The following is a 41,261-nucleotide window of genomic DNA, read 5'->3' on the forward strand; positions in this document are numbered from 1 at the left end:
CGCATACAGGTACTGACCTGACAGGGGTGCCAGAGCAAGACTATCTCTATAAGGCATCTCCCCTGGCAAGCCCGTAACCGGGTCCTGATAACGATCTACCCAATCGAGAATACTCCGTACACCGGGAAACAATTGTTTTGCCAGTGCTTTATCTCCTTTATACAACAGGTAATCCTGTAAGGTACCGATCCAGGTCAGGGCATCTGTAATATTTAAGAGGCGGTCGTCTGACGGGTAGCGGGAACGGATCAGACCTTCCGGAATGCGTGACTGGTCAGCCTGTATCAGTGCATTTCTCAACAGTCGGTCATCTCCCGAAAAAAATGAAATGGCCAGTCCCTGTATATGGGCATCCTGTATATATTGTAACTGCTCTTTACAGGGATCGTTGTACAAATTATCCTGGGCGCCCACTAGTGCAGCGCGTTTTCCATTATCCCACAACGAATCGGCTTCGGCATTTGCCGTGAATGCAGCTTTGTCAGCCAGCAACGACTGCGTATATACGTTATAGTAATCCAGCAGGGTAAGTGGTGCTTTATCTGTTTCGATATCCATCTGTGCATAACGGAAGGTACGATAACCCGTGGTGGTGAATTTCCGGCGGGCACCACCATCCGGACAGATAACATCCTGCAAAGCGTTTTTTGTGTCGTACCCCGCCAGGTAAGTAATTTTTATGTTGGCTCCCAGTCCGCCGCTGATCAGCATTTCCGGGAAGCCAGTTGTTTGCAGTCCGCAGTCGAGTAGTAACCTTACTTTTCGTTTAGCCGATATCGTTATAGCCTCCGTTCCTTTCAAAAATGCGGCATCTACAGTAATGCCCTGCGATAAAATAACGGTCTTGAAATTCTGTCGTTCCTGGCTAAGCTGGCTGATGGGTCTTGGCGACAGTAAGCGCCACTCGTTGGCACTACTGCCCCGTAGGGCCACGCCAGCAGTAGCTACCGCTGTTTCCCAGCAGGTGTCTTTAAATGTAGTTTGTTCCCAGCCCCAGGGATGGTATTGTGCGGTGATGCTATCGCCGGCATAAGCGCCATAGAAAGTGTCATCGTTCGTTTTTACGGGTAGCACCTGGAAAGCCTCATCTTCCATAACCTGCCAGGGGGTAGTTCCAGTATTGATAATAGCGGCTTCGCGGGGGGTATGTCCTTGTATGAGCAATCCCGTAGCAACAGTCAGTTGTCCGCGGGGTTTGCTGCTTCCGTAATTCACCACTTCAGCAGCGAGTACGTTTTTGCCATATTTCAGATAGGGACTGATATCTATTGTTTCGTAGTACCAGTTGGAGAGGTCGCCACGGGCGGGTCCTATCCCCACCTGGTGACCATTCACATACAAACGGTAACGGTTATCCGCAGAAATGTGAATAATAAACGAACCTGAATAATTCAGCAGCTCAAATTGTTTGCGGAAAAGGTAAACGCCAAATGCTGCCGGTGCGGCTGTCCCATCGCTGATCCACCGTGCATCCCATTGCTGTGGTGCTGTGTAGACTCTTTTCGGCGGCTGTGCTTTCCCGGCCATGCTCAATCCTATGAGTGCCGGCAGTAGTACACATCGTTGCAGATATTTCATAGAAGGGTGGTTGTAGATAAAACTGGTCGTCAGGATATGTTATTTACAAATATATTAAATATTATAATAAGATCGCATAACGGTCTTTAGTGGCCGGATTGYGGAAAGAAAATGTTCGTATATTCATCTCCCTTAAACTCACCACATGAAAAAAAGTGATATCCAAATTGACCCGGGATATTATACCCGTTACATTAGTCTTGTACCGGATACAGACCTGAACACTGCGCTGGCAGCGTCCTTACAGACCCTGAAGTCGTTAGATATTGTACAACTGGAACCTTTGGCGGACTATGCATATGCACCCGGCAAATGGACCTTGAAAAATGTACTGCAACATATTACAGACACAGAACGGGTTTTCACCTATCGCGCCATGATGTTTGCCCGTAAGGATTCGCAAATGGCCCCCAGCATGGACCAGGACGTTTATGCCGACAATGCGGAAGTAGATGACCGCAGCCTGGCGGATGTACTGGCGGAGCTAATCGCCCTGCGTACAGCCACCATTGCACAATTCAGTGGGTATTCCAATACCACCTTGTCCAGAACGGGTATGAGCTGGAAAACCGAGATGTCGGTATTAGCCCTGGGATTTACCACCGTTGGACACCAGCTGCATCATCTGGATATTATCCACAAGCGATACCTGCAGGATCCTCCGGAGTACTCCCCGGCGCATAACTAACATAGAGGTTAGTAGTTAACAATTAGTACACCTCTTCTTTAAGCCAGTAGCCCGGTCTAGCTTTGCAGACATAAAATCATTACACATGAAACGTCTGGAAAATAAGATAGCCCTGGTTACAGGAGGAAGTCGCGGTATGGGTGCTGCTATTGTGAAACGTTTAGCAGAAGAAGGTGCTACGGTAGTATTTACCTATGTAAAAGGCGCCGCCCAGGCTACTGCCCTGGTGGAAGAATTAACAGCAAAAGGACAACGGGCATCTGCTGTAGCAGCAGACAGTGCAGACCCGAAAGCGGTCATCGCAGCAGTAGATCATACCGTTAATGCACATGGTCGCGTAGATATACTGGTTAATAATGCAGGTACAGCCGTGATGAAACCATTTTCAGAATATACCCTGGAAGATTATGAACACACCATGGCCGTAAATACCCGGGCGGTATTTGTGGGCACACAGGCAGCCCTCAACCATATGAGCAGTGGCGGCCGGGTGATTACTATTGGCAGCTGCATGGCCGACCGCGTAGTAGGTCCTCATGGTACACTGTACAGCATGAGTAAATCAGCCCTCACCGCTTTTAACAAGGGGCTGGCACGTGACCTTGGCAATCGTGGCATCACCACCAACCTGGTACAACCTGGTCCGGTAGATACCGACATGAATCCGGCGGATGGTCCGCATGCTGATTTTCAACGGCAGCACATTGCCCTGGGCCATTATGGTCAGGCTACCGATGTAGCCGACCTGGTGAGCTTCCTGGCAGGACCGGAAAGCGGTTATATCAACGGTTCAGCACTGACCATTGATGGTGGGTTGAACAGTTAAATCAATAAGCCATACAGCAGAAGGGGGTATCGTTCACACGATACCCCCTTTTTTATTTTACCTGGCCATCAGGTTCCAATACATATAGTCTGTCATAGGTGCGTCTGTGATTCCAAGATGGCGGCCAATGGTAACCACCTGCCCGCGATGATAGCCGCTGTGACTGGCCACCTGTTGCAGCATCTCAAAACGGGGAATATCGAAATCGCCGGTAAAAGGAATGGCTACTTTGCAGGTAGCTACCATTTCCTCTTCAGACAGGGACTCAAAATAATCCACCAGACGTGCGGAGGATGCCATTAAACCCTCCATGGCCTCTTGTACGGAACCGGTATACACTTCACCATAGGTAAAGGGCGGCGTTTCGCCCAGCAGGTTTGCCATCCACCAGTCCTGTACATTCCAGATATGACGGAGCGTTTTGCGGATAGAAGAAAAACTGGAGGCAACTTCCACGTCCATCAATTCCGGCTCCTTGCTTTCCAACCAGTTGATCATAGTGTTGTTGCCCCAAAGATTCCAGGAAGCATTGGCATTTGTCATACCTGACAGAGAAGAACGGGAAGTACTGGTAGCAGTATGTATCATAGTTGTTGTTGTTTTTATAATACAAAGAAACAACACCTATGTGACAGCCCTATGTCAACAGGGTTTCGATATATTTTTCTCCTCCCTAAAAAGAAAATTATTTCACTTTGGGCAAATCCAGTTCATGATTAGTTTAACTAATGGTTTTTTAGTGTAAACTTGCGGTGCAATCAACTTTAGAGCAACATGAGCCGGAAATTCTACTACCTGAGCATCACCTACATCTTCCAAATCCTGTTAAGCATCACAAACGCCTTTGCCTTCGAGGCTGACAAAGGCCATATAAAAGGCCTGGTGACTACCACAGATGGCAAACCAGCCGCCCATGTATCGGTGGATTTAGTGGGTACTTCAAAGAAAACAGTCACCTCCGCAGATGGCGCCTTTACGCTGCGGGATATTGCCGCCGGCAATTATGAAATACGTATATCGCTGGTGGGCTATCAGCGTCAAACGCAGCAGGTGACCGTAGTGGCTGGTAAAACCAGTAATATTGATATCCACCTGAATATATCTGACCAGCAGCTACAGGAAGTGATTGTATCATCTACCCGCAACAAGTTTAAAACCAGCAACAGCAAGGATGTAGCCAAATTACCTTTGGCTAACCTCGAAAATCCGCAGGTATATACCACCATTAACAAAGAGCTGCTACAGGAACAAGGCGTATTTACCGCAGATGATGCGATCCGCAATGCGCCAGGTATCACCAAGCTATGGGCTGCTAACGGACGCGCCGGCGATGGTGGTGCTACCTACACCATGAGAGGGTTTACCACCGCTGCCAGACTCAGGAATGGCATGGCGGGCCAGGTAACTAGCACGGTAGATGCTATTAACCTGGAAAAAATGGAAGTGATCAAAGGACCTTCCGGCACCTTATACGGCAGCACGCTGGTATCTTATGGCGGATTGATTAACCGTGTTACCAAGCAGCCATATGACCACTTTGGTGGTGAAATAAGCTATAGCGCGGGCAGCTATGGTTTAAGCCGGGTAACCGCAGATATCAATACACCCCTCGATAAAGATCATAAAGCTTTATTGCGCATTAATACTGCTTATAACAGCATGGGATCTTTCCAGGACAATGGGTTCAGCAAAAACTTTGCATTTGATCCTTCGTTCTCCTATAAAGTAAACGACCGGTTAACGCTCTCTTTTGAAGCAGAAACTAATTACCGCAAGGCTACGATGCCTGCACAATACTTTTTTTATACTACCTATGCGCAACTGGGCGTGGACAGAGCTGATCAACTGAATGTGGATTATAAAAAATCTTACCAGGCCGGCGACCTTGTTCAAACCAGCAACAATACCAACTTCTATGGTACGGCTATTTATAAGATGTCTGACCAATGGAAATCACAAACAACTTTCAGTACCACACAAGGCAGTTCTGACGGCGCCAGTCCTTACTTTTTCCTGATGCCGGGTGATACCACCATCAAACGGATGATATGGACACTGGATGGTAATACCAGCAATATACAGTTACAACAGAATTTCACCGGTGACTTCCATATAGGTAGTTTGCGTAACCGGATGGTCGTAGGGCTGGATTACCTGAATCAGATTTCCAATATCCGGTATATTAATCCCATGCCCGCAGGCGGTCCGGCTTTATTTGATACCATTCCAACCAGGGGCAAAAATCCTGCTTACTATAATTTTAATAAAGACAATGTAAATAACCTGTATCAAACGCAGCCAAAGGCTTACACCTACAACTACACCCGCTATAATATCTATAGCGTGTATGTATCCGATGTGCTGAACCTCAGGCCCAACCTGATGGTAATGGCGAGTATCAGAATGGATCATTTCAACAGCCAGCCGGTAAATAATCCTGTGGACGACAAATCCACTCAAGGCTTTGATCAAACTACCTTTTCACCCAAACTGGGTATCGTATACCAGGTAGTAAAAGATAAAGTGTCTTTCTTTGGTAACTACATGAATGGATTTACGAATCCGGGTTATAAGGCCGTTGCTAACGAAACAGGGGGGCTTACGAATAAACTGTTCAAATCGGAGCAGGCCAATCAGTGGGAAGCCGGCGTAAAACTGGACGTATGGGACGGTAGGTTAAGCAGTACGCTCAGCTATTACGATATAGAGGTGAAGAACAAAGCCATCCAGGGCAACATTCCAGGTTCGTCTATTCAGGCTGGTACGCAGTGCAGCAAAGGGTTTGAGGCGGAAGTAAACGCCAATCCTTTTACCGGATTCAATATAGTGGCAGGTTATGCTTATAATGACAGCAAATGGAAGAATGCCGCTGCCCTCTACGCAGGCAGAAGACCAACAAGTACAGGTCCGTTGAACGCTGCTAACCTGTGGCTCAGCTATGCACTCACCACGACTGCTGCAAAAGGGCTGGGTATTGGTTTTGGTGGCAACTACGCAGGTGATAATATGGTCATAAACAACACAATTAACGGTGTATTTACCTTACCTGCCTATACCGTGCTGAATGCAGCGGTTTATTACAATCAGCCGAAGTACCGTATAGCCATCAACGTTAATAATCTGGCCAACCAGATGTACTGGACTGGCTTCACCACTGCGGATCCGCAGATGTTAAGACAGGTAACCGGCACGTTGGCTTACAAGTTTTAATCCTGCTCAGGCGGTTATAAACAACGGGGGCGGGGACGGAAGTTCCCGCACCCGTTGTTTATAACCGCCTGTCATTCAATGGAGCTGGGCCAGGTTCGCACTTTTACAGACCAGATCCCGGTTAATTTTCTCTCAAAAATTTGGTAAAATGAAAAATACATCTACCTTTGTTGTATAAACAACAGTTGTAACTGTAATTATGAAACTGGAAGAAGAACTGAAGCAGACCAGGTTTAAGGACGAATACCAACGTGCCATGCTAAATATAATATTTACCGGTGGTTGGCTGGAAGTAGGCGCTTCTCATGTGCTGAAGCAATACGACTTATCGAGCCAGCAATTCAATGTATTACGGATACTTCGCGGAAGTGCGCCTAAACCATTAAACCTGCTGGACATACAGGAGCGGATGATGGATAGAATGAGTAATGCGACCAGGTTGGTGGAGAAGCTTCGTCAGAAAGGACTGCTCACCCGCAAACAATGCGATTCCAACCGCCGTAAAGTAGAGATTGAGATTACAGAAAAAGGTCTGACTTTATTAAAAGAACTGGATCCGATCATGGAAAAGAATCACAAGGAACTTACAAAGAAACTTACAAAAGAAGAAGTTGTTATTTTAAATGAATTGCTGGATAAACTCCGGGATTGATTTTTTTTGTCCAAACAGTTGTATATACAATAAAAGTATAAACACTAACAAACCTACATTATCATGTTTAAGAGATTACTTCAAACAGACGACAGCCTTACCGCCTTTATAGTGCGTATCACCTTAGCATTGGTGATGTTACCACATGGTGCACAAAAATTACTGGGCCTGTTTGGTGGCTACGGATTCAAAGCCACCATCAACTACTTCACTTCCCAGGGTACCCCGGCTATCCTGGCTTTCCTGGTGATACTCACAGAAAGCATTGGTGCGCTGCTGATTCTTTTCGGATTTACCACCAGGCTGTGGGCAGCCATGCTGACCGTTATTATGCTGGTAGCGATTTCCATACATCAGGCAAACGGATTTTTCATGAACTGGAGCGGAACGCAGACTGGTGAAGGATTTGAATACCATTTACTGGTTATCGGTATCAACCTTGCACTGATCATTAAAGGCGCCGGACGCTGGTCCGTTGACCGTCAACTTTCTAAATAAATAATACTTAAATTCAATAAAAAACAGTCATGAAAAAAGGTTTCTTTTTCACCACCCTCCTGGTATTAGCCAGCATCGTTAGTTTTGCACAGGTAAAATGGAATGCTGATCCTGCACACACCAGCATCATCTTCGGTGTAAAACACTTAGGTCTGAGCTATGTGCAAGGCCATTTCACCAAATTCAATGGTACCATTGAAACTGCCGACAGCACTAACTTCCAGAATGCTAAAATTGATTTCACGGTAGATGCTTCCAGCATTTCCACCGGGGTTGATCAGCGTGATGGTCACCTGAAAACGGACGACTTTTTCAATGTAGCAGAATATCCTTCTATCACCCTGAAAAGTGTTTCCCTGAAGAAACTAGCAGGTGACAAATATGTATTGCTGGCAGATCTTACCATCCGCAACACTACAAAACGTGTAACCTTTGACGTTACCTACAATGGTGTCATCAAAGATCCATGGGGTTTAAGAAGAGCTGGATTTATTGCCAAAGCCACTATCAACCGTCTTGATTTTGGTGTAAAATATGCAGACAAATTACCTTCCGGTGTATATGCAGTAGCACCTACTGTTGATATCACCGTGAATCTGGAAGCAGTTAAGCAATAGTTTACAGATTATAATTAGTGTTTGAGTACGGTCCCGCGGTGTAAGCCGGGACCGTTTTTTGCTTACGAAATACCTCATAAAAAAATGGCCGTTCCATCCGGAACAGCCACGCTATAATTTTCGATACTTTTTATTTCTTCTTCGCTTTCTTTTTCACATTAGCCGCGGCTCTCTTCTTCACTTTTTTCTCTACTTCCGCCATTTCTTTGTTGTGCTCATCCAACAGCAGTTGCCAGTTATCATTAGGGATATCTTCGGAAAAGCTGATGGTTTCGCGGTAATCATCTTTGTTGATCTTCATTTCCGTGATAGGCTTACCGAGGAATTTCTGAATTTCATCCAGGATAGGTTTTTCTTCTGTGGCGCAGAAGGAAACTGCCTGCCCTTTCTGTACACCACGCCCAGTACGACCTACACGGTGTACGTAATTTTCCGGCACGTCTGGTAAATCGTAGTTTACCACGTAATCTACGTTTGGAATATCAATACCACGTGCGTTCACATCGGTGGTTACCAGTACTTTGACATCTCCTTTTTTGAATATATCCATCACTCCGAGGCGATCATCCTGTTCTTTACCTCCGTGCATGGTAAGCGATTTGATGCCAATACGTGCCATGGCCGCCATTACACGCTCTGCGCGTACTTTGGTACGTACAAATACCAGGATTTTGCTTTCCGGAAACTCCTTGATCAGTCTTTCCAGGAAAAAGCGTTTATCATCCATCTCCACATATGCTACGGCGTGGCTAACGTTCTTAGCGACCGGATCTTTGGGAGATATTTGTATGCGGATAGGATTATTTACGACGGAATACGCCAGGTCTTTAATGTCCTTGTTCAGGGTCGCTGAAAAGAACAGGGTCTGGTGTTCGCGGGGAATATGCTTGATAACATCGCGGATGTCGCGGATAAAGCCCAGGTCCAGCATGTGATCGGCCTCATCGAGTACGAGGGTTTTCACCTGGCTCAGGTCTATATGTCCCTGATTGATCTGGTCAAACATACGGCCGGGGGTGGCAATGAGCACATCCACGCCTTTTTCCAGCACTTTGATCTGGGGGCCCTGCTCTACGCCGCCTACCAGGGCGAGTATTGTCAATTCGGTGTATTGTGCAATTGCCTGAAATACTTCTGCTATCTGGATGGCCAGTTCACGGGTAGGCACCATTACCAGACATTTTACCTCGTATTTGGCCTTCCGGTATTTACGGTCCTGTTGTTGGAGACGGTGCAGGATAGGTATAGCAAAAGCAGCTGTTTTGCCGGTTCCTGTCTGTGCGATAGCCATTACATCATCTCCGTTCAGGATAGATGGTATTGCCTTAAATTGTATATCTGTAGGCTTTTTAAAGCCCATTTCTTCTAAACTGTCCTTTATTTCAGCCGAGATATTGTATTGTTCAAATTTCATGTGATGCCGTTAGAAGGCACAAAGATAGCATAAAGCGGAAAGCATAAAGCATAAAGCACCTGACATGGAGATAAAAGCGGATATATCATATCACATAATATCCGCTTTTATCTCCATGTCAGGTGCTTTATGCTTTATGCCTTTACCCTTCAGCTATTGTTTAATCAGTTGTATTTCCATATTCAACTTCACCTCATCGCTGAGTACAATACCACCGGCTTCAGTGGTGGCATTCCAGCGCAGGCCATAGTCTGCGCGATGAAGACGCCCTTTGAGGGCAAAACCTGCCTTGGTTTGTCCATAAGGGTCTACCGTTACACCAGCATGCACTACATCCAGTTCGATAGGATGCGTTTCGCCCTTAATGGTAAGCTCTCCGAGTAATTTGTACTGCTCGTCATCAATCTTTTTTACTTTTTTGGAGACGAAGCTGATTTTAGGATGATTGGAGGAATCGAAAAAGTCGCCATTCTTCAGATGCTCGTCTCTCTGCCTGTTCTGCGTATCAATACTATCCGCCGCCGCTTCGAAGGTGATAGTTGCGTCATGAAAATCCTCGCTGTTCGTTTGAATACTTCCGGTAAAACGCGTAAAATATCCACTCACATTCGTAATCATGAGATGTTTAACTTTGAATCCGATTTCGCTGTGTGATTCATCAATTTTCCAATTTGTCATAGCACATTGTTTTTTATGTCTTCAAAGACCCAATAAAAATACGTGTTATCACATCATAAAACTTGGACATTTTGCTGGAAATGATGGACGATTCTAACATTAACATTTCTTTATAATAACCATATTATTTATTATAATTAAATTAAATTTATACCCAATTACCATTAGAAGATGCCATTTACGATATCACACGCAGCTATAGTTGTTCCCTTTTCCGACACTTCCCGCAAATACCTTTCTGCCACCGGCTTAATCATTGGCAGCATGGTACCGGATTTTTTATACTTTATTTTTCTTAATCCTTATTTCAACCTGGGGCACCTGTGGTGGGGCATTTTCGTATATGACATCCCGTTAGCACTACTACTGGCATACCTTTATCATGGCGTCGTAAAACCAGTACTGTTACCCTATCTTCCGGAATGGATGCGTGGCAGGCTACAACTCTTCCGGCCTTTCAACTGGAACAGCTATTTCAGGCAACATTACCTGGTGGTCCTTTCTTCCATCGTCATTGGAATATTGACCCATTTTTTCCTGGACGCATTTACACATGAAGATGGCTTTTTTGTTGCCTGCTCGTCCTTTCTGCAAAGGGATATCCAGGTAGGGAATCATTCTATGAAAATGTGGTACCTGATGCAATACCTCAGCTCCTTAGCAGGGCTGTTGCTCCTGTTTTATTTCTTTCTGAAAATACCCTTTGTAAAAAACAGCCCAACGRTGAGCACCCCACGAAAAATGGGTTTCTGGATCACAACAGCACTGCTGAGCGGCGGGGTACTCCTGGTAAATGAATACTTCCATCATATCGACTGTAAAGGCATGGACTACCTGGCCACCGCCCTGGGTGCAGTTTTCTACGGGTTAATTGTCACGGTGCTGATATTCAGAAGCAATGCTTATTCATCACGGTCCGACCGATAACACCATTCCATATTAAGGGTGTGAATTATTTCATTATAGCGTGCTTCGTTATTACTACCTATGTAAACACCATTTACAGCGCCGTCCTGCTCCGTAGTGAGTACAAGAATGTCTTCGTAATCATTGGTAAAGAAACGCAGCAACTGGTTGGAAATACCTTTCCGTTCTTCCCATTTGCTCATAATCGCAGTGATATGTTCCGGCGTCAGGTCTTCTTCCTGATCCGTGAAAGCGGTGTGGATAAGTCCGCCCAGCGCACCATTCCACCATGCCATTGATAGCAGGAAATGTTCTGTGGTATCGGAGTCGGTAAACCATTCTTCCCGGCGCTGTCATATGTACCATATACGGCAGGGTTATCCTGTTGTAATTCGGTCTTTGCGATTCCCCATAATACTACAGCCTGGTTTTCTTCATAAAAAATCAGGTGTTCATCTTCCGAAAATCCTATTTCACCTAATGAGGTTAAGCGATTAAAACTATCGTTCACCGCTTTATTATTACCCAATGAAATATAATACTGCCGCAGGGATGCCGGGAGTTGAATCTGTAACCTGGCTTCCAGCGCAGCGATGACCGCCTCCGGATAACCATGATTGGCGTCTTCGGCTAAGTTGTATAATTTGTGTATGATTGCTAAGTAATGCATGATAAAACAAACTTACAAAGTAAACCTGAAAACCTTATGACCAAATACGTAGCTTTTCTCAGGGCAGTGAATGTGGGTAAGCGAACCATTAAAATGGAAGACCTACGGCAGCAGCTGGATGCTGCCGGCTTTAAAAATGTAAAGACGTACATCCAGAGTGGCAATGTGATGTTTGAATCAGGGAGTGCTAATGCCGCCGCATTATCTGACAAAATAGAAAAGCTGTTATTGAAAACCTATGGTTTTGAAGTACCAACCATTATCAGATCCGTTGCACAGCTGGAAGCAGTGGTTAAACATACTCCCTTCCCAGGTATTGTTCCGGATAAATCACGGCAGATATATGTATCCTTTCTTTCCGGCCCTGTTGGTCCACATGCAGCCCAGGTGATTGCCTCACTGCAGTCGGCCGCAGAAACACTGCATATGACGGCGGGCGAAGTATACACCATGGTAAAAAAAGACCTGGAAATCAAGCCGCTGGATGTGGTGGCCCAACTGGAAAAGAAGCTGGGTATCGCCTGTACCACCCGCAACTGGGCCACTGTAAATAAAGTAATCTGGTAAATATTTTTGTGCCCTGTAAGTTTTTAGTCCTTTGATGCAACTAATCTCTTAAAGCAATATTCATGGATCAACCGGCATTTCTCGTTACCATACAGCAGCACCAGGGCATCTTACATAAGCTTTGCCGGCTGTACCGGGATAGCCCGGAAGATCGGGAAGACTTATTCCAGGAAATGATCTACCAGCTATGGAAATCGTTTCCTTCCTTTGAAGGGAACGCCAAAATCAGCACCTGGATATACCGGATTGCCCTGAACACGGCGCTGGCAGGCTTCCGCAAACGAAGTATTCCGGTTACTTATACGGATACGCTACCAGATGTACCCATGGTGGCGGAAAGCAATACCACCCTGCAACAGGATCAGCTTTTTGCTGCACTTAAACAGCTCTCTGATGCAGAGAAGGCTATTATCGCATTGTATCTCGAAGATATGAGTTACCAGGAAATTGCGGGTATCATTGGCATAGAAGAGAATTATGTAGGTGTAAAACTTAACAGGATTAAAACCAAGCTCAAAAATATTTTAAACTTATAAACATGGATCCTTTAAAAGCAGCCTGGGACAATACGCCCACGCCATCCAGAAATACCGAAGATATAGCCGCTATTATTGGCAAACAGGCATCTCCCGTGATGCGGAAAATCAGGAAGCAACTGATCATAGAACTGCTGGGCTATACCGCTTTTCTGATCTGCTACTATAATTTTTTTGATGGAGATAAAAAGTCGTTTTATCTCAATGCCTTACTGGTTGTTTCCGTGCTGTTTTTGCTGGCATATAACGTATTCGGCTACACGCTGGCAAAAAACCCGGTGATAGGCAATAGTTTGCTGGAGAATATGCAGCAGCAGCTACAACAACTGAAACGATATGCCCTTGTTTCCGTTTCCTGCAGAGTACTTGCTATGGCGGGCGTCTTCACTTTCTTTCTGGCCAATATCCGCTGGGACAACAGCAAATATGCAGCAGTAGGCGTGATCGTTATCATGACCCTGCTGGCACTCTTTGTCCACCGGAGCATATGGGCGGGAAGAATTAAACGACTCCGCAATACTATTGCTGCATTAAAGGGCTAAATATTCGTCCGCTGATTTTCCTTGTCTGTCATCTTTTATGGCTGGTTGAACCTAATGATTTATCTTGTTCAGGACACTTGCAGAGATTTGATGTATGAAAACAAAAGCTACCACTTTAACAACACCATTAGACGCACCTGCAGGCAGGTGGCTACTCACCGCCTTTACCACGGAGAAAAGATGGCCGCATATTCTTTTTCACCTGGCGGTGATGACAAGCGGCTTGCTGGCCATTTTTTTCTATACCGGCCACCTCAATGGGAAAAATACCACGTTCTGGATTTTGGTCCTGTATCAGTTCATCATCTGCGTGTATGCCGGCGGACGAATGTGTACCAAACACCTGCTTCGTGGACAACCACTCCTTTTCAGTATGTCCTTTCTGCTCACCGTGATGATATTAGCGGCGACTTATGGTCTCACCCTTCATTATGCTTATGATATCACGTTTCATGAGTCCATCCTGTTAACGATCCTGGCGGTAACGCCCTTTCCAGTCATCGGCATGGGCCTGGGTATTAGCCTGAAGTTATTGCGCCATACCATCCGGCTGCAATTTACGCAGGCCGCGCAGCGCAAGAGTGAATTAGATTTGTTGTTATCGCAACTCAGTCCGCATTTTTTATTTAACACCCTCAATAATCTCTATGGGCTTTCGCTTACACGGAGCCAGCGCATGCCGGAGCTGATCCTTAAATTATCGGACCTGTTGCGTTATTCAGTGTATGATGCCAAACAAACTTTTGTACCATTAAAATCTGAACTGGCTTATATCAACAACTACATAGAACTGGCGACCACCAGTATTGGCGACCGGCTGGTATTAACTACAGACATAGCAACGGTGAATGATCCCGCTATCCGGATAGCCCCTATGTTGCTGATTGTATTTATTGAAAATGCCTTTAAACATTCGCAGAACTCTGCTGCAGCAAATATTTATATTGATATCCGTTTATCAATTTCCGAAGAACGTATACACTTTACCGTTAGCAACTCCTACGATGAAAAGGAATCAGACACCATCCGGGAAGAAGGCGGCGTAGGTATTGCCAACAGTATTAAACGCCTGGGGCTATTGTATGATAATACCTATGAATATAGGCACGAAAAAATGAACGGCTTGTATACCGCTTCATTAACGCTTCAACTGAAATAGTGATCATGATTAATTGTCTTATTATTGACGATGCGCCAATTGCCCGGGAAATAGTGGTTGCCTATTGCAGCCACTTACCCTTTCTGCATATTGCAGGCTCCTGCGGCAATGCGCTGGAAGCTAAAACAATATTAGAAAACACCGCGATAGACTTGCTCTTCCTGGACATTAATATGCCCGTACTAAATGGTATCAGTTTTCTAAAAACATTAAAACAAATACCTGCTGTTATTTTCACTACCGCTTATAGAGACTATGCTGCGGATGCCTTTGACCTGGCTGCCTGCGATTACCTGGTAAAACCATTTTCACTGGAACGCTTCATCGTTGCGGTAGATAAGGCGAAAGAAAAAATTCAGCCGGCCACAGGCAGCGATCCTTATTTTTTTCTGAAAGCAGATGGTAAAATTTATAAGCTCCCGCATGAGGATATTTTGTTTGCAGAAGCGAAAGGCAATTATACTAAAGTGGTATGCAGTCAACAGGTAATTATCCCTAATCTCTCTTTTTCCGCACTGGAGGCGTTATTGCCGGCTACTACCTTCCTCAGAACGCATCGTTCGTTTCTTATCAACAAAACGAATATTACGCATATACAAGGCAATTGCATTTACATACAAAAGCACGAAATCCCGATCGGCAACAACTATAAAGAAGCACTGTTCAGACAACTGGGGTTGTAATTAATACGCTCCCAGTATTTGTTTGAGGTGATGTTCCATGTGATGCAGATAATCTTCAATTAAAAACTGCAACGGTAATACAGTACCATCTCCGTACTTGCAGCATCTGAGCAGGTCGTCTTCCGGGATKACGGTGATGATAGCCGCGAGATGACGGTTATATGTTTCCCACAACTGCAACATGAGTTGACGGTCCTGCTGCTGGTATTGCTGGGCGCTGACCCAGGCATCCCCATCGTATGCAATCGTTGGCACATTTTCTACCAGTCCCCTTACAAACCGTTGATGATTGTTGGAAGCTGAATCTACCAGGTGACCCAGGATCTCTTTCTTAGACCATTTACCCGGCGCCGGTTTATTAATAAAATTGRTATCCGCTATCTGCCGGATGCGATCAGGAATAATATCACATAGATTCGTTAATTGTTGCGCTACGTGCTGCACTGCCATGGAAATCTCTTTTCATCAAAATTAGATTTTTATAATCAAAAAATATCTCCCTTTTCAATAGCTTTATGAACAGTTAAAACAAGCCTATGCACCACGTGAGGAAAATTTGCTTTGCTATACTGGGGATGGTGATCTTCACAAAAAATATATTTGCTATCGGCTATCCGATCAAATACCTGGGTATAGAAGACGGTTTATCGAATAACGCAGTCACCAACGTATATCAGGACCACAAAGGCTTTATGTGGTTTGGTACCTATGATGGATTGAACCGGTATGATGGTTATAAATTTAAGATTTACCGGAATAAAATAGGAGACAGCACCTCTTTRCTGGACAATGTTGTTTACACCCTCGCAGATGACAGCCACCACCAGCTTTGGGTGGGCGGCCGCAGAGGGGTATGTGTTTTTAATCCTGTGAATGAACAATTCAGCCTGCCACGCTATCTGCCGGTCAATAGTAAAATAGCCCGGAAAGTGAATGGCAATACCCATATTATCAAATCTGATGATACCGGCATTTTATTAATAGGCACTGAAAAAGATGGGCTACTTTTATTCAACAACAGCACTGCCACCGGACGGCAGATTCCGTTAAACAACCACCACACCAACATTACAGACTATGAAGTAACCGCTATTGAATTTGCTGGAAAATCAGCCTGGGTATTTGTGCAGAGTATTGGCTTGTGTAAATATGATATAGCACGACAGCAGTTAGATATTGTTTGTAGAGATATCACCCGCGGCAATTGCTTAACGGTGGATAAATCCGGTAACATATGCCTTGGTACTGACACAGGTGTTTTTCGTTATAATTCCGCGACTGGCAAATACGCMGGCAATGCACTCCCGGAAAACAGCAAAATAGTAAACCTGTATACCGACCGGGAAGGAACCATCTGGTGCGCCTCCGATGGTAACGGCATTTACCTGATGGCCATTACCGATTCCGTAGCCACCCCATTTACCACCGCCGGCAGCAAGCAACAACTCAACAGCAATGCGGTATATTCTATTTACGAAGACCGGGAAGGCCGGAAATGGATCGGCACCTTGCGTGGAGGAATCAACATCGTAGCGCCTAAGCGCAATCCGTTTGAATTAAATGTGCTGAACAAAAACCCGGATGCCCGGGCTATCGATAATTTTATTTTTTCCTTTTGTGAAGATGTGCATCATAATATCTGGATAGGTACTGATGGCGGCGGCCTGAAATACTGGAACCGGGAAAACAATACCTGGACATCTTATCAACATGACCTCTCCGGCAAATCCGGTATCAGCAGTAATTTTATTACGGCTATCATCGCCGACAGCCAGCATGACCTGTGGATGTCGACCTGGTTTGGGGGCATTAACCGATATTCCGCCGGCAGCGGTACTTTTCAACAATATGTTTGCTTTAATCCCTATACCCGTACAGCAGAAAACAATGTATGGATGGTGTACGAAGACCGGCAACAGGATATATGGGCCAGCACCACCAACAATGGCACCCTGTATCGCCTGAACCGGCAACAGAACAGATTTGATCTTTTTGACAGCAGCCTGGTCAACATGCAATGCCTGGCAGAAGATAAAGACGGCAATTTCTGGGGTGGTAATTACTCCTCGCTCATCAAAATAGACAAAGCCCGCAAACAACATCAACGATTTGATATAGGCTATACCGTAAGATCTATTTACCAGGATCAGCAGGGCGCCTTCTGGGTAGGTACAGATGGGGGCGGTTTGTTACGCTTTGACCGTAAAACCGGTCAGTATAAGCGTTTCACCACTTCCGAAGGGTTACCCAGCAATTCTATCCTGCGTATTTTAGAAGATAAAACCGGCAATCTCTGGCTCAGCACCTTCAACGGATTATCGCGGTTCGATCCTGCCAAAAACAGCTTCCGTAATTTCTCGGCCTCCGATGGCCTGCAAAGCAACCAGTTCAGCTTTAATGCAGCACTGAAATTAAGTTCAGGAGAACTCCTGTTTGGTGGCATCAAAGGGTTCAATATTTTTTACCCGGACAGCGTATACTCTCAAACTAGCATTCCCCCGGTATTGCTAACGGCTATCAGAATCAATAATACCTCCATTACACAACAGGAAAAATATGTAACGGGAAGAAGTAAAGAAGAAGTACAGGAAATTACTGTTCCTTACGACAAAGCCACTATTGCCTTTGATTTTGTAGCACTGGAGTATACCTTACCAGATAAGATCAGTTATGCTTATCGCCTCCGGGGATGGGATAATAGCTGGAACTATGTAGGACAGACGAGGACCGCCAACTATACCCACCTGCAGGAAGGCAGCTACGTGTTTGAAATAAAAGCCAGCAATGCAGACGGGCTATGGAGCAACGACATACATACTGTTACCCTCATTGTGCTGCCTCCCTGGTACAGAACCTGGTGGGCTTACCTGATCTATATCAGCAGCACCATTGCGGCCATTTACCTGTATACCCGATACAAGGCCAGGGAAGAGCGATTGAAATATGAAATCAAACTGGCGCACCTGGAAAATGAAAAAGAGAAAGAGCTGAATGAAAAGAAACTGTCTTTCTTCACCAATATATCCCACGAATTCAGGACACCACTTACCCTGATCATCAATCCGCTGAAGGAACTGGTGCAAAATAAAGATAACCGGGACCTGAGCATCGTTTACCGCAATGCCAGGCGCCTCCTTAGCCTGGTAGATCAGCTCCTGCTATTCCGCAAAGCGGACCGGGATGGTGATCAGCTGAAAATTTCAAAGCTGGACATCGTCAACCTCTGTCAGGAAGTATATCTCTGTTTTTCCCAGCAGGCTAAAATTAAAAACATTGACTACCAGTTTCTAAGTCCGCAACCTGCCATTGAAATATATGGTGATAACGAGAAACTGGAGATTGCCATATTTAACCTGCTCTCCAATGCCTTTAAATTCACACCGGATAACGGCAGTATTATTTTTGAAATAGGCAGCACGGCCAATACCGTCACCATTACGATAAAAGATAGTGGCTGTGGTATTGAAGGCAGCGTGGGCAACCGGATATTTGAGAAATTCCAGCGGGCGCAGGATCACAAAGAGTCCTTACAAACCGGTTTTGGCATTGGGTTATACCTCGTAAAACATTTCATTGAAGGGCATCATGGCACCATCAGCTACCAGAGCAAAATAAACGAAGGCTCCGCTTTTCTCATTTCCCTGAAAAAGGGAAGCGACCATTTTGCCGGCACTCCCTTACAGGAAAACGCCAGTTATAAATCGGCATTCCTGGAGGAGCTGACCGCAGCAAACACCCTTCCCGCACCAGAAATCCCGGTAGATACCAAAGAAATAGAAGGAAGCAGCACTACTATCACGGAGAAAAAATCTATCCTCCTGATCGATGATCATGATGAGATCCGGCAATACCTGCAGCAACTGTTCAAGGACCAGTTCATTGTATATGAAGCGGATAACGGTACCAGTGGCTTTGCTGCCGTGCAGCAATATATGCCCGATCTGGTCATCAGCGACATACAGATGCAGGGGATGGACGGCGTGGAGCTATGCGCCAAAATCAAACAAACGGCCACCCTAAGTCATATACCCGTGATTTTACTTACCGGCTCCTCCGCCTCCGATACCCGGATCAAAGGACTGGAAGGTGGGGCAGATGATTATATCACCAAACCATTTGAAAAAGACTTTCTCATGGCCAAAGTGCATAACATCATTAAAAACAGGAACCTGCTGCAACAGTACTTTTTTGACCGCATCACGCTCAAAAACAGTAATATCAAGGTACCAGCCGAATACCAGGACTTCCTGAAAAGATGTATTGAAATTATTGAAGACAACCTGGAAAATGAAGAGTTTTCTATTAAGAAGTTCACACTCGAAATAGGCATGAGCCATTCCAGTCTTTATAAAAAAGTAAAATCTATTTCCGGCCAAACGATCAATTCCTTTATCCGTTCCATCCGTCTCCGCAAAGCGGCCGTTTTACTACTCAAGGAAAACTATACCATTACCCAGGCAGCCATGCAGGTGGGGATCGGAGATGTTAAATATTTCCGGGAACAGTTTGTGAAACTGTTTGGAATGAACCCTTCTGACTACGTAAAAAAGTATAAGCATTCGTTCAACCGGGACTTTAATGTCACGGAAAGCTGAGGGGTGAGATAAGTACTGCCGACTGCAGGCATTTCCAGCATCTCCGCCATGGTAGTCACTCCAGCTATACATGGCTGCCAAATTACCCCCTGGTATAATTTACGATTTTACCCCCCTTTTTAAATGATTTACCCCCTCTATGATTGTGGAGGGGGGTAGTACATTGCGGATATCATAAGGCTGGGTATTAACCCTCCTTGCAACCAAAAGAATATTCCACCTTCCAATTCATTTAAATTAATGCGTTATGAAAAGACTTCTATCCGGAACGGACTTCTCTTTATTTGTCCTATTACGGAGCCAACCTGTTTTGGGCCGTTTGTGTTTTCTTTTACTGTTGTTTTTCGCGATTGATGTGCAGGCACAGCAACCCCTGATTACAGGCAAAGTAACTGCCGATGGGGAGGCAATTCCCGGTGTGACTGTCCGGGTGAAGCACAAAACAGCTGGCACATCTACAGATGGCGACGGTAAATTTTCCATCGCGGCCGCTATCGGCGACACGCTCCTGTTTAATCATATTGCTTATAACGACCTGAGTATCCCGGTAAAAAGCGGGACGCCATTAAAAATAGTCCTTGAGGCACTCAGTAAAACTGTGAACGAGGTAGTGGTAGTAGGTTATGGCACACAGAAGAAAGCCACCCTCACCGGATCTATCTCAGTGATAAAGGGAGCCGATATGGTACAAAGCCCACAGCCCAATATATCCAACTCGCTGACGGGCCGCTTTTCAGGGGTGATTGCCAATAACCGCTCCGGCGAACCCGGATATGATGGTTCCAACATCACCATCCGTGGACTGGCTACCACCGGTAACAATGATGTGCTGGTAGTAGTAGACGGCGTACCCGGTCAAATAGGTGGACTCGAACGACTGGATCCCAATGATATAGAAAGCGTGTCTATCCTGAAAGATGCCTCGGCAGCCGTATATGGCAGCAGAGCTGCCAATGGTGTTATGCTGGTAACAACTAAAAGAGGGAAAACCGGTAAACCGGTGATCAACTATAGCTTTAACCAGGGATTTTCTTCCCCTACCCGCCTGCCCAAAATGGCAGACGCATACACCTATGCACAAATCAGGAATGAAATACAATATTATGTTAGTCCTACCGGCGGCATGAACCAGGTTTATACCGATGCACAGTTGCAGAAATTCAAAGATGGATCTGATCCGGTTAATTTCCCCAACACCAACTGGCAGGAGGCTACACTGAAGAAAATGGCCACACAGAACCAACATAGCCTGTCTGTGAATGGTGGCGGAGAAAACGTACGCTACTTCGTTTCCCTTGGTATGCTGGGACAGAATGGACTGTATAAAAACGGCGTTACCAAATACGACCAGTATAATTTCCGGTCTAATATAGATGCAGATGTGACGAAAAGATTGAAGGTGAGTCTCTATTTGTCCGGACGCCAGGAAGACCGGCTATTTCCAACCACCGGTGCCGGCGACATTTTCCGCAGCATTTACAGGGCCTACCCCACTGTGCTGGACAGGTATCCAAATGGGTTGCCTACTACTGGTATAGAAAACAATAACCCGGTGATGCAGGCCACTGACGCCGGTGGTATCAACCGGAATCCCTCCCAGGTATTTAATGGTATTCTGAAAGGCTCCTATGCTATTCCTGGTGTGGAAGGATTATCGTTGGATGGCTATTTATCAGCTGATAAATCCTGGAACTTCGGCAAATCATTCAGCACGCCTTATAAGGAATATACGTTTGACAAAACCAGTCAAACCTATGTGCAAACAGTAGTAGGTGGTTCCGCCGGCAAAGCCTCGCTGACGGAATCACAACGGAACGTGTCTTTGCTGACCACCAACATCAAGTTGAATTATGCCCGCCGTTTTGGCCAGCATAATGTAAGTGCCTTTGTGGGATATGAGCAAAGCAAAAACACGCTGGATACCCTCAATGCTTCCCGTTTGAATTTCCCGACCCCTCAAACACCAGAGCTGTCGCAGGGAGGATCTACTGCTACAGATAAAAACAACTCTGGCAGCAGCTACAATTTTACCCGTAAAAGTTATTTCGGGCGTATTGCCTACGACTACCGGGAAAAATACCTCTTGGAAGTACAGGCACGTGTGGATGGATCTTCTACTTTTCCTCCCGGCAACCAGTATGGATTTTTCCCTTCCATGTCTGCTGGCTGGCGCATCTCAAAAGAAGAGTTTTTCAAACCGGTTACTTTTATCAATGACCTGAAATTACGGGGCTCCTACGGCTCGCTGGGCAATGATAATGTAGGCTTATTCCAGTATTTCGATAACTACTCGCTGATAAATCAGTACGTACTCAACGGACAAATTCATTCAGGTATCGATTTGACCAAACTGGCCAATCCATATATTACATGGGAGATTGCTAAAAAAATGGACCTTGGGTTGAATGCCATTTTCCTGGATCATTTCAACCTGGAATTTATTTACTTCCAACAGAAGCGCTCTAAAATATTGACCCAGCGGAATGCGTCCCTGCCACAAACATCTGGTATCGTAAATCCGTATGATAAGAACAAGCCATTGGTACCTGCAGAAAATATCGGTAAAGTCAACAGCAATGGTATTGAAGCCACGCTTGGCTATGATAATACAACCAGCGGCAGTTTCCACTACAATATTTCCGGTAACATAACCTATGCTAAAAACAAAATCATGTTCATTGATGAAGCTGCCGGACTGCCATCCTATCAGCGTCAAACCGGCGGACCAATGAACACTTACCTATTGTATAATACCATCGGCATTTTCAGAACAGCAGAAGATCTGAATAAATACAAACACCTGCCAGGTGCACAACTGGGTGACCTGATTTATGAAGATCACAATGGTGACGGTGTTATCAACGCAGACGACGCGGTGAGAACCAAATACGGCAACATTCCCGAGATCACCTATGGCTTAATATTGAATGCAGACTACAAAGGTTTCGATTTGTCTATTCTGTTTGCCGGTCAAAGTCATGTAAGTCAGTATGTATTAGCTGAATCCGGCACTATCGGCAATTTTTACAGCAGTTGGGCAGATAACCGCTGGAGCCCAACCAATATTAATGGCAGCTATCCAAGGGTAGACGAACGGGCGTCTGCTTCTGTTAATGGTGGCCGTTACAATAATTCCTTCTGGTTGAACGATGCTTCTTTCCTGAGATTAAAGAATATTTCACTGGGTTATACCATTCATGCGGCGCTGCTATCACGTGCCAAGATTGGCGCGCTTCGGGTATATGCCAATGCATTTAACCTTTTCACCATTACTAAAGTAAAAGACTATGATCCTGAGGGTAACAGTGCCAGCGGGCAGTTTTATCCGCAGCAAAGGATCATCAATCTTGGTGTAAATGTTAAGTTCTAAACCGTAAAAAATCAAGCAATGAAAACGTCTCATATAATATGCAATCTGGCTTTAGTTGCCGCTGGACTATTCACTTCCTGCAAAAAGGATTACCTGAACATCACACCAACAGATCGTGTACTGAGTAGCGCTGTGCTGTCTGATTCTTCCTTATTTGAAAATTATATTCTTAACCGGTACCTGAGTATCACCATGCAGGAAAAAGAGGGAGAAGGAACTAATCCGGGATTTGGCAGAGGATTTGAATATGCACTATGGAGCTCTATTACAGACGAATCCATGTATAACAATGATGACAATACCTGGGTGATTCAACAGGGGCAACTTGCGCCGGAAAATACGGGTATCGCGGGTACCATCTGGGGCAGAAGCTATCGCAGTATCCGGGAATGCAACTATGCCATCAATAACATTGACAGCGTGGTGATGAGTGCTCCCTTACGTAAAAGGCTGTTGGCAGAATTACGTTTTATCCGTGCATACCGTTACCATGACCTGATCCGCAACTATGGTGGCGTGGTGCTGATGGGTAATAAAGAGTACAATCTGACCAGTGATCTCACCGATCCGGCTTTATTTAAACGGGCTACACTGCAGGAGTCTATGGATTACGCAGTTGCTGAACTAACGGCAGCCGCGGCAGATTTACCGGTAAACAATGACGGTACCTGGCAGTCCGGCCGCGCTACCCAGGGTGCAGCGCTGGCATTGAAAGCACGCCTGTTGTTATATGCGGCGAGTCCTCTGTATAAAGTAGGTAGCTGGCAGGCAGCCGCTGCTGCTGCCAAAGTAGTGATGGACATGTCCAAATACTCTCTGACAGATGATTACAGCCAGTTGTTCCTGAAATCGGATAACAATGAAGTTATTTTTGCGCGTCAGTATGCCGTAGGCGCACGTCACGTATGCCTGGAAATATCCAATGGCGCCAATGGTTACGGCGGATGGGCAGGTAATACACCGTTGCAGAATATGGTAGATGCCTATGAAATGAAAAATGGTAAACCGATTACAGATGCTACCTCTGGTTACGATCCGCAAAAGCCATATGATAACCGCGATGCCCGCTTCTATGCGACTATCCTTTATAATGGCGCGCCTTACAGAGGTTCTAATGTGCAAACATTCTCCCCTGGTGGCAAGGACGGCAAAGATGGTCCGTCTAACTGGAATGCGACCAAAACAGGTTACTATCTCCGTAAATTTATGGATGATAAAAATCCTATTGATAATCCCTGGGATATAGCCGGATTACAGCCCTGGATATATTTACGTTATGCAGAAGTATTACTGAACTATGCAGAAGCACAAAATGAAGCAGTAGGGCCGGATGCTTCCGTGTACGATGCCGTCAATAAGATCAGACGACGCGCCAGTGTAATGCAACCGGTACTGACACCAGGACTGTCTCAGGCGGACATGCGGACAGCTATACAACGGGAAAGACAAGTAGAGCTGGCATATGAAGAGCACCGCTTTTATGATGTGCGCAGATGGAAGATTGCCAATACCACAGAAAATGTACCCGCTTATGGTATAGACGTCAGCGTTACTGCACCTGGTGTATATAAGTACACCAGGAAAGTAGCTTTGGGAGGCAGGTTGTTTAGTGATAAAAATTACTGGCTGCCAATTCCAAGAGCAGAGATACTGGCATCCAACAAAAAGCTGGAGCAAAATCCTGGCTATTAATTTATCCATAGTATCATTTAATTAAAGCTGCAAAGGAATAAACAGCAGGCTATGGAGATAAAATACCGGTCAACAAGTTTCGAAAAAAAACCACCCGTATTTTATTATTTTACGGCCTTGCGTCATTTGATGTTATATTCCTTTGCGGCTTTGCGTGAACCAAACCGCTTTATTAATGAACATGAAAAAAGTAATTTGCTCACTGCTCCTGTGCGGTGTGGTACAGGCAGCAGCATCACAAAGCAGTACACCCATACAGATACATATAGACCTACAACATACAGCGCAAACCATTCACAACTTTGCCGCTTCGGATGCCTGGGCATGTCAGTTTACTGGTAACTGGCCAGACAGTAAAAGAATGCAGATAGCTGATTGGCTGTTTAGCACAGACACCAGCAACAGCGGACAACCCCGCGGAATAGGCCTATCCATGTGGCGGTTTAATATTGGCGCAGGTAGTGCCGAGCAAGGCGAAAGCAGTGGTATCAAAGATGAATGGCGCAGGGCAGAATGTTTTCTGGGAGAGGATCATAGCTACAACTGGCAAAAACAGGCGGGGCAATTATGGTTTTTACAGGCAGCTAAAGCAAGAGGTGTTACCCGGTTCTTAGGATTCCTGAACAGTCCGCCGATAGCATTTACCATCAATGGTAAAGCGTTTGCAGACCATGGCCAATGTAATCTTGCCCCTGATAAATATGAAGCAGTTAGTAATTTTTTGAAAGATGTGATACGCGGTGTACAAAAAAATACCGGGGTAACGCTCGGCTATATCAGCCCGGTGAATGAGCCGCAATGGGACTGGAGCGATGGCGGACAGGAAGGTTGTCCGTACAACAATGAGCAGATATATGGACTTGCAAAAGCGATTGATAAAAAATTCACTGCAGATCAGCTTTCCAGCAGCATACTGCTTACAGAAGCGGGGCAGCTCAATTATTTATATTCCAGCGAAAACAAACCAGATAAAGGCATGCAGATAAAAGCATTTTTTGATCCGCATAGCGCTACATATCTGGGGAATCATAAAAATATTTACCAGGGGATAGCAGCACATAGCTACTTCACTACTTCGCCGGCAGATACAGCTACCGCTATACGAAAAAAAGTGCTGGCGGCACTTAATGGGATAGCATTCTGGCAATCAGAATATTGTATACTGGGTAATAATGCCGGGGAAATGGACGGCAATAAAGCAGACGTGGGTATGGATGCCGCTTTATATATGGCGCGGGTCATCCACACAGATCTCACCGTAGCAAATGCCTCCGCATGGCAATGGTGGCTGGCGGTATCCCCCTATGATTATAAAGACGGACTCATTTACGTAGATAGAAATAAAAAAGATGGACAAATTCACGATACTAAAATGTTGTGGGTGTTTGGTAACTACAGTCGTTTTGTAAGACCCGGTGCTAAAAGGATTGTAGCGGAATTGAACGATAGTACTGCCGCGAAAAACATCTTAGTATCTGCCTATAAAAACACGGACAACCGCGTGGATATTATTGTTATCAACAGCGGCACCACCGCCAGCACCATTGCTATTCAATGCAAAGAGTTGCGTAACAAAAGTATGCGCAGTTATACCACCAATGCTCAGGAAAACCTGCTACCCGGTTATGTTTCCGGCAACACATTTTCTGTGCCACCCCGCTCTGTAGTAACATTGACAGGAAAAATAAATAAGTGATGAAAAAAATTAGTTTAGCTATTTTAATGTTGTTATGCTGTTTCCAGTTAAAGGCGCAGCATACCTTTCAGTTAGGTGACTCTGCCTTTCTGCTGGATGGAAAACCTTTCCAGATGATTTCCGGGGAGATCCACTACCTGCGTGTACCACGTGAGTCGTGGCGCGACCGGATCAGGATGGCCAAAGCAATGGGATTGAACACCATCGGCACCTATGTATTCTGGAACATGCATGAACCTGAGCAGGGGCATTATGATTTTTCCGGTAACAATGATGTGGCTGCATTTGTAAAAATTGCACAGGAAGAAGGGATGTGGGTGATATTACGTCCCAGTCCGTATGCCTGTGCTGAATGGGAGTTTGGTGGATACCCCTACTGGTTGCAGAATAAAAAAGAGCTGGTGGTAAGAAGTAAAGAACCACAGTATTTATCTGCTTATAATAATTATATTAAAGCAGTAGGTAAACACCTGTCGGGCCTGCAAATAAATCATGGTGGTAACATCCTGATGGTGCAGATAGAAAATGAATATGGCTCTTATTCCAATGACAAAGACTACCTGGAAATAAACCGTAAAATGTTTGTGGATGCAGGATTTGACGGATTACTGTATACCTGTGATCCGGCCAACGATGTTGCCAACGGACATTTACCTGGCTTGCTCCCCGCAGTAAATGGTGTGGATGATCCGGTAAAAGTAAAACAACTGGTGAGAGATAATCACAATGGTAAAGGGCCTTTCTACATTGCAGAATGGTACCCTGCCTGGTTCGATTCCTGGGGAGAAAAACACCATACTGTGCCTTACGAAAATTACCTGAGCAGATTAGATCGCGTGTTAGCGGCGGGTATTTCCATCAACATGTATATGTTTCATGGAGGCACTACCAGAGGTTACATGAATGGGGCCAACTATAACGACCAAAGTCCTTACCAGCCACAGATCAGCAGCTACGATTATGATGCACCGCTCGATGAAGCAGGTAATGCCACGCCGAAGTTCATGAAATTCCGGGAAGTGATTGCAAAGCATTTACCAGCCGGGCAAACATTACCAGAGGTGCCTGCTAAAAAACCGGTGATCACGATACCTTCCATTACGTTTAGCCATAGCAATGCGTTATTCAATACTTTACCCCCAGCAGTTAAAAGCGTAGATCCGTTAACGTTTGAGGATCTGCAGCAGGCATATGGATATGTATTATATCGTACTACCGTTACCGGTGGTAAGCAGGCATTGCTGAAAATAAAAGATCTCCGTGATTATGGCCTGATATTTATTAATGGTAAAAGAGCGGCGATACTGGACAGACGTTTAGCACAGGACAGCGCAGTGGTAACACTTCCGGCGGGTAAGGTAACACTGGAAATTCTGGTGGAGAACCTGGGACGCATCAATTTTGGTCCTTATCTCCTGAAAAATAAAAAAGGCATTACCGGCGAGGTATTACTCAATGGCCAAGCCATACATAACTGGCAACAGTTTAAACTACCGTATGATAAACAACCGGCTGTAAAAGCAGGCACTGTTAATGCTGATGCACCGGTATTAAAAGAAGGCAGCTTTGTATTGAACAGTGTAGGCGACACCTACCTGGACATGACAAATTGGGGTAAGGGAGTGGTATGGGTGAACGGACATCACCTGGGCAGGTACTGGCAGGTAGGTCCGCAGCAAACATTATACGTACCGGCGGAATGGCTGAAAACGGGCACCAATAAGGTTACCGTATTGGAAATGATCAAACCTGGTGCAAATACATTACAGGGATTAGATCACCCTATACTGGATGTAATACAGTAACACAAGAAAAGTTTGCAACAGCTATTGGAGCGGGGTGTCCGTTTCAATAGCTGTTGTTTTTATCTTTATAGGGTACCCACCCTTCGCGTTATCCATGAAAAAATTTGCTTTGTTAGCCGTTGCCTTTTTCGCCAGCTTGCCTGTTCTTTCGTCATCAATAACTCTTGGAGCGATTTTTGCAATTTCCACACCATTGCCTTACCGTTTATTTTGTAGCCGATCATCCCGTAATTACCCGATATGAAAAAGTTCATGCTGTTAGCTGTTGCCTGTCTCACTGGTGTTACCAGCTTTTCACAAAGTTTTATGCATGCAATAGGTATATCCACCTTCATTGATCATACTTCCCGGATGAGAAATGTTGTGAGTGCTGCTATTACTTACTCTCCCCGTTTTAACCTGATGGAAACCAAAAAAATGTCGGTATCTGTAGGCATTCCATTGAGTGTGGGTGGTTCCGGCGGTAGTGGTGGTGACTCCGATGGTTACTACGTTGGCGATGACTATTACTATTATGATGATAATGATGATAGGGGGCCTCAAACCAAAGGACGATGGATGGTAGATATCCCCGTTATTATTAACCTGAATTTTGGCGGACTTTCTTCAAAGATCAATGAAAACAAATTTGGCTTTTTTGTGGGTGGTGGCTTTGGCTATCATTATGGCCCGGTAAACCTGGAGCATGTGGACCGTAACGGTAACCACTACACGGATTCCACCATGCAAAACTCCTATGGCCCTATAGGCAACCTGGGTATGCGTATCAAGCTGTCTAAGCGCACTCATGAAGGTATTGACATCAAGTTTTCCTATATGAAAAGTGTGAGCAAAAGACAGCCCGATATTTATGGCGTTGCGGTGATGTATGCTTTTTAATGATTGATATTAATGGCTACCCTGGCAAAGTAAAAAGAGCCTAGTGAGCCCATTTGTACGGACGCATATTTAAACACACCAAAATAACTATTATCATATACCTGTTTATCCGGGAAAACATCCAGGATATTATTGGCGCCGATAGTGATCACCACTGGTTTCAGGGCATAGCTGAGCGACAGGTCGGTGACTACTTTTCCCTTGTGTACCTGTACTTCTCCAAATGGAAAACTATTACGTGACACCTCTCCGAAGTATACATTGCGCAACAATACACTGAATTTCTTATAGCCATAGGTGAGCGATAAATTCGCTTTTACCCTGGGAGTGCCTTCTGTAATCAGGATACTGTCGTTAGGAGAAAAGAAAATCTGCTCCTGTCCTTTTAATCCTGCCGGAATATGCAGATCGCCGGTAATCTTATTTTTGTTGTAGTTGAAGCCCAGTGAAGCATTAAAGCTATGTGGTCCTGTATGGATATTGTAGTCTGCTACCACATCTATCCCTACCGTGCGGGTATCTATGCCATTGCTGAAAAAGCGGGCAGACGTGGCGCCCAGCGGATTAATAATATTTTGTATCGCTGGTACCGGCTCTCCACTGGCATCAAATCCAAAGCTACCGGTGAGTACAATTCTGTTTTTAATGTTAGTCAGGTAACCATCTACTGAAATGCTGAAGTTACGGGCTGCCTGCGCAGTAAAGCCAAGGCTGTAGTTAACGGACGTTTCCTGTTTTAATGTAGGAATACCCAATGCTTTTGCAACATTGCTCTGATTGGTAAAAAATCCGGATTGTCCGAGTGTGTTATCCGGTAAGATATCCGTACTCAGCGCACTGAAATACTGCTGGTGTAAAGAAGGTGCGCGGAAACCATTGCTCACGGCGCCCCGCACGTTAAACACGTCTGATATTTTGTAACGGGTAGCCAGTTTACCACTGAGTGCCGTTCCAAAATCACTGTAATGTTCCAGACGCGCTGCGGCGCTGACCAACCATCTGGAGGTCACATCCAGTTCCCCATCTATATAAATACCTGTATTATTCCTGTTTTTATGAATCGCATTCAGTGGAGAAAAACCGGTAAAAGATTGCGATCCACCGGCCAGGCCGGAAGGATTGGTGACCGTACCATCGGGTTTGGTGACCAGTGCATAATTTTTCCAGGAAGCTTCTTCTCCTTCCCGGATGCGGTAATCATCTACCCTGAATTCGGCGCCAAAGGCCAGGTTGAGGCTTGCTGCTACCTGTGTAAACCGGCGGCTGAAATCCAGGTTAGTTGTATTTTGCAGGAACTCATGTCCGCCGGCTTTAAACGCCGTAGGAGAAGCAGCCTGCAGGGAAGCATTCACTGTATGATCTACCCGGTAATCGAAGCGGTTATCGCCAAGGGTATTGCTTAAGTCTGCCTGCCAGGCGCCCAGCTTATGTTTCAATCCTATTGCAATAGACCGGTCGTGGATACGGGAGTCCGTAGTGGGTTGAAAACCGTCCGGGAAAATGGAGTATACATTCACCGTAGGATCGCTTGGGAGACGCCGGAAACCGAAACCTTGTCCCTGCCGGTAGCTATAGCCCCCGAAGGAATAGAATTCGCTTTTCCCATTGTTAAAAGGCAGCGATAAATTATAGAAAACACCCCCATTTTTAATTTGTGCATCGCCGATCTGGAAATTGAAATCATCTCTTTTCAATCCCTTCTGTTTCAGCATGTCATCGTCATATTTCCGGGAGGCAGCAGGATCGTTGGTAAAATCGTAGGAGAAAAAGTTATCCAGGGCAGACTGATCGAAGATGATCAGGTTATTGTTTTGTGCCCGGGTAGTTTTGCCTCTCTGGTAGGCTTCTCCGCTGATGTTGAGGTAGCCGCCCTTTTTGCCCAGGCTGGTGCCATAGTTCAGGCTTAGCTGCCCCAGGCCACCATCCCCGCGGGAAGTAACGCCACCCGTTACGGCAGCAAACAGCTGATGTGTATTTTGTTTCAGCACAATGTTGATCACCCCTGCAATAGCATCCGAGCCGTATTGTGCAGAAGCGCCATCACGCAGCACTTCCACCCGGTCGATCGCTGAAGCGGGGATGGCATTCAAATCGGTGCCTACAGAGCCATTACCTACCGTTCCCTGGTTATTGACAAGCGAGGTAGTATGACGGCGTTTCCCGTTAATCAGTACCAGCAACTGATCTGGTCCAAGGCCCCGGATACTGGCCGGATCAATATGCTCACTTCCATCGGAGGAGGATTGTCTGTTGGAGTTGAAGGAAGGAGAGATATATTGCAGCAATTGATTCAGGTCATTTTGCGGGGCCAGGATCTGTAATTTAGAGATGTGAAACACATCTACCGGTGCCACCGTATTCAGGCGGATACGGCCGCTGCTGCGGGTACCCACCGTTACAACTTCATTCAGTGTGCGCACCGCAGGAGCAGGAATAGTATCTGCTACCTTTTGGGCTTCTGCAATACCGCTGACCAGTACAAGTAAGGAGGCAGGGAATAAAAATTTTATCATCAGACGTTGGTTATTGTTTGCGTGAAACAGTTACCTCTACACTCCATTCACTCCCACTTCCAATATGATGCGTAGCTGCAAAATCGCCCATATTGAGGGCAAACGACAATTGCATTAAGCTGTTGAGGTAGCTCAATGGCTGGCCTTCTGCTACTGCGCCAAAGGTTTGGCTGTACGGAGCGTTGGTTTCGTATACTTTTTTACCCTTATGGAAGAAAGTTACGTGCAGTACATCGCCGTATTTCAGTTGCAACTGACTTATTAAATCCGCGGTGATATTCGTCCAGATGTTACCATACTGTACATCCAGGATGGAAATGTTTCCTTTCAGCTTTCCACCTTCCAGAACGGCTGTCTGGTAAGGAATGTTTACCACCTCTTTGGGCAATACGGGACCTACCTGTTCGTAGCTGATGGTGCCAGCTGCCAGTCTTGCAGCAGTATAAGCATATACATCCCTGCCATGGAAAGTGTATGATTTCTGGGAATCTTTACGGCGGTTCACGGCTTCGTCAATTTGCCGTATTTCTGCAATGCCGAGTGATTTGGCCACGAGCGTCAGGGTGCCATTATCTGGTGTCACGATAAAATGACCACTATTTGTTTTCAGGACCACTGATTTCCGGCTGGTACCTACCCCAGGATCTACCACRGATACAAACACGGTTCCTGCCGGCCAGTAGGGCACCGTTTGTTCCAGCCGATAAGCTGCTTCCCAGATATTATAGGCGGGTATTTCGTGTGTAAGGTCATATAGTTTCAGGTCGAATGAAACGCCGGAAGCCACGCCCTTCATGGCGGAAACGGCACCATCTTTCAGGCCGAAGTCGGATTGGAAAACCACAATCTTGTTTTGAGCAAATCCATAGCTGGTCACCAAAACGAGTACCAGGCTGCTGATAAAACGGTGTAAGTCTTTTCTCATGGGTGTTAGTTAGTCTACAAATTTAGTAGATTATTAGGAAATCAGTAAAAATTCTTACCTTGAAGGTAAGATTACCTTTATAATGAAGTACCAGGAACTACCACCACCATCTTATCTTAAAAACCATGTCCGTTATTTCTGGACACTGGAGAGTAGTGGTACCGAACATATACCTCATATATTCGGGCCTGTAGCCGATGGCTGTCCCGGATTAATTTTTCAGCAATCACCCAACAGTACTTTTTTCCTGGACAATAAACAATTGCCGGATCTATTGTTGTACGGTCAGACGACCAGGTACACAGAATTACATTTAACAGGTATTTTTTGTTCCATAGGCGTTTGTTGTTATCCCAATGCATTGAAATCTATTTTCGGATTAAATGCGGATGAACTGACCAATACCTGTTTAGATCTGGATTTACTGGAAGCTTCCAAAGATTTTTATCTCGCTGAGAAATTATCTGATACCACTTCTATGGCGGGAAAAATTGATGTAATCGCAGCATTTTTGTTTAACCAGATCAACAAAAACGAGGGGGCAGCAGATGATATCACACAGTTTGCGTTATCCCGTATTATACAATCCAACGGCAGCATTTCGTTAAAAGATCTGCAGGAACAATTGCAGTTAACGGAAAGAAGTTTTGAGCGCCGGTTCAAACAGGGCGTAGGCATCTCTCCCAAATTATTTTCCCGGATATGCCGTTTTCAAAATTCATTAGCGCAGTTGAGGAGCAACAATTACAGCAAGCTATCTGATATTGCTTTCGAAAACGATTATGCCGACCAATCCCACTACATACGCGCCTTCAAAGAGTTTGCAGGCTTCTCCCCTTATCAGTATCAAAAAAAATCTTCTGAAGTAACGGCTAATTTTCTGTTGATGGCCAAATAGGTGTTTGTCTTATCGGCGGGTTCCTTTAAATTGGGCCGTAAATAAAGAAAAAGACTGTATGGAGATATTTGTATCTACCGCCCGATTGATTCTGAGAGAATTGATTCCGGCCGATGCCCCCGGCATGTTTGAGCTGGACTCAGACCCGGAAGTGCAGCGGTACCTAGCCAACCAGCTCATTACCACCATGGAAGAAGCCCGTGAAAAAATCAATTTTATCCGGCAGCAATACAAAGAGAATGGTATTGGAAGATGGGCAGTCATTGAAAAAGATACCAACAATTTTGTGGGTTGGGCTGGATTAAAGCTGATCACCACACCATTTAACAACCATGTAAATTACTATGATCTGGGTTATCGGTTTATAAAAAAATACTGGGGCAGGGGCTATGCCACTGAATGCACCATCGCTTCACTGAACTATGGATTTAATCAATTGAATCCGGATGTTATTTATGCCTGTGCAGACGTAGAGAATATCGGCTCCAACCGGGTGTTGGAAAAAACCGGATTTAAAATGCAGGAAACTTTTCATCTCGACCAGGTGCTTCATAACTGGTTTAAGATCAGCCGGGAAGAGTGGGCACAACGTTACTGAGCGGGCCATACTGACTGAGGTGTAGTTACAGCGGGCTGCATTAACTTGCTGTACACTAATAAGGAGCCAACCCTTTACCCTCAAAATCAGTATCCCATTTATGAAGATTAACAGCATACAGTTCTTACGCGCGATAGCAGTCATTCTCGTTGTACACGTACATGCTATTGATACTCAGGAAGCCTTTTCTGTATCTCATCAGCAAAAATTTTATTTCCTGGAAAACTTTGGCGCCATAGGTGTGGACCTGTTTTTTGGGATATCTGGTTTTATCATCAGTTACGTGGCGAACAGCTATTTTGGAGCAAAAGAAGGTGTTGATTTTCTGAAGAAGCGTTTTTTAAGAATCAATCCTATTTATTATGTGGCCAGTTTGCTGTTCATGGTGATGTTTTGTTTGTTTGATAAGTTCTTTCCTGTGATAGCGGTATTAAATGGCTTGAGAGATACAGCGTTGATGTTACCGGTGTTGAACTCGCAGAAGTGGCTGGGACCTATTTTGATAGTGGGTTGGTCACTCAGTTATGAGTGGTGGTTCTACGTGTTGTTTTTCCTGCTGATTTTATGCCGTGTAAAAAATAAGGCATTATTGCTGTTACTTGTTATTCCCACGCTGGTAGTTATAGGCCGGCTTTTACATCCTACTGATTTCAGGCTGATATTCTATACCAATCCAATTATGCTGGAGTTTCTCTTTGGTGTAATTATTTACTGGCTGTACCGGCATGCCAGAGTGGCTACCGGGGTGGCCGCGCTACTGCTGATACTGGGCCTGGCAGGATATGTTTATAATATCATTTATGGTTTTGGAGACATTTCAGAATTAAGCAGTGTAACCAGTGGTACCGGTAGTTTGAAACGGGTATTGCTGTGGGGATTGCCCAGTGCATTTATTTTGGCCGGCAGTATTTTCCTGGAAAAGAAAGGAGTATTTGCCAGACTATGGAACAACCGCTTTGGTCTCCTGGTAGGGGATGCGTCTTATTCTATTTATTTAACCCACTACACACTCTTTTACGTATTGACACAGGTGTATATACAAACTGGCTTCTTCTGGAATCCGGATCTTTCCATATTGGTGCATATGGTGCTGGCAGTGGGAGCGGGCATTTTTTTCTATCTGAAGGTAGAACGCCCATTGATAAAGCTGCTGCATTCCAAGCCACCTGTACAACAACCTCCTGTTCACGCTGCTATGCCATGACTCAATATCAGGGGGTATTGGGTAACCAGCCCCCTCTTTTCATCCACCAGATCATAGGATCCAGCCATTCGTATATGGGTAACCGTTGGGTAAATCCGTGGTTGCCTGTGGGAAACAGGTGCAGTTCTGCAGGAATTCCCCCCTTCAGCATGGCCTGATAGAAGGCTACACTGTTATCGACACTTACCACCATATCATCGTTGGCATGTGTAATATAAGCGGGTGGTGTATTATTGTTGACCCATTCCTCATTGGAAAAGAACGCAATTTTTTCTGCGGTAGGAGACTCTCCGATCAGGTTGATTTTTGAACCTACATGAGCGAGGTCTTTGTTCATGCTGATAACAGGATATACCAGGATCATAAAATCCGGGCGCAGGTTCGTATTTTCTTTATTGGGAATATAGCTTCTGGCACTATGGGTTCCCAGCGTGGACGCTAAGTGCCCACCGGCGGAATAACCGGCAATACCTATCTTACTCTTATCCAGCCCCCACTTATCGGCATTCATCCTTACCAGTTTAATCGCCTGCTGGGCATCCTGTAAGGGCCCCATGCTTTTATCGCGCATGGTGGCGTCTGAAGGCAGTCTGTATTTAACCACGAAGGCCGTCACCCCTTTGGTTTTAAATGCTTCTGCTATTTTAATACCTTCTTCATCGAAGGCGAGGAAAGCATAGGCGCCGCCGGGAAAGATGATCACGGCTGTCCCATTGGGCTTTTCCGGTTTATAAATAGAAATAGTAGGTGCATCTGCGGGAGCTGTTTTGCCTATACTGTTGGGAATAGAATCTTTGTATAGAGGTAATATTTCCTGGGCTTTTAAACGGCTAACAAATAGTGCCAGCGGAAAAACAAGAAGGGCTAAAAGCTTTTTCATGCGCAGATAATTATGTTGAATTATCTGTCAAAAGAAAAATTTTTAGCCCCCAAGTCTGTTTTAGAATTCAGAAAGTAAAATGATTAACAATTGCTTCACCATTTTTCTGCCACCGCCAGCAGGTACCAGGCAGCATGTGGTAGCCACTGTTCAGCCCAGCGCCAGTCGTAGTCTTTCCCGGTACTGGCGTAGGAAAGATTGAAATCAATATCTGCTTCATTCTCCAGTCCGGAGGTGATACCGTTTACAATTCCACCCGGCGCATTGGTATATTCAAATGTGCCAAAGAAGCCGTAGGCGGGATTATTATGACCACTACCCTGTAACATACAGGCATCATAGGGGTTGAGTCCCAGGATCCAGTTGAGCTGGTTGAGTGCCAGCGTTTCCAGACTGTCGTGCAGGGGTTTGTCTGCTTCAAAGAAATGCGCGGCCATTCTGGCGGCAGCGGCAATAGAGCCCAGTCTTGCATTTTCACCCTGCCACCAGGGAGATGCCTCACTACCATGCGGGAAGAAGAAAGTCGTTTTCCTGATCCCGGCCGTATCTTCTGTGTACTGCCGGCTGTAGCCAAACGGATTATTTACTTCTGCCGTTAGTGCCAGTTCATACTGCATATATTTGCGGATCGTTTCTTTTAACCGGGATTGCACATCAGCCGGCGCCAACGGATAAAAGTTCAATAAGCTGATCACGGGTAAACCGGCATCTGACGGATGAAAGAAAGGTCTGTCTTTATCATCTGCCCGGAAATAATTGGCATATTTGCCACTGGTGATCAGCCGGTCCATCAATTGCTGCGCTCTTTTGCCGGCAGCAGCCAGGTATCCGGGTTTCTTTGTGGCCTTGTACAATTCCGTTGCAGCACTCAATGCGCAATAATCATCTACAATATTCTCTTTACCATCATTGGTCATTTTGCTGTTTTCCTTTTCCAGGAAGGCAAAAGCATCTTCTGCTGTTTTTAGATAAATAGCATTAGTGTATTCACCGGAGGTATCATAAGTGGAAGCAATGGCCAGTGCCGCAATAGAGAGGCCCGCTCCTGAGCGGTAACTGGACTGGTAGCTACGCCAGCTACTGTTTTCCACGGTGCTGCTGAAAGCCTGGTCTTTTGATTGTTTAATGCGATAGCCTTTATCTTCTTCACGGATCACGCGGTCTTTCGCCTGCTTGCCCGCGCCCGGAGCGTGTACAGAACGGTAAAAGGAACCATTGGGCGCTTTCAGCCGCACCAGGTAATCAGCGCCATACATCGCTTCGTCGAGTATTCTCCGGAGATATTGCCGGTAATCGGTACCTGGCTTTTGTTTTAATAAGGCTTCCGTTTTCAGCAAACTCCACACAGTAAGGGAAATCTGCTGTGGGTTAAAATAGGTGGAAAAAGACAGGTGAGAAAGATGTTTACCGTAGTCACCGGTCGCATCATACCAACCTCCGTGGGCGTCTATGGTATCTGTTGTTTTACCGGATAGCAGCAGGTGATGATCTGCCTGATCCAACAGCCCGGAGCTTCTTTGTCCTTTAAAGTAATAGATAACATCCGAGATGGTAGCCTGTTCCAGTACGTTTTTATTAATAGAGAAAGGATAGGAAGATACTGACTTACCAGCTACGTTGATGCGTACCAGGTAGTTCCCGGTCGTTTTAAATGCGCTGAAATCGATGGTCCAGAACAGCCAGTGTTTCCATTGACTCACCGGACCGCTGTAAGTGACTTTTCCTTCGTATACTTTTTTCCCTGTTGCCGTTTCCAGCAGTTCAAAACTATTAATGGGTGCTTTTGTTTCGGCAATCACAATAGCTTGCTTAGGCTGATTGTATTCATAACCGATATGATTGATGAGTACTTTAATGGGCTGGGCAACTATTAGTCCTGGTAGCAATAGCAACAGGAAGGATGCAATGCGTATGGAAAATTTCATGATGGATAATTGTAAGGAGATAAGGTTTGTGATAGTAATATCTCCCTAAAATAATCAATCAGACATTAAGATCCTCAAATATTACATGGATGAAGGGGCGATTGCGACTAAAAATAATTAGCAATAAATTATTAATTATCAATTAGTTAAAAACAACCCGTCACGTTTTTTGAAAAAAAACAGGCTATCCTGTCACGTTTTGCTCCTGTGTTCTGTCTTATTACCGTAACACATCAATTAAAAAATAAAAACGACACCAAATGGAACAGAGAATTTCTTATCAGGATACGACCAAAGGGCTTTTTGACGGATTAATGAAGACAGAATTTTACTTCAAAAAATCAGGGGCCGACCTGAAATTGCTGGAGCTGATGAAATACAGAATATCCCAGATCAATGGTTGCGCCTATTGCCTGGATGCACATCATAAAGAATCCATCCACATGGGAGAAACAGAGCTGCGTCTGCATTCATTAGTGGCCTGGAGAGAATGTCCGTACTACAGCGATAAAGAAAGAGCTGCACTGGCCCTCGCTGAAGTGCTGACGAACACCAGCCGGGAAGAAGTAAGTGACGAATTGTATACCACTTTATCCGGCTTATTTACCAAGGCTGAAATAGCCGATCTGACAGTAGCTATTGCTCAGATCAATGCATGGAACAGGATTAACAAAGCATTTCGCACTACACCCGGTAATTATAAAGTAGGACAGTTTTAAACATATACATGATGACACATTCCAATAAAAACAATCAACATAAAATGGCCTTCATTATCTGGCTGGCCATTTTTCCCCTGATCACCCTTACATTCTATTTATTCGGCGACCTGTTGATGTTGCTGCCGCTGGTATTAAGAACATTTATATTGACAATCATTATAGTTCCAACAGTATTCTATATTATTGTGCCCTTATATACCCGCCTCTTATCGGGCTGGTTCAAATAACCTAAATCATCTGTGGTGAAAGATTATCAGACTATATTATTTCCGTACGCCTATAATATCTTAGGGGCTGTTGAAGATGCTAAGGATGCCATTCAGGATGTATTATACAATTACCTGGCAGCTTCCAGGGAGGGCATAGAAAATGAGAAGAACTACCTGATTAAAAGTGTGATTAACCAGGCCCTCAATATCAAGCAAAAGAAAAAGCAGGTAAAGCTGGGAGATGTGTGGCTACCCGAGCCGGTAGCTACAGAAGGAGCAGATACTAATATCAATCTGCATGATATTGCGTCCTATTCTATGCTGGTGTTACTGGAGCAACTCAATCCAAAAGAGCGGGCCGTATTTATTCTGAAAGAGAGTTTTGGCTATTCGCACGAAGAAATTGCGGAAGTACTGGCTATCACCACAGAAGGATCCCGGAAGCTGCTGAGCAGGGCACGTACAAGACTAAACGAATCGCGGCAACCCGCTACCAACCGGAAAGTAGTTCCATCCGATATGCTGAACAATTTTATTCATGCTATCAGGAGCCGGGATACACATGCCCTTGAAAACCTGCTCTCCCGCGATGTTACCTTCTTTGCAGATGGCGGTAGCAAGATGAGCGTAGTGAAAAAGATTTCTATTGGCTTGCAGGAAGTGGCGGAACTGTTACTCTATATTTATGAGAAATATGACTCGGGCTTCAGGGTAGAAACGGCCGAAATCAATCACCAGCCTGCGTTGCTGTATTACAATGACACCGCACTGGTGGCCTGTCAGATATTGAGTGTGTCAGCGGAAGATGGGAAGATATTCCAGGTCAGCAATGTGGTAGACCCGGACAAGCTGAAATCTTTTTCGGTAAAATAAAACAGTGATGGGTGGAGCAGCAAAACTGTCTCCACCCGCAACGTGATCATGTTTCTCCCGGTCGTCAACATTGATGTCCTTTTGCGGTTAATATCTCTCTTCACTATTAACCGATATTTAATTTTCACTGCGATGCAAAAACGATTTTCCGGTGTATTTTTAAGTATAAACATTTTCCACTATGAAGCAGAAAACCCTTTTTCTGGCCCTGGCCGCGTTCTCCCTTTTTGGTTGTAAAAAAGACCTGGTAAACCCAACTGCCAATACCGGCATTGAAACAGGAAAAAACAGCCTCACTGCCAACACGCTCACCGTATCGCTCACCGCATGGATGGGATCTATTGCCGACAATACCAATATCAGCAATTTATCTATTCCAGGTACGCATGATAGCGGCGCCCGAAATGAGCCCATTGGCGGTACTGCCAAATGTCAGAATCTCAGCATCCGTGAACAACTGGATGCAGGTACCCGTTTCCTCGACATCAGATGCCGTCACATTGGAGATGCTTTTGCTATCCACCACGGTTCTATTTATCAGAACCTAAACTTCACAGATGTATTAACCGCCTGTTATGACTTCCTCGCCGCCAATCCTACAGAAACCATTGTGATGTGCGTGAAAGAGGAATATGATCCTACCAACAACACCCGCTCATTTGAACAAACATTTGACAGCTACACCGCACTGCAACCATCAAAATGGTACCTAGGTGATGCGGTGCCTAACCTTGGCCAGGTACGAGGTAAAATTGTACTGCTGAGAAGATTCGGCGCTTCCAGTACACCTAAAGGTATTGAAGCAACTAACTGGTCCGATAATACCACCTTCTCTATCAACAACGCCAACTCCAGTTTACGTGTACAGGATCAATATGTAGTTCCTGACAATAATGCTAAATGGACCGGCATCACTAATTTATTAACTGAGGCCAAAAATGGTAGCCAGTCAGTATTGTACATCAACTTCACCAGTGGTTATAAATCATTGATCTTTGGTATTCCAAGTATTACCACTGTTTCCAATAATATTAATCCACGGATCAATACTTACTTCACCACTAATACACATGGCAGGTACGGGATTCTTCCAATGGATTTTGCCGCAGCAGACAGGAATACGTTGATTATTAATACGAATTTCTAGGGTAGAAAGTAATTTGCTATTTTAAAAAAATATGGTCATCATGTTGATGACCATATTTTTTTAATTGTTGATATAACACACTTATAAGGTATCCTAATTATAAAAC

The 41,261-nt window shown here is 45.1% G+C and carries 36 protein-coding genes (1 of these 36 cut by a window edge); 25 read left to right on the forward strand and 11 right to left on the reverse strand.

The window, feature by feature from the left end:
• Window positions 1-1,578: the 5' portion of an alpha-L-rhamnosidase N-terminal domain-containing protein gene (locus AC1DP6_RS07360; protein ID WP_477054237.1), read on the reverse strand. The gene continues 669 nt to the left of window position 1, outside the view; only the first 1,578 of its 2,247 coding nucleotides appear in the window; the start codon lies at window positions 1,576-1,578; the stop codon falls past the left edge of the window.
• 145 nt (window positions 1,579-1,723) lie between these two features.
• On the opposite strand from AC1DP6_RS07360, the gene AC1DP6_RS07365 reads away from it, so the two are divergent.
• Window positions 1,724-2,266, forward strand: a complete 543-nt coding sequence (locus AC1DP6_RS07365; RefSeq protein WP_477054238.1) for a DinB family protein — start codon at window positions 1,724-1,726, stop codon at window positions 2,264-2,266.
• 85 nt (window positions 2,267-2,351) lie between these two features.
• Entirely contained in the window at window positions 2,352-3,092 is a 741-nt protein-coding gene (locus AC1DP6_RS07370; protein WP_477054239.1) for an SDR family NAD(P)-dependent oxidoreductase, read from the forward strand.
• A 57-nt stretch (window positions 3,093-3,149) separates the two neighbouring features.
• Here the strand turns inward: AC1DP6_RS07370 and AC1DP6_RS07375 are convergent, their stop codons facing one another.
• Window positions 3,150-3,680 (reverse strand): DinB family protein, encoded by a 531-nt coding sequence (locus AC1DP6_RS07375; RefSeq protein WP_477054240.1) that lies wholly within the window; start codon window positions 3,678-3,680, stop codon window positions 3,150-3,152.
• Window positions 3,681-3,866: 186 nt separating this feature from the next.
• Here AC1DP6_RS07375 and AC1DP6_RS07380 point away from each other — a divergent pair, with 186 nt between their 5' ends.
• The 4 genes from AC1DP6_RS07380 to AC1DP6_RS07395 all read left to right on the forward strand — a co-directional run bounded on the left by AC1DP6_RS07380 (window position 3,867) and on the right by AC1DP6_RS07395 (window position 8,069).
• A complete protein-coding gene (locus AC1DP6_RS07380; RefSeq protein ID WP_477054241.1) occupies window positions 3,867-6,302 on the forward strand; it encodes a TonB-dependent receptor domain-containing protein in 2,436 nt (811 codons plus the stop codon).
• 199 nt (window positions 6,303-6,501) lie between these two features.
• Window positions 6,502-6,954, forward strand: coding sequence for a MarR family winged helix-turn-helix transcriptional regulator (locus AC1DP6_RS07385; protein WP_477054242.1), 453 nt, complete (start codon window positions 6,502-6,504; stop codon window positions 6,952-6,954).
• Window positions 6,955-7,017: 63 nt separating this feature from the next.
• Entirely contained in the window at window positions 7,018-7,452 is a 435-nt protein-coding gene (locus AC1DP6_RS07390; RefSeq protein WP_477054243.1) for a DoxX family protein, read from the forward strand.
• A gap of 29 nt (window positions 7,453-7,481) precedes the next feature.
• Window positions 7,482-8,069, forward strand: coding sequence for a YceI family protein (locus AC1DP6_RS07395; protein ID WP_477023208.1), 588 nt, complete (start codon window positions 7,482-7,484; stop codon window positions 8,067-8,069).
• Between the two features lie 130 nt (window positions 8,070-8,199).
• On the opposite strand, the gene AC1DP6_RS07400 is transcribed toward AC1DP6_RS07395, so the two are convergent.
• Window positions 8,200-9,483, reverse strand: coding sequence for a DEAD/DEAH box helicase (locus AC1DP6_RS07400; RefSeq protein ID WP_477023209.1), 1,284 nt, complete (start codon window positions 9,481-9,483; stop codon window positions 8,200-8,202).
• Window positions 9,484-9,636: 153 nt separating this feature from the next.
• Entirely contained in the window at window positions 9,637-10,161 is a 525-nt protein-coding gene (locus AC1DP6_RS07405; RefSeq protein ID WP_441573395.1) for a YceI family protein, read from the reverse strand.
• A 171-nt stretch (window positions 10,162-10,332) separates the two neighbouring features.
• On the opposite strand from AC1DP6_RS07405, the gene AC1DP6_RS07410 reads away from it, so the two are divergent.
• On the forward strand, window positions 10,333-11,088 hold the full coding sequence (locus AC1DP6_RS07410) for a DUF4184 family protein (RefSeq protein WP_477054244.1): 756 nt from the start codon (window positions 10,333-10,335) through the stop codon (window positions 11,086-11,088).
• On the opposite strand, the gene AC1DP6_RS07415 is transcribed toward AC1DP6_RS07410, so the two are convergent.
• Both AC1DP6_RS07415 and AC1DP6_RS07420 read right to left on the reverse strand, forming a co-directional pair.
• A complete protein-coding gene (locus AC1DP6_RS07415) occupies window positions 11,064-11,363 on the reverse strand; it encodes a hypothetical protein (protein ID WP_477054245.1) in 300 nt (99 codons plus the stop codon). The genes AC1DP6_RS07410 and AC1DP6_RS07415 overlap by 25 nt on opposite strands.
• The gene (locus AC1DP6_RS07420) at window positions 11,294-11,737 is read right to left on the reverse strand and encodes an SMI1/KNR4 family protein (RefSeq protein ID WP_477054246.1); all 444 of its coding nucleotides are present in this window, start codon (window positions 11,735-11,737) and stop codon (window positions 11,294-11,296) included. The genes AC1DP6_RS07415 and AC1DP6_RS07420 overlap by 70 nt, the downstream gene beginning before the upstream one ends.
• Window positions 11,738-11,773: 36 nt before the next feature.
• Here AC1DP6_RS07420 and AC1DP6_RS07425 point away from each other — a divergent pair, with 36 nt between their 5' ends.
• From AC1DP6_RS07425 to AC1DP6_RS07445, 5 genes are all read left to right on the forward strand, one after another.
• Entirely contained in the window at window positions 11,774-12,304 is a 531-nt protein-coding gene (locus AC1DP6_RS07425; protein WP_477054247.1) for a DUF1697 domain-containing protein, read from the forward strand.
• A 62-nt stretch (window positions 12,305-12,366) separates the two neighbouring features.
• The gene (locus AC1DP6_RS07430; RefSeq protein ID WP_477054248.1) at window positions 12,367-12,840 is read left to right on the forward strand and encodes an RNA polymerase sigma factor; all 474 of its coding nucleotides are present in this window, start codon (window positions 12,367-12,369) and stop codon (window positions 12,838-12,840) included.
• A gap of 2 nt (window positions 12,841-12,842) precedes the next feature.
• Complete coding sequence (locus AC1DP6_RS07435; protein ID WP_477054249.1) at window positions 12,843-13,382, forward strand: hypothetical protein; 540 nt, start codon at window positions 12,843-12,845, stop codon at window positions 13,380-13,382.
• A 94-nt stretch (window positions 13,383-13,476) separates the two neighbouring features.
• Window positions 13,477-14,541, forward strand: a complete 1,065-nt coding sequence (locus AC1DP6_RS07440; protein ID WP_477054250.1) for a sensor histidine kinase — start codon at window positions 13,477-13,479, stop codon at window positions 14,539-14,541.
• Between the two features lie 5 nt (window positions 14,542-14,546).
• Window positions 14,547-15,224, forward strand: a complete 678-nt coding sequence (locus tag AC1DP6_RS07445) for a LytR/AlgR family response regulator transcription factor (RefSeq protein WP_477054251.1) — start codon at window positions 14,547-14,549, stop codon at window positions 15,222-15,224.
• On the opposite strand, the gene AC1DP6_RS07450 is transcribed toward AC1DP6_RS07445, so the two are convergent.
• Window positions 15,225-15,674, reverse strand: coding sequence for a DinB family protein (locus AC1DP6_RS07450; RefSeq protein WP_477054252.1), 450 nt, complete (start codon window positions 15,672-15,674; stop codon window positions 15,225-15,227).
• 86 nt (window positions 15,675-15,760) lie between these two features.
• Here AC1DP6_RS07450 and AC1DP6_RS07455 point away from each other — a divergent pair, with 86 nt between their 5' ends.
• The 6 genes from AC1DP6_RS07455 to AC1DP6_RS07480 all read left to right on the forward strand — a co-directional run bounded on the left by AC1DP6_RS07455 (window position 15,761) and on the right by AC1DP6_RS07480 (window position 29,261).
• Window positions 15,761-19,819: a hybrid sensor histidine kinase/response regulator gene (locus AC1DP6_RS07455; RefSeq protein WP_477054253.1), complete on the forward strand. Its 4,059-nt coding sequence runs from the start codon at window positions 15,761-15,763 to the stop codon at window positions 19,817-19,819.
• Window positions 19,820-20,066: 247 nt separating this feature from the next.
• Complete coding sequence (locus tag AC1DP6_RS07460; RefSeq protein WP_477054254.1) at window positions 20,067-23,189, forward strand: SusC/RagA family TonB-linked outer membrane protein; 3,123 nt, start codon at window positions 20,067-20,069, stop codon at window positions 23,187-23,189.
• Between the two features lie 18 nt (window positions 23,190-23,207).
• Window positions 23,208-24,881 (forward strand): RagB/SusD family nutrient uptake outer membrane protein, encoded by a 1,674-nt coding sequence (locus AC1DP6_RS07465; protein ID WP_477054255.1) that lies wholly within the window; start codon window positions 23,208-23,210, stop codon window positions 24,879-24,881.
• A 181-nt stretch (window positions 24,882-25,062) separates the two neighbouring features.
• The gene (locus tag AC1DP6_RS07470; RefSeq protein WP_477054256.1) at window positions 25,063-26,577 is read left to right on the forward strand and encodes a glycoside hydrolase family 30 protein; all 1,515 of its coding nucleotides are present in this window, start codon (window positions 25,063-25,065) and stop codon (window positions 26,575-26,577) included.
• On the forward strand, window positions 26,577-28,382 hold the full coding sequence (locus AC1DP6_RS07475; RefSeq protein WP_477054257.1) for a glycoside hydrolase family 35 protein: 1,806 nt from the start codon (window positions 26,577-26,579) through the stop codon (window positions 28,380-28,382). Before AC1DP6_RS07470 ends, AC1DP6_RS07475 begins: the two co-directional genes overlap by 1 nt.
• A gap of 240 nt (window positions 28,383-28,622) precedes the next feature.
• On the forward strand, window positions 28,623-29,261 hold the full coding sequence (locus AC1DP6_RS07480) for a hypothetical protein (protein WP_477054258.1): 639 nt from the start codon (window positions 28,623-28,625) through the stop codon (window positions 29,259-29,261).
• On the opposite strand, the gene AC1DP6_RS07485 is transcribed toward AC1DP6_RS07480, so the two are convergent.
• Together AC1DP6_RS07485 and AC1DP6_RS07490 are read right to left on the reverse strand one after the other, a co-directional pair.
• Window positions 29,258-31,774 carry a TonB-dependent receptor plug domain-containing protein gene (locus AC1DP6_RS07485; protein ID WP_477054259.1) on the reverse strand — a complete coding sequence of 839 codons (2,517 nt, stop codon included), beginning with the start codon at window positions 31,772-31,774 and terminating at the stop codon, window positions 29,258-29,260. The genes AC1DP6_RS07480 and AC1DP6_RS07485 overlap by 4 nt on opposite strands.
• A 10-nt stretch (window positions 31,775-31,784) precedes the next feature.
• Window positions 31,785-32,699 (reverse strand): SAM hydrolase/SAM-dependent halogenase family protein, encoded by a 915-nt coding sequence (locus AC1DP6_RS07490; protein WP_477054260.1) that lies wholly within the window; start codon window positions 32,697-32,699, stop codon window positions 31,785-31,787.
• Between the two features lie 82 nt (window positions 32,700-32,781).
• Here AC1DP6_RS07490 and AC1DP6_RS07495 point away from each other — a divergent pair, with 82 nt between their 5' ends.
• From AC1DP6_RS07495 to AC1DP6_RS07505, 3 genes are all read left to right on the forward strand, one after another.
• Window positions 32,782-33,597, forward strand: a complete 816-nt coding sequence (locus AC1DP6_RS07495; RefSeq protein WP_477054261.1) for a DUF6597 domain-containing transcriptional factor — start codon at window positions 32,782-32,784, stop codon at window positions 33,595-33,597.
• A gap of 58 nt (window positions 33,598-33,655) precedes the next feature.
• On the forward strand, window positions 33,656-34,195 hold the full coding sequence (locus AC1DP6_RS07500; RefSeq protein WP_477054262.1) for a GNAT family N-acetyltransferase: 540 nt from the start codon (window positions 33,656-33,658) through the stop codon (window positions 34,193-34,195).
• 100 nt (window positions 34,196-34,295) lie between these two features.
• Window positions 34,296-35,399, forward strand: a complete 1,104-nt coding sequence (locus tag AC1DP6_RS07505) for an acyltransferase family protein (protein ID WP_477054263.1) — start codon at window positions 34,296-34,298, stop codon at window positions 35,397-35,399.
• A gap of 7 nt (window positions 35,400-35,406) precedes the next feature.
• Here the strand turns inward: AC1DP6_RS07505 and AC1DP6_RS07510 are convergent, their stop codons facing one another.
• Both AC1DP6_RS07510 and AC1DP6_RS07515 read right to left on the reverse strand, forming a co-directional pair.
• Window positions 35,407-36,279, reverse strand: a complete 873-nt coding sequence (locus AC1DP6_RS07510; RefSeq protein WP_477054264.1) for an alpha/beta hydrolase — start codon at window positions 36,277-36,279, stop codon at window positions 35,407-35,409.
• A gap of 95 nt (window positions 36,280-36,374) precedes the next feature.
• Window positions 36,375-38,204 carry a glycoside hydrolase family 9 protein gene (locus AC1DP6_RS07515; protein WP_477054265.1) on the reverse strand — a complete coding sequence of 610 codons (1,830 nt, stop codon included), beginning with the start codon at window positions 38,202-38,204 and terminating at the stop codon, window positions 36,375-36,377.
• 260 nt (window positions 38,205-38,464) lie between these two features.
• Here AC1DP6_RS07515 and AC1DP6_RS07520 point away from each other — a divergent pair, with 260 nt between their 5' ends.
• From AC1DP6_RS07520 to AC1DP6_RS07535, 4 genes are all read left to right on the forward strand, one after another.
• A complete protein-coding gene (locus tag AC1DP6_RS07520) occupies window positions 38,465-38,923 on the forward strand; it encodes a carboxymuconolactone decarboxylase family protein (protein WP_477023231.1) in 459 nt (152 codons plus the stop codon).
• Between the two features lie 8 nt (window positions 38,924-38,931).
• The gene (locus AC1DP6_RS07525; protein ID WP_477054266.1) at window positions 38,932-39,153 is read left to right on the forward strand and encodes a hypothetical protein; all 222 of its coding nucleotides are present in this window, start codon (window positions 38,932-38,934) and stop codon (window positions 39,151-39,153) included.
• 15 nt (window positions 39,154-39,168) lie between these two features.
• Window positions 39,169-40,008 (forward strand): sigma-70 family RNA polymerase sigma factor, encoded by an 840-nt coding sequence (locus tag AC1DP6_RS07530; RefSeq protein ID WP_477054267.1) that lies wholly within the window; start codon window positions 39,169-39,171, stop codon window positions 40,006-40,008.
• A 181-nt stretch (window positions 40,009-40,189) separates the two neighbouring features.
• Window positions 40,190-41,155 (forward strand): phosphatidylinositol-specific phospholipase C, encoded by a 966-nt coding sequence (locus AC1DP6_RS07535; RefSeq protein WP_477054268.1) that lies wholly within the window; start codon window positions 40,190-40,192, stop codon window positions 41,153-41,155.
• Window positions 41,156-41,261: the final 106 nt, after the last annotated feature.

The sequence above is a fragment of the Chitinophaga sp. 01L420 genome, from assembly GCF_056399985.1.

Excerpts from the sequence above, each read along its gene's own strand:
- AC1DP6_RS07435 (WP_477054249.1), top strand. The coding sequence starts at position 12,843 with ATGGATCCTTTAAAAGCAGCCTGGGACAATACGCCCACGCCATCCAGA.
- AC1DP6_RS07405 (WP_441573395.1), bottom strand. The coding sequence starts at position 10,161 with ATGACAAATTGGAAAATTGATGAATCACACAGCGAAATCGGATTCAAA.
- AC1DP6_RS07440 (WP_477054250.1), top strand. The coding sequence starts at position 13,477 with ATGAAAACAAAAGCTACCACTTTAACAACACCATTAGACGCACCTGCA.
- AC1DP6_RS07475 (WP_477054257.1), top strand. The coding sequence starts at position 26,577 with ATGAAAAAAATTAGTTTAGCTATTTTAATGTTGTTATGCTGTTTCCAG.
- AC1DP6_RS07500 (WP_477054262.1), top strand. The coding sequence starts at position 33,656 with ATGGAGATATTTGTATCTACCGCCCGATTGATTCTGAGAGAATTGATT.
- AC1DP6_RS07495 (WP_477054261.1), top strand. The coding sequence starts at position 32,782 with ATGAAGTACCAGGAACTACCACCACCATCTTATCTTAAAAACCATGTC.
- AC1DP6_RS07465 (WP_477054255.1), top strand. The coding sequence starts at position 23,208 with ATGAAAACGTCTCATATAATATGCAATCTGGCTTTAGTTGCCGCTGGA.
- AC1DP6_RS07445 (WP_477054251.1), top strand. The coding sequence starts at position 14,547 with ATGATTAATTGTCTTATTATTGACGATGCGCCAATTGCCCGGGAAATA.
- AC1DP6_RS07485 (WP_477054259.1), bottom strand. The coding sequence starts at position 31,774 with ATGATAAAATTTTTATTCCCTGCCTCCTTACTTGTACTGGTCAGCGGT.
- AC1DP6_RS07420 (WP_477054246.1), bottom strand. The coding sequence starts at position 11,737 with ATGCATTACTTAGCAATCATACACAAATTATACAACTTAGCCGAAGAC.
- AC1DP6_RS07515 (WP_477054265.1), bottom strand. The coding sequence starts at position 38,204 with ATGAAATTTTCCATACGCATTGCATCCTTCCTGTTGCTATTGCTACCA.
- AC1DP6_RS07470 (WP_477054256.1), top strand. The coding sequence starts at position 25,063 with ATGAAAAAAGTAATTTGCTCACTGCTCCTGTGCGGTGTGGTACAGGCA.
- AC1DP6_RS07480 (WP_477054258.1), top strand. The coding sequence starts at position 28,623 with ATGAAAAAGTTCATGCTGTTAGCTGTTGCCTGTCTCACTGGTGTTACC.
- AC1DP6_RS07365 (WP_477054238.1), top strand. The coding sequence starts at position 1,724 with ATGAAAAAAAGTGATATCCAAATTGACCCGGGATATTATACCCGTTAC.
- AC1DP6_RS07370 (WP_477054239.1), top strand. The coding sequence starts at position 2,352 with ATGAAACGTCTGGAAAATAAGATAGCCCTGGTTACAGGAGGAAGTCGC.
- AC1DP6_RS07375 (WP_477054240.1), bottom strand. The coding sequence starts at position 3,680 with ATGATACATACTGCTACCAGTACTTCCCGTTCTTCTCTGTCAGGTATG.
- AC1DP6_RS07385 (WP_477054242.1), top strand. The coding sequence starts at position 6,502 with ATGAAACTGGAAGAAGAACTGAAGCAGACCAGGTTTAAGGACGAATAC.
- AC1DP6_RS07525 (WP_477054266.1), top strand. The coding sequence starts at position 38,932 with ATGATGACACATTCCAATAAAAACAATCAACATAAAATGGCCTTCATT.
- AC1DP6_RS07400 (WP_477023209.1), bottom strand. The coding sequence starts at position 9,483 with ATGAAATTTGAACAATACAATATCTCGGCTGAAATAAAGGACAGTTTA.
- AC1DP6_RS07505 (WP_477054263.1), top strand. The coding sequence starts at position 34,296 with ATGAAGATTAACAGCATACAGTTCTTACGCGCGATAGCAGTCATTCTC.
- AC1DP6_RS07425 (WP_477054247.1), top strand. The coding sequence starts at position 11,774 with ATGACCAAATACGTAGCTTTTCTCAGGGCAGTGAATGTGGGTAAGCGA.
- AC1DP6_RS07535 (WP_477054268.1), top strand. The coding sequence starts at position 40,190 with ATGAAGCAGAAAACCCTTTTTCTGGCCCTGGCCGCGTTCTCCCTTTTT.
- AC1DP6_RS07415 (WP_477054245.1), bottom strand. The coding sequence starts at position 11,363 with ATGGCATGGTGGAATGGTGCGCTGGGCGGACTTATCCACACCGCTTTC.
- AC1DP6_RS07390 (WP_477054243.1), top strand. The coding sequence starts at position 7,018 with ATGTTTAAGAGATTACTTCAAACAGACGACAGCCTTACCGCCTTTATA.
- AC1DP6_RS07510 (WP_477054264.1), bottom strand. The coding sequence starts at position 36,279 with ATGAAAAAGCTTTTAGCCCTTCTTGTTTTTCCGCTGGCACTATTTGTT.
- AC1DP6_RS07395 (WP_477023208.1), top strand. The coding sequence starts at position 7,482 with ATGAAAAAAGGTTTCTTTTTCACCACCCTCCTGGTATTAGCCAGCATC.
- AC1DP6_RS07430 (WP_477054248.1), top strand. The coding sequence starts at position 12,367 with ATGGATCAACCGGCATTTCTCGTTACCATACAGCAGCACCAGGGCATC.
- AC1DP6_RS07460 (WP_477054254.1), top strand. The coding sequence starts at position 20,067 with ATGAAAAGACTTCTATCCGGAACGGACTTCTCTTTATTTGTCCTATTA.
- AC1DP6_RS07520 (WP_477023231.1), top strand. The coding sequence starts at position 38,465 with ATGGAACAGAGAATTTCTTATCAGGATACGACCAAAGGGCTTTTTGAC.
- AC1DP6_RS07380 (WP_477054241.1), top strand. The coding sequence starts at position 3,867 with ATGAGCCGGAAATTCTACTACCTGAGCATCACCTACATCTTCCAAATC.